This is a genomic window from Variovorax sp. GW821-FHT09D07 (genome assembly GCF_059416345.1).
Map to the genome: position 1 here is coordinate 333,972 of NZ_JBWKOY010000004.1, position 55,468 is coordinate 389,439.

At 69.4% G+C, this 55,468-nt stretch carries 51 protein-coding genes (2 of these 51 only partly in view); 21 read left to right on the top strand and 30 right to left on the bottom strand.

The genetic code is table 11. The features are described 5' to 3' along the window. The 4 genes from AC07OX_RS17260 to AC07OX_RS17275 form a co-directional block, all read left to right on the top strand. Nucleotides 1–1,690: the 3' portion of a tannase/feruloyl esterase family alpha/beta hydrolase gene (locus AC07OX_RS17260; RefSeq protein ID WP_495261080.1), read on the top strand. Its footprint begins 1,088 nt before the window's first position; only the last 1,690 of its 2,778 coding nucleotides appear in the window; the start codon falls outside the window, past its left edge; the stop codon is at nt 1,688–1,690. Beyond that, a complete protein-coding gene (locus AC07OX_RS17265) occupies nt 1,687–3,039 on the top strand; it encodes an alpha/beta hydrolase family protein (protein ID WP_495261079.1) in 1,353 nt (450 codons plus the stop codon). The genes AC07OX_RS17260 and AC07OX_RS17265 overlap by 4 nt, the downstream gene beginning before the upstream one ends. A gap of 30 nt (nt 3,040–3,069) precedes the next feature. Next, nucleotides 3,070–4,044 (top strand): tripartite tricarboxylate transporter substrate-binding protein, encoded by a 975-nt coding sequence (locus AC07OX_RS17270; RefSeq protein ID WP_495261078.1) that lies wholly within the window; start codon nt 3,070–3,072, stop codon nt 4,042–4,044. Between the two features lie 282 nt (nt 4,045–4,326). Next, nucleotides 4,327–4,740 (top strand): hypothetical protein, encoded by a 414-nt coding sequence (locus AC07OX_RS17275; protein ID WP_492697278.1) that lies wholly within the window; start codon nt 4,327–4,329, stop codon nt 4,738–4,740. Between the two features lie 82 nt (nt 4,741–4,822). Here the strand turns inward: AC07OX_RS17275 and AC07OX_RS17280 are convergent, their stop codons facing one another. After that, on the bottom strand, nt 4,823–5,479 hold the full coding sequence (locus AC07OX_RS17280; protein ID WP_495261077.1) for an O-methyltransferase: 657 nt from the start codon (nt 5,477–5,479) through the stop codon (nt 4,823–4,825). Between the two features lie 81 nt (nt 5,480–5,560). Here AC07OX_RS17280 and AC07OX_RS17285 point away from each other — a divergent pair, with 81 nt between their 5' ends. After that, on the top strand, nt 5,561–6,193 hold the full coding sequence (locus AC07OX_RS17285; protein WP_495261076.1) for a TetR/AcrR family transcriptional regulator: 633 nt from the start codon (nt 5,561–5,563) through the stop codon (nt 6,191–6,193). A gap of 50 nt (nt 6,194–6,243) precedes the next feature. On the opposite strand, the gene AC07OX_RS17290 is transcribed toward AC07OX_RS17285, so the two are convergent. The 3 genes from AC07OX_RS17290 to AC07OX_RS17300 all read right to left on the bottom strand — a co-directional run bounded on the left by AC07OX_RS17290 (nt 6,244) and on the right by AC07OX_RS17300 (nt 9,046). Next, nucleotides 6,244–7,401, bottom strand: a complete 1,158-nt coding sequence (locus AC07OX_RS17290; RefSeq protein ID WP_101493230.1) for an alpha-hydroxy acid oxidase — start codon at nt 7,399–7,401, stop codon at nt 6,244–6,246. A gap of 138 nt (nt 7,402–7,539) precedes the next feature. Then, the gene (locus AC07OX_RS17295) at nt 7,540–8,433 is read right to left on the bottom strand and encodes a LysR substrate-binding domain-containing protein (RefSeq protein ID WP_307694871.1); all 894 of its coding nucleotides are present in this window, start codon (nt 8,431–8,433) and stop codon (nt 7,540–7,542) included. Nucleotides 8,434–8,464: 31 nt separating this feature from the next. Continuing rightward, a complete protein-coding gene (locus tag AC07OX_RS17300) occupies nt 8,465–9,046 on the bottom strand; it encodes a TetR/AcrR family transcriptional regulator (protein WP_495261075.1) in 582 nt (193 codons plus the stop codon). Between the two features lie 88 nt (nt 9,047–9,134). On the opposite strand from AC07OX_RS17300, the gene AC07OX_RS17305 reads away from it, so the two are divergent. Beyond that, nucleotides 9,135–9,557 carry a nuclear transport factor 2 family protein gene (locus tag AC07OX_RS17305; protein WP_495261074.1) on the top strand — a complete coding sequence of 141 codons (423 nt, stop codon included), beginning with the start codon at nt 9,135–9,137 and terminating at the stop codon, nt 9,555–9,557. 73 nt (nt 9,558–9,630) lie between these two features. Beyond that, a complete protein-coding gene (cynS, locus tag AC07OX_RS17310) occupies nt 9,631–10,074 on the top strand; it encodes a cyanase (protein ID WP_495261073.1) in 444 nt (147 codons plus the stop codon). 10 nt (nt 10,075–10,084) lie between these two features. On the opposite strand, the gene AC07OX_RS17315 is transcribed toward cynS, so the two are convergent. The 5 genes from AC07OX_RS17315 to AC07OX_RS17335 form a co-directional block, all read right to left on the bottom strand. Beyond that, the gene (locus tag AC07OX_RS17315; RefSeq protein WP_495261072.1) at nt 10,085–10,849 is read right to left on the bottom strand and encodes an SDR family oxidoreductase; all 765 of its coding nucleotides are present in this window, start codon (nt 10,847–10,849) and stop codon (nt 10,085–10,087) included. A 157-nt stretch (nt 10,850–11,006) separates the two neighbouring features. After that, on the bottom strand, nt 11,007–11,543 hold the full coding sequence (locus AC07OX_RS17320) for a hypothetical protein (protein ID WP_495261071.1): 537 nt from the start codon (nt 11,541–11,543) through the stop codon (nt 11,007–11,009). 22 nt (nt 11,544–11,565) lie between these two features. Beyond that, nucleotides 11,566–12,171, bottom strand: coding sequence for a Pr6Pr family membrane protein (locus AC07OX_RS17325; protein ID WP_495261070.1), 606 nt, complete (start codon nt 12,169–12,171; stop codon nt 11,566–11,568). A gap of 13 nt (nt 12,172–12,184) precedes the next feature. Further along, nucleotides 12,185–12,544, bottom strand: a complete 360-nt coding sequence (locus AC07OX_RS17330; protein ID WP_495261069.1) for a DUF1161 domain-containing protein — start codon at nt 12,542–12,544, stop codon at nt 12,185–12,187. Between the two features lie 152 nt (nt 12,545–12,696). Further along, complete coding sequence (locus AC07OX_RS17335) at nt 12,697–14,931, bottom strand: NADP-dependent isocitrate dehydrogenase (RefSeq protein ID WP_095949616.1); 2,235 nt, start codon at nt 14,929–14,931, stop codon at nt 12,697–12,699. A gap of 167 nt (nt 14,932–15,098) precedes the next feature. Between AC07OX_RS17335 and AC07OX_RS17340 the strand changes: the two genes are divergently transcribed. After that, a complete protein-coding gene (locus AC07OX_RS17340; protein WP_495261068.1) occupies nt 15,099–15,905 on the top strand; it encodes a hypothetical protein in 807 nt (268 codons plus the stop codon). A gap of 13 nt (nt 15,906–15,918) precedes the next feature. On the opposite strand, the gene AC07OX_RS17345 is transcribed toward AC07OX_RS17340, so the two are convergent. The 7 genes from AC07OX_RS17345 to AC07OX_RS17375 all read right to left on the bottom strand — a co-directional run bounded on the left by AC07OX_RS17345 (nt 15,919) and on the right by AC07OX_RS17375 (nt 25,195). Then, on the bottom strand, nt 15,919–17,232 hold the full coding sequence (locus tag AC07OX_RS17345) for a CynX/NimT family MFS transporter (protein ID WP_495261252.1): 1,314 nt from the start codon (nt 17,230–17,232) through the stop codon (nt 15,919–15,921). 5 nt (nt 17,233–17,237) lie between these two features. After that, entirely contained in the window at nt 17,238–17,918 is a 681-nt protein-coding gene (locus AC07OX_RS17350; protein WP_095949614.1) for a FadR/GntR family transcriptional regulator, read from the bottom strand. 112 nt (nt 17,919–18,030) lie between these two features. Beyond that, complete coding sequence (locus AC07OX_RS17355; RefSeq protein WP_495261067.1) at nt 18,031–19,506, bottom strand: TPM domain-containing protein; 1,476 nt, start codon at nt 19,504–19,506, stop codon at nt 18,031–18,033. Beyond that, nucleotides 19,503–21,731: a penicillin-binding protein 1C gene (pbpC, locus tag AC07OX_RS17360; RefSeq protein ID WP_495261066.1), complete on the bottom strand. Its 2,229-nt coding sequence runs from the start codon at nt 21,729–21,731 to the stop codon at nt 19,503–19,505. Before pbpC ends, AC07OX_RS17355 begins: the two co-directional genes overlap by 4 nt. Nucleotides 21,732–21,816: 85 nt before the next feature. Beyond that, nucleotides 21,817–24,219: an ATP-binding cassette domain-containing protein gene (locus tag AC07OX_RS17365; protein ID WP_495261065.1), complete on the bottom strand. Its 2,403-nt coding sequence runs from the start codon at nt 24,217–24,219 to the stop codon at nt 21,817–21,819. Between the two features lie 87 nt (nt 24,220–24,306). After that, nucleotides 24,307–24,717, bottom strand: coding sequence for a VOC family protein (locus AC07OX_RS17370; RefSeq protein WP_062474355.1), 411 nt, complete (start codon nt 24,715–24,717; stop codon nt 24,307–24,309). Nucleotides 24,718–24,748: 31 nt separating this feature from the next. After that, nucleotides 24,749–25,195, bottom strand: a complete 447-nt coding sequence (locus AC07OX_RS17375) for a helix-turn-helix transcriptional regulator (protein WP_495261064.1) — start codon at nt 25,193–25,195, stop codon at nt 24,749–24,751. A gap of 183 nt (nt 25,196–25,378) precedes the next feature. On the opposite strand from AC07OX_RS17375, the gene AC07OX_RS17380 reads away from it, so the two are divergent. After that, nucleotides 25,379–25,585, top strand: coding sequence for a hypothetical protein (locus tag AC07OX_RS17380; protein ID WP_495261063.1), 207 nt, complete (start codon nt 25,379–25,381; stop codon nt 25,583–25,585). 87 nt (nt 25,586–25,672) lie between these two features. Here the strand turns inward: AC07OX_RS17380 and AC07OX_RS17385 are convergent, their stop codons facing one another. The 8 genes from AC07OX_RS17385 to AC07OX_RS17420 form a co-directional block, all read right to left on the bottom strand. After that, nucleotides 25,673–26,299 (bottom strand): LysE family translocator, encoded by a 627-nt coding sequence (locus tag AC07OX_RS17385; protein WP_495261062.1) that lies wholly within the window; start codon nt 26,297–26,299, stop codon nt 25,673–25,675. A 66-nt stretch (nt 26,300–26,365) separates the two neighbouring features. Beyond that, nucleotides 26,366–26,656 (bottom strand): DUF2277 domain-containing protein, encoded by a 291-nt coding sequence (locus AC07OX_RS17390; RefSeq protein ID WP_070062202.1) that lies wholly within the window; start codon nt 26,654–26,656, stop codon nt 26,366–26,368. 113 nt (nt 26,657–26,769) lie between these two features. After that, nucleotides 26,770–27,135 (bottom strand): nuclear transport factor 2 family protein, encoded by a 366-nt coding sequence (locus tag AC07OX_RS17395; protein ID WP_070062203.1) that lies wholly within the window; start codon nt 27,133–27,135, stop codon nt 26,770–26,772. 75 nt (nt 27,136–27,210) lie between these two features. Continuing rightward, nucleotides 27,211–27,558: an NIPSNAP family protein gene (locus tag AC07OX_RS17400; RefSeq protein WP_495261061.1), complete on the bottom strand. Its 348-nt coding sequence runs from the start codon at nt 27,556–27,558 to the stop codon at nt 27,211–27,213. Between the two features lie 18 nt (nt 27,559–27,576). Then, nucleotides 27,577–28,419, bottom strand: a complete 843-nt coding sequence (locus AC07OX_RS17405) for a hypothetical protein (RefSeq protein ID WP_495261060.1) — start codon at nt 28,417–28,419, stop codon at nt 27,577–27,579. Next, nucleotides 28,416–28,928: a phosphatase domain-containing putative toxin gene (locus AC07OX_RS17410; protein WP_495261059.1), complete on the bottom strand. Its 513-nt coding sequence runs from the start codon at nt 28,926–28,928 to the stop codon at nt 28,416–28,418. Before AC07OX_RS17410 ends, AC07OX_RS17405 begins: the two co-directional genes overlap by 4 nt. A 41-nt stretch (nt 28,929–28,969) precedes the next feature. Further along, nucleotides 28,970–29,614 carry a putative DNA-mimic protein gene (locus AC07OX_RS17415; RefSeq protein ID WP_495261058.1) on the bottom strand — a complete coding sequence of 215 codons (645 nt, stop codon included), beginning with the start codon at nt 29,612–29,614 and terminating at the stop codon, nt 28,970–28,972. Between the two features lie 84 nt (nt 29,615–29,698). Beyond that, entirely contained in the window at nt 29,699–35,689 is a 5,991-nt protein-coding gene (locus tag AC07OX_RS17420; protein WP_495261251.1) for an alpha-2-macroglobulin family protein, read from the bottom strand. A gap of 183 nt (nt 35,690–35,872) precedes the next feature. On the opposite strand from AC07OX_RS17420, the gene opgC reads away from it, so the two are divergent. Then, a complete protein-coding gene (opgC, locus tag AC07OX_RS17425) occupies nt 35,873–37,015 on the top strand; it encodes an OpgC domain-containing protein (RefSeq protein ID WP_492697241.1) in 1,143 nt (380 codons plus the stop codon). Between the two features lie 125 nt (nt 37,016–37,140). Here opgC and AC07OX_RS17430 read toward each other — a convergent pair whose 3' ends face one another. Genes AC07OX_RS17430 through AC07OX_RS17440 form a run of 3 tightly spaced genes read right to left on the bottom strand, consistent with a single transcriptional unit; the run spans nt 37,141 to nt 39,290 of the window. Continuing rightward, on the bottom strand, nt 37,141–37,899 hold the full coding sequence (locus tag AC07OX_RS17430) for an SGNH/GDSL hydrolase family protein (protein WP_495261250.1): 759 nt from the start codon (nt 37,897–37,899) through the stop codon (nt 37,141–37,143). A gap of 46 nt (nt 37,900–37,945) precedes the next feature. Next, the gene (locus AC07OX_RS17435; protein ID WP_495261057.1) at nt 37,946–38,698 is read right to left on the bottom strand and encodes an anti-sigma factor; all 753 of its coding nucleotides are present in this window, start codon (nt 38,696–38,698) and stop codon (nt 37,946–37,948) included. 16 nt (nt 38,699–38,714) lie between these two features. Beyond that, on the bottom strand, nt 38,715–39,290 hold the full coding sequence (locus tag AC07OX_RS17440) for an RNA polymerase sigma factor (RefSeq protein WP_495261056.1): 576 nt from the start codon (nt 39,288–39,290) through the stop codon (nt 38,715–38,717). Nucleotides 39,291–39,477: 187 nt separating this feature from the next. Here AC07OX_RS17440 and AC07OX_RS17445 point away from each other — a divergent pair, with 187 nt between their 5' ends. The 6 genes from AC07OX_RS17445 to AC07OX_RS17470 all read left to right on the top strand — a co-directional run bounded on the left by AC07OX_RS17445 (nt 39,478) and on the right by AC07OX_RS17470 (nt 46,674). Further along, nucleotides 39,478–40,038 (top strand): DUF3455 domain-containing protein, encoded by a 561-nt coding sequence (locus tag AC07OX_RS17445; protein WP_495261055.1) that lies wholly within the window; start codon nt 39,478–39,480, stop codon nt 40,036–40,038. Between the two features lie 97 nt (nt 40,039–40,135). Continuing rightward, nucleotides 40,136–40,675 carry a hypothetical protein gene (locus AC07OX_RS17450; RefSeq protein WP_495261054.1) on the top strand — a complete coding sequence of 180 codons (540 nt, stop codon included), beginning with the start codon at nt 40,136–40,138 and terminating at the stop codon, nt 40,673–40,675. Between the two features lie 25 nt (nt 40,676–40,700). Beyond that, on the top strand, nt 40,701–42,002 hold the full coding sequence (locus tag AC07OX_RS17455; protein WP_495261053.1) for a hypothetical protein: 1,302 nt from the start codon (nt 40,701–40,703) through the stop codon (nt 42,000–42,002). 87 nt (nt 42,003–42,089) lie between these two features. Beyond that, a complete protein-coding gene (locus AC07OX_RS17460; protein WP_495261052.1) occupies nt 42,090–44,282 on the top strand; it encodes an ATP-binding protein in 2,193 nt (730 codons plus the stop codon). Next, on the top strand, nt 44,279–44,899 hold the full coding sequence (locus AC07OX_RS17465; RefSeq protein WP_056572153.1) for a response regulator transcription factor: 621 nt from the start codon (nt 44,279–44,281) through the stop codon (nt 44,897–44,899). The genes AC07OX_RS17460 and AC07OX_RS17465 overlap by 4 nt, the downstream gene beginning before the upstream one ends. A gap of 428 nt (nt 44,900–45,327) precedes the next feature. After that, on the top strand, nt 45,328–46,674 hold the full coding sequence (locus AC07OX_RS17470) for an MFS family transporter (RefSeq protein WP_095949595.1): 1,347 nt from the start codon (nt 45,328–45,330) through the stop codon (nt 46,672–46,674). A 45-nt stretch (nt 46,675–46,719) separates the two neighbouring features. Here the strand turns inward: AC07OX_RS17470 and AC07OX_RS17475 are convergent, their stop codons facing one another. Both AC07OX_RS17475 and argH read right to left on the bottom strand, forming a co-directional pair. Then, nucleotides 46,720–48,198 (bottom strand): rhomboid family intramembrane serine protease, encoded by a 1,479-nt coding sequence (locus tag AC07OX_RS17475; protein WP_495261051.1) that lies wholly within the window; start codon nt 48,196–48,198, stop codon nt 46,720–46,722. 33 nt (nt 48,199–48,231) lie between these two features. Then, a complete protein-coding gene (gene argH, locus AC07OX_RS17480) occupies nt 48,232–49,629 on the bottom strand; it encodes an argininosuccinate lyase (protein WP_495261050.1) in 1,398 nt (465 codons plus the stop codon). A 57-nt stretch (nt 49,630–49,686) separates the two neighbouring features. Here argH and AC07OX_RS17485 point away from each other — a divergent pair, with 57 nt between their 5' ends. The 5 genes from AC07OX_RS17485 (at nt 49,687) to AC07OX_RS17505 (ending at nt 55,377) form a co-directional block, all read left to right on the top strand. Further along, nucleotides 49,687–50,760 carry a sensor histidine kinase gene (locus AC07OX_RS17485; RefSeq protein WP_062474364.1) on the top strand — a complete coding sequence of 358 codons (1,074 nt, stop codon included), beginning with the start codon at nt 49,687–49,689 and terminating at the stop codon, nt 50,758–50,760. Then, nucleotides 50,757–51,509, top strand: coding sequence for a LytR/AlgR family response regulator transcription factor (locus AC07OX_RS17490; RefSeq protein ID WP_495261049.1), 753 nt, complete (start codon nt 50,757–50,759; stop codon nt 51,507–51,509). Before AC07OX_RS17485 ends, AC07OX_RS17490 begins: the two co-directional genes overlap by 4 nt. Then, nucleotides 51,506–52,783 carry an AI-2E family transporter gene (locus tag AC07OX_RS17495; RefSeq protein ID WP_495261048.1) on the top strand — a complete coding sequence of 426 codons (1,278 nt, stop codon included), beginning with the start codon at nt 51,506–51,508 and terminating at the stop codon, nt 52,781–52,783. Before AC07OX_RS17490 ends, AC07OX_RS17495 begins: the two co-directional genes overlap by 4 nt. A gap of 76 nt (nt 52,784–52,859) precedes the next feature. Next, nucleotides 52,860–54,041: an acetyltransferase domain-containing protein gene (locus AC07OX_RS17500; protein WP_495261047.1), complete on the top strand. Its 1,182-nt coding sequence runs from the start codon at nt 52,860–52,862 to the stop codon at nt 54,039–54,041. A 40-nt stretch (nt 54,042–54,081) separates the two neighbouring features. Next, the gene (locus AC07OX_RS17505; RefSeq protein WP_495261046.1) at nt 54,082–55,377 is read left to right on the top strand and encodes an OprD family outer membrane porin; all 1,296 of its coding nucleotides are present in this window, start codon (nt 54,082–54,084) and stop codon (nt 55,375–55,377) included. Between the two features lie 13 nt (nt 55,378–55,390). Here the strand turns inward: AC07OX_RS17505 and AC07OX_RS17510 are convergent, their stop codons facing one another. After that, a protein-coding gene (locus tag AC07OX_RS17510) for a winged helix-turn-helix transcriptional regulator (RefSeq protein WP_495261045.1) crosses the window boundary here: on the bottom strand, nt 55,391–55,468 show its end. 381 nt of this gene lie beyond the right edge of the window; 78 of the gene's 459 nt are visible here — the last part of the coding sequence; its start codon lies off the right edge, out of view; its stop codon occupies nt 55,391–55,393.

The following is a 55,468-nucleotide window of genomic DNA, read 5'->3' on the forward strand; positions in this document are numbered from 1 at the left end:
CACGACGTACGCGCTGGCCAACGGCGTGAAGCGCGCGGGCGGCTACAACCTCCTCGAAGGTGCGCTGGTGGCCGGCCCGTACACCACGCGCGACCTCGGCACGCGCAAGGCGCCGGGCAACCCCGCCACCTCGGCGGACGCCAACATGTACGTCACGGGCGACCAGTGGGTGAAGTTCTTCGTCACGCGCGATGCCGGGTTCAACACGCTCACCTTCGATCCGCAGAACCCCGATGCGTACGCGGCGCGCGTGGCCGAGGTGTCGAAGCTCACCGACGCGACCGACCCGAACCTCGCGCCCTTCTTCGCGCGCGGCGGCAAGCTGATCATGCTGCACGGCCTGGCCGACGAGGTGATCAGCCCCAACTCGACCATCGACTACTACCGGCAGCTCGTCGCCACGCTGGGCCAGGCCGCGGTCACGCAGAACGTGCGCTTCTACACCGTGCCCGGCATGGGCCACGGCACCGGCAGCTTCATTCCCAACTGGGACTCGCTCGCGGCGCTCGAAGGCTGGGTCGAGGCCGGCCTCGCGCCCGCCACGCCCGTGGCGGTGGACGCCGTGGCCGGCAGCTACGGCCGCACGCGCCCGCTGTGCCAGTTTCCGTCGTGGCCCAGGTACCGCGGCAGCGGCAGCCTCGATGCGGCCGTCAACTACAGCTGTGTGACCGAGGTCGGCGACCCGCTCGCCTGCCCGAACCTGCCGGCGAGCGCGACGCGCTACAAAGGCGGCAACAGCTTCGGCGAGGAACTGCAGGTGCAGATCGACCCGGCCACCATGGCCTACACCGTGACCATCGATGCGAGCCACGTACCCACGCGGGTCGGCACGCAGCGCAGCGGCTCGCTCGTGTCGCAGGGCAGCTGCAGCTATGCGAGCGGCGAGAGCGGGGCGGTGTTCAGCTTCGGTGCCGGCGGCGTGCTGCTGGGCGGCGTGAACCCGCCGAGCGGCAGTGGCTTCTCGCCGTTGGTGGCGTTCCAGAACACCTTCCAGAATGTGTCGCCGTCGACGGACTTCCGCTCGGTCTCGCTGATCTTCAATGCGGCCGGCGTGGAGCAGCTCGGCGCGGGCACCACGGCGGCGTTCTCATCGGCGGGGCGGCTGCGCAATGCGGGCACCTTCCAGTTCTGCCGCAGCCCGGCGTCGAACAGCTTCATGACCTACGACCAGACCTGCAAGAACACCGAGAAGGGCTACCTGAGCTACAGCGCGGCGCGCGGGGCCTTCGACATGTACACGACCTCGACCTCGTCGAGCGGCACCGCCGAGACCGAGGGCGGCACGCTCACCGGCTCGGTGGTGATCGGGCTGGTCAACGGCGTATCGACGCCGCTGTACCTGCGCCGCGTGGCCACCGCCGTGCCGGCCGCCGACACCAGCAGCGGCGTGGCCACCGTCATCCGGCCGGGCCTGCGCCTGCTCGCGGTGCAGCAGACGCTGATGCCCGGCGCGGCCGACGGCAGCTACGCCATGGTCAGCGTGAAGGGCGAGAGCCGCGAGGCCACCGTGGTCGGCACGGCCTTCAACCTCGGCGGCGCGGCCACCACGCTGGGCTACGACACGCCGGTGCTCGGCGTGGCGCAGGCCGGTGCCGGCCGGCCGGGCCATCTCATCTTCAACAGCGGCGTCGTGGCCTTCGTCTCCACCGATGGAGCGAACGCGGCGCTGGACCTCGGAGTACGCCATTGAAAAAATACCTCTCGCAACTTGCCGCCTTCGCTTGGCTGGGGGCCGCGCCGCTGCTGTCCGCGCACGCGGCACTTGCCACCGCGCCGAAGCCCACGGCCTGCCCGTCGCCCGTGCCGGACACCGCGCGCTGCTACACCGGTGAAGACGGCGCGGGGGCGTTCTACTGGATCGCCATTCCGAAAGACTGGCAGCACGGCGTGCTCGTGATGCACGCGCACGGCGGCCCCGAAACCGGTGCGCCCAAGCTCGCGCGCAGCGAGGAAGACCTCAAGCGCTGGGCCATCACCGTGAAGGCCGGCTATGCCTGGGCGGGCTCCACCTACCGGCGCGGCGGCTACGGCGTGACGATGGCGGCGCAAGACACCGAGCGGCTGCGCCAGATCGTCGTGCGCCACTTCGGCACGCCCAAGCGCACGCTGCTGCATGGGCAGAGCTACGGCGCGGGCGTGGCGGCGAAGGCGGCCGAGCTTTATGCGCCGGTGGGCGATGCGAAGAGTCCCTACGACGGTCTGCTGCTCACCAGCGGTGTGCTCGGCGGCGGTAACAGCGCCTACGACTTCCGGCTCGACCTGCGCGTGGTCTACCAGTACGTCTGCCGCAACCATCCCAAGCCCGACGAGCCGCAGTACCCGCTGTGGATGGGCCTGCCGATGGACGCGAAGCTCACGCGCGCCGACCTCGCTGCGCGCGTCAAGGACTGCACCGGCGTCGGTACGCCCGCTGCGCAGCGCACGCCCGAACAGGCGGCGCGGCTGAAGACGATTCTCTCGGTCATGAAGATCCCCGAGCGCTCGCTCGTCGGCCACCTCAATTGGGCGACCTGGCTGTTCCAGGACCTCGTGCAGCAGCGCCTGAACGGCCGCAACCCCTTCGGCAACATCGGCGTGGTCTACAGCGGCTCGACCGACGATGCGGCGCTCAACGCCGGCGTGCTGCGCTATGCGGCCGACCCGCAGGCCCAGGGCGCGCTCGCGGCCGACAGCCAGCCCACCGGCCGCACCTCGCTGCCCACCGTCGGCCTGCACGCCATCGACGACCCCACGGCCTTCGTCGAACTCGAGAACGCCTACCGGCGCATCCGCGACGCGGCCGGCACCGGCGGGCACCTGGTGCAGAGCTTCAGCGCCGAGCGCGAGCACAGCTACCTCAGCGATTCGGAATACCCCGCGCTCTTCGGCGCATTGCTCGACTGGATCGACAAGGGCGAGAAGCCCACGCCGCAGAGCCTGGCGCAACGTTGCGCGGCGCTCATGCCGCGCTACGACACCGACGGCAAGAACGGCTGCCACATCCAGCCCGAGTGGCAGCCCCCGACGCTCGAAAGCCGCGTGCCTTCGCGCGCGCCCTGATTCTTCTTTTTGACCTTGACGGAGACTTTCATGAAAAAACTGTTCGCCCTCGCGGCGATGGCCCTTGCCGTGTGCGCCCAAGCGCAGGACTTTCCCGCGGGCAAGCCCGTGACCATCGTCGTGCCCTTCGCGGCCGGCGGCCCGACCGACCGCGTCGCGCGCGACCTCGCCGAGGCACTGCGCAAGCCGCTGGGCGGCGCCAGCGTCATCATCGACAACGTGCCCGGCGCGGGCAGCTCCATCGGCGCGGCCAAGGTCGCGCGCGCCAACCCCGACGGCTACACGCTGCTGCTCAACCACATCGCGATGGCGACCGTGCCGACGCTGGTGCGCAACGTGCCGTTCAAGGTCGAGACCGACTTCGAGTACCTGGGCATCGTCAACGACGTGCCCATGACGCTCATCGCCAAACCCAGCCTTCCGGCCACCAACTACAAGGAACTGACCGCCTGGATCGCCGCCAACAAGGGCAAGATCAACCTGGGCAACGCGGGCATCGGCTCGGCCTCGCACCTGTGCGGCCTGCTCTACCAGAGCGCCACGAAGACCGAGATGACGCCCGTGCCCTACAAGGGCACGGCGCCCGCCATCACCGACCTGATCGGTGGCCAGATCGACCTCCTGTGCGACCAGAGCACCAACACCTCGCCGCAGATCGAGGCGAAGAAGGTCAAGGCCTATGCAGTGACCACGCCCAAGCGCCTGACCACGCCGCTCTTGAAAGACCTGCCCACGCTCGACGAGGCCGGCCTGAAGAACTTCCAGGTGACGATCTGGCACGGCCTGTACGCGCCCAAGGGCACGCCCGCGCCGGTGCTCAAGAAGATCAGCGATGCGCTGAAGGCAGCACTGAAGGACGCCGATTTCATCAAGCGCGAGGAAGCGCTCGGCGCCGTGGTCGCCACCGACGGCCGCATCGAGCCCGAGGGGCACAAGAAGTTCGTGGCGGCGGAGATCGCGAAGTGGAGCCCGATCATCAAGGCGGCGGGGGTGTACGCGGACTGAGTTTGTCGGCTGGCGTCAGCCGCCCGGTGCGACGGACTCTCCGCTCCATCGGACGCGCGACGCCTGCAGGTGATGCCGCATGGCCGCGGCTGCCACTTGCAGACCGTGTCTCACCAGCGGGAGATAGATCGTCTCTTGTTTCACGAGCGCCGCTTCCCGGGCCTGCGGGTTTTCCGTGCGTTCACTCATGTGCGGCGAGATCGGGCTGTGCACGCGCAAGTTGGGGCACCTGCCAATGGGTCACGCTATGCTGTCGCCCCTATAACCAGGAGCGAAGAGCGAATGAAATCTCGTTGGAAGATCTGGGCCTCGATCACGGCCTTGATGGCGATATCGGGCTGCACGCAGTATCCGATCGCAATGACGGCTGAGACGTTCGAGACCATCATCGAGGGGCGCTATGACCCGAGCAAACAAGGGCTTCTCGCCGACTGCATCTTCGATGGATGGGACACGGTGATGAATTACGCAGCGTTTTCTCAGGCAAGGCTCGTCAAGCGTGCTTGGGGCTACCGGGTAGATTCCATCTCAATGACCAACAAGCTGATGGCTGCGGAATTGCGAGACGATGGAATCGTCACCATCTCGCGCATGAAGGAGCGGCGCATGGTCACCACGCTGGTACCTGAGACCACCGCCGCAACCGCTTGCCTCACTCGCTATGGCGCGACCTTCACGAAGGTCGGAGGCCCGTAGGATCACGAGAGACCATCGAGCTGCCGACGGGCCCTCGTGCTTTCATTGCAATCTCTCTTCGATGGAGGTTGCGAGAAAGACCTCACCCCAACCGCATCGACAACTCCACATCACCGCCGAACGGCACCGACAGGTACCCGCTGTCAGGCGAGCGCACGCGCGCCAGGTATTCCGGGCTGTGGTCGGCGTTGTCCGCCACGATCAGCGCGCCCGGCCGCAGGCGCGGTTCGACCAGCGCCAGCACGTCGGGGTAGAGCGCCTTCGCGCCATCGAGCAGCAAGAGGTCGATGGAGGCTGGCAGGTCGACCGCCAGCGTCTGCAGCGCATCGCCTTCGCGGATCTCGACCAGGTCGGCCACGCCGCCTTCGGCCAGGTGCACGCGGGCCCTGGCGACCTTCGAGGGCTCGAACTCGCTGCCGATCAGGCGGCCGCCGCCGTTGTCGCGCAGCGCCGCGGCCATGTACAGGGTGGACAGGCCGAAGGAGGTGCCGAACTCCACGATGTGGCGCGCGTTCGTGCTGCGCGCCAGCTGGTACAGCAGCACGCCGGTCTCGCGCGACACCGGAAGCCACAGGTCCTTGAGCCGGCTGTAGAGCGCGATGTACTCGGTCTTGCTGTGCATCAGCCGGTGGCGTTCCTGCGGACTGACGTCGGCGATGGCCGGGCTGGTGGCCGCGCTGGCCTCCTGGAACAGGCGGTCCAGCAAGGGCGCGAGGGGTGCGGTGGTCAAGGTGGTCACGGGGTTCTTTCGTGTGAAAAGCAGATGGGAAATACTATGAAGAACCCTTCATGTTTTCCATTCGCGTTCCGCCACGCTCCCATGACCGACCGCCCTAGCCCCTCGATCTCCTCTCGCAGGCAGCCCAAGCAGGCGCGCTCGGCCGACCTTCTTGGGGCCATTCTTCAGGCAGCCATTCAGGTTTTGGCGAAAGAGGGCGTGCGCCGCTTCACGACGACGCGCGTCGCCGAGCGCGCGGGCGTGAGCGTGGGGTCGGTGTACCAGTACTTCCCGAACAAGGCGTCGATCCTGTTCCGCTTGCAGAGCGATGAATGGCGGCAGACCACAGAGTTGATGCGCGGCATCCTCGGGGACACGCAGCGTCCCGCGCTGGAGCGCCTGCGCCTGCTGACGCACGCGTTCGTCCGCTCCGAATGCGAAGAGGCCGATGTGCGAACGGCGCTCGGCGACGCCGCGCCGTTCTACCGCGACGCACCCGAGGCACAGGGGGTGCGTGCCGCTGGCGACGAGATCGTTCGCGTGTTCATGCAGCAGGCGCTGCCAGCGGCCTCCGACCCCACGCGCCAGATGGCAGGCGACCTGATCGTGGCGACGCTCAGCGCCGTGGGGAAAGAGTTCTCGGAGCGCCCCCGCACCGACGCCGAGATCGAGGCCTGGGCGGACGCGATGGCCGACATGTTCTGCGTCTACATGGAAAGCCTCGCGTCGCGCTGAGCACTCCGCCGTCGCATCGGCCCGCCCTCGACGAGGTCTTCAGCCGCCCCTCAGAACGTCCCCGGCAACAGGATGTCCGACTTCACATCGTCGATCTGCGTGCGACCGCAGAAGGCCATCGTGATGTCCAGTTCCTTGTGGATGATCTGCAGCGCGCGCGTCACGCCTTCCTGGCCGTAGGCACCCAGGCCGTACAGGAAGCTGCGCCCGATCAGCGTGCCGCGTGCGCCGAGCGCGCGGGCCTTGAGCACGTCCTGGCCGCTGCGCACGCCGCCGTCCATCCACACCTCGATCTGGCTGCCCACGGCATCGGCGATGGCCGGCAGCGCGGCGATGGAGGAGGGCGCGCCGTCGAGCTGGCGCCCGCCATGGTTCGACACGATGAGCGCGTCGGCGCCGCTGGCCACGGCCAGGCGCGCGTCTTCGGCGTCCATGATGCCCTTGAGAATCAGCTTGCCGCCCCAGCGCTTCTTGATCCATTCGACGTCCGCCCAGCTCAGGGCCGGGTCGAACTGTTCGGCGGTCCACGACGACAGCGACGACAGGTCTTTCACGCCCTTGGCGTGGCCGGCGATGTTGCCGAAGGTGCGGCGCTTGGTGCCCAGCATGCCCATGCACCAGCGCGGCTTGGTCGCCAGGTTGATGAGGTTCTTGATGGTGGGCTTGGGCGGCGTCGACAGGCCGTTCTTGATGTCCTTGTGGCGCTGGCCGAGGATCTGCAGGTCGAGCGTGAGCTGCAGCGCCGACACGTTGGCGGCCTTGGCGCGGTCGATCAGGCGTTCGATGAAGTCGCGGTCCTTCATCACGTAGAGCTGGAACCAGAAGGGGTGGCGGTCGGTGTTCTCGGCAATGTCTTCCAGCGAGCAGATGCTCATGGTCGAGAGCGTGAATGGAATGCCGAAGGCCTTGGCCGCGCGCGCGCCCAAAATTTCGCCGTCGGCGTGCTGCATGCCGGTCAGGCCCGTGGGCGCGATGGCCACGGGCATGGCGACCTCCTGGCCGATCATGGTGGTGCGGGTGGAGCGGCCTTCCATGTTCACGGCCACGCGCTGGCGCAGCTTGATCTTCTGGAAGTCGCTCTCGTTGGCGCGGTAGGTGCCCTCGGTCCAGGCGCCGGAGTCGGCGTAGTCGTAGAACATCTTCGGCACGCGCCGCTGGGCGATCGCCCGCAGGTCTTCGATGCAGGTGATCTTGGAAAGGTCGGGCACGGGGGAGGTCTCCTGGCTGGTGTTATTGAGGTCAAGGCGGGCCGCAGGCCATGTGGGCCACGGCAGCGCCGGGGGTCGAGTCTGCAGGGGAAACGCGCCGGCGACCTGAAAAAAGCCCAGACCCCGGCTGAAAATTATTCAGCCCGGCTCGCGCAGCGCCTGGCGCAGCCATTCGACGAAGGTGGCGCATTCCCAGCGTTCCATGGTGCCGGGGCGCCAGCACAGGAAGTAGGCGTTGGGCGAGGGCGCGCTGTGCGGCGACAGGCGCACCAGCCGGCCGTTGTCCAGCCAGGCGCGGCCCAGCCGCAGGTGCATGAGCACCACGCCGAAGTCTTCGGCGGCCGCATCGAGCGCCAGCCCCAAGTCGTTGAACTGGTGGCCCACCGCCGGTTCGGGCAGGCCGATGCCGCAGGCCTTGAACCAGATGCGCCACGACTCCAGCGGCGTGCGCAGCATCTGCACGCGCGCCACCTCGGCATCGGTCGAGAAGTGCTGCTCGAAGGGCCCGTGTCGCTCCAGGTAGGCCGGGCTGCACACCGGCGAGACGTCGTCGGCCAGCAGCTGGCAGAACTCGCGGTCGTGGAACGGGCCGGTGCCGAAGCGCAGCTCGATGTCGGCGTCTTCGGCCGTGAAGTTGCGCACCGGCATGGTCACCTGCAGCATCAGCTCGATGGTCGGGTAGGCGTCGCGGAACTCGGCCAGCCGGGGCAGCAGCATCTGGCGCGAGAAGGTGGGCGTGACCGCCACGCGCAGCCGCCGCACCTGCGACGCGGGCTCGCGCCCCGGCACCTGCTGCAGCGCCGCAATGGCCTCGCGCACGCGCGCCAGGTAGGCCACGCCGTCGGCGCTCAGGCCGAAGTCGTTGCCGGTGAAGAGCTTGAGCTCGAGCTGCGTCTCGAGCTGGCGGATGCGGTGGCTCACGGCGCTTGGCGTCACGCTGAGCTCTTCGGCCGCGACGTTCACGCTGCGCAGCCGCGCGACGGCCTCGAAGGCCTGCAGGCCCTGGGTCGAGGGGAGTCGCGTCGATGCCATGTGTTTCTTGGAAGGAGTGAGCGATGCGATGTTATCGAAGGGCGACCAGCGCATCGAGCAGCCGCCGCAGGTCGTCGACCGCCTCGCGCGCCAGGGCCGCATCGCCCATCTGCGCCTTGACGATGGCGCCGTCGACGCCCAGCGCAGCCGCCTGTGCAACGGTCATGCGTTGCGGGCCGTCGGGCAGCAGGCCGGCGATCACCTCGACCATCTCGCGCTTGTGCTCGCGCGCGATGTCGGCGGCACCGGCCACGCTGGCGCCCACTTCCACCACCGAGTTGATGAAGGCACAGCCCCGAAACAGCGGGTCGGCGAACCACTCGGCCATCACGTCGGCCAGCACCGGCAGCGCCTGCCCCTGCGCGATGCGTTGCTGCGCGTCGCGCCGGCCCAGCGCATCGACGAACCAGGCCATCCACACGCCGTGCCGGTGATCGAGAAAGGCGCGCACCAGGTCGTCCTTCGAGGGGAAATGCCGGTAGAAGGTGACCTTGGTGACGCCCGACGCGGCGATCACGCGGTCGATGCCGGTGGCGCGGATGCCGTCGGCATAGAAGAGCTCGTGCGCCGTGAGCAGGATGCGCTCGCGCGCGGGCAGTGCAGAGATGTCCATGCGGCGATTGTAGGCATGTAGACAGGTCTGTCTACTCGTGGCACATTGCGGGCCTTCATCACTTCATTTCTTTGACTGAAAGACCGCCATGGAATCCCGCCCGCCGCTGCCGCCCTTCACCCTCGAATCCGCCCACCAGAAAGTCCAGGCCGCCGAAGACGCCTGGAACTCGCGCGACCCCGTGCGCGTGAGCCTGGCCTACACGCCCGACACCGAATGGCGCAACCGCGCCGACTTCGTCAATGGCCGCGCGGAGGTGGTGGCGTTCCTGTCGCGCAAGTGGGAGCGCGAGCACGACTACCGCCTGAAGAAGCAGCTGTGGGCCTTCATGGACAACCGCATCGCGGTGCGCTTCGAGTACGAATGGCACGACGCCGCGGGCCAGTGGTTCCGCAGCCACGGCAACGAGAACTGGGAGTTTGCGCAGAACGGCTTGATGCAAAGGCGCTACGCGAGCATCAACGACCAGCCCATCGCGGAATCGGAGCGCAAGTTCCGCTGGGAGCGCTGAGGCGCAGGGGCCGACAACGGGCATGCCTGTTGCTTGCCCTGTCGCATCCCTTCATACCCAGGAGCCAAGCCGCATGAACCGCAACGACGTCACCGAGAAGATCATCACCGTGAAGGTATCCAAGGGCATCCAGTGGGCCGACGTGGCCAGGAAGGTCGGCCTGTCGAAAGAGTGGACCACCGCCGCCTGCCTCGGCCAGATGACGCTCGACGACAAGCAGGCCAAGGTCATCGGCAAGATCTTCGGCCTCACGCCCGAGGAGCAGAAGTGGCTCCAGGTCGTGCCCTACAAGGGCTCGCTGCCCACGCCCGTGCCGACCGACCCGCTGATCTACCGCTGGTACGAGGTGGTGAGCGTGTACGGCACCACCATCAAGGAACTGATCCATGAAGAGTTCGGCGACGGCATCATGAGCGCCATCGACTTCAGCATGGACATCCAGCGCCAGCCCGACCCGAAGGGCGACCGCGTCAACGTGGTGCTGTCGGGCAAGTTCCTGCCGTACAAGAGCTACTGACGTTCGGCTTTCAGTACACCGGTGCCGCCGGCTTCGGCCGCGGCGTCGGGGCCGGGCGCCAGCCGGGGCCGGCCATGCCGTAGCGCGCGCCCTCGATCGCACCCGCAATGGCACGCGCCACGCTGTCGACCGGTGTCGCCAGGCGCCGCCGCGTCCGCATGCGCTCGAAGGCGTAGCTGTCGGCGATGCGCTCGGCCAGCGGGTCAGAGGCCTCGGCCACGTCGGGGCTCACCAGCGAGACGTGCACGCGCCCCGCGTGTTCCCGCCGCAGCCCTTCGGAAATGGCCTGCACCGCGTACTGCGTGCCGTGGTAGACGGCCGAGTCGGGCGTGGCGCCGCCCATGGCCACCGGCGCGACGTTGACGATGTGGCCCCAGCCCTGCTCCTGCATCGTGGGTAGCACGGCCGCCACGCCCAGCAGCATGCCGCGCAGGTTGACGTCGATCATCAGCTCCCACTCCTCGATCTTGCGCTGCCACAGCGGCGACAGCGGCATCACGCCGGCGGCGTTCACGAGCACGTCGATGCGGTCGTGCGTGTCGAGGGCGAACTCGGCAAAGGCCTCCATGTCGGGCCGGTGCGTCACGTCCAGCCGCCGGAAGCTCGCCGAGCCGCCGGTGGCGTTGATCTCGGCCGCGAGCGCCGCGAGCCGTTCGGTGCGGCGCGCGCCGAGCACCACATGGGCGCCGCGCCGCGCGAGCCGCCGCGCCGTCGCCTCGCCGATGCCGCTGCTGGCGCCGGTGACGAGAACCACTGTGTCCTGGATTGCACTCATACAAAACTCCTCATGCGGGTCGATGCGCCACGGCGCGAAGGGTGCGCCGGGCATGCAGAGGAGTCTCGGGGCGAAGGGGCCGGAGGCGGTATCCGGATCGAACGAGGTTTTTGCCTGATCCTGCGAAAACGTTGGGCGGCACCCGGCCGGGGCCGGATCACGAGGTGCGGGCTTTGGCTGGCACGCAGGGCAGTTGGGCGCAGTGCTTGCGCACGGCCTCGACGATGGCGTCGATCTTCTGTTGTGCTTCGGTCGTGCGGAACGCCGCGCGACTGGCGCGCTTGGCCTGCGGCACATGGCCAACGCCCTGGTACACGTTCAGGAGCGTCAGGTTGGTGCAGTCGAAGCGCTGCAGCATCGCCTGGACCTCCTGGTTGAGCCAGCGCTCCATCTCGTTGATCCGGTCGATGCGCGTGCGGCGAAGCAACTCGTCGTCGGTGTAGTCGTCGAAGTGATCGAAGACGTAGGTGTAGTCGCGCTCTTCGTGATCGCTGAGTTCGTTGCGGATCTGGCTGTGGATGTCGTTGTACGAGAAGTGGTTGCCGCAGCGGGAGATCAGCGGGTTGCATCCCATGCGGTTGTCGCCGGTCTTGCCGACGTACAGCCGCGCGTCGTCTTGCGAGTGGGCAACGACGACGTAGACGGCGAAGCGGCGTTTGAGGCTTTCTCGATGCAGAGTGAAGACGTGGGTCACGGAATGAAGTGATCGAACGGTGCTACAGGCGGCGCCGGCCCAGCCGGTTGCCCAACGCCAGCAGCGCCCATCCCGCCAGCCCGAAGGTCAACGCGATGCCTGCGGCGTAGAGGGCCACGCCGCCGTAGCCGCCGACGTTGGCGGGGTTGAGGAAGGGGTAGGGGTACCAGCCGGTGCGGCTGCCGCGCACCAGCGTGTAGACCAGGTAGGCCATCGGGAAGACCAGCGTCCACAGCAGCTGCCGGCCACCGAGGCGCCTGCGCGGCGGCTGCAGCAGCCAGTCGAGCAGCACGATGCAGGGCATGACGTGGTGTAGCAGCGTGTTGATCCACGGCCGCAGCGCGCCGAGGTCGACGTCGCGCAGCAGCAGCGAGAAGACGATGCCGACCACCACCATGTTCACGGCCGACAGGGCGCGCAGCCCTTCGTCGGGCCCCGTGGACGCCGGGCGCCAGAGGCGACGCGCGCCCAGCACCAGCACGATCGCCGCGAACAGGTTCGAGAGGTTGGTGAAGAAGCTGAAGAAGTTGACGACGTCGAAGCCCATGCGGACATGGATCGCCAGCTGCCAGCCGATCGCCACCAGGGTCAGCAGGCCGAAGAACAGACGCAGCGTGGACCAGGCCATGGGATGCCGGTCCTCAGGGCCTGCAGCTGCCGCCCATGGACACCGAGCCGTCCTTGCATTCGGTGAGGATGGGCTCGCCGCGCGACGCGGGCGCCGAGGTGGCGCTCGGGGGCGGCGAGGCCGCGCCGCCTTCGCGCTGGTAGACGATCTTCTTCGTGCCCAGCTCGCAGCTGCCCACCACCTGGCCGCTGGCCGTGGCGGCGGCATCGACGGTGACGACGCTGAAGTTCGTCACGCCCGAGGCGGCGATCTTCGCTTCGATCTGGGCGCGCAGCGTTTCGCAGTTGCTCTGAGTGGGGCTCTGGGCATGGGCGCTGCCGGCGGCCATGAGCAGGGGCCCGGCGGCGGCAACAGCAAGCCAATGGCGTTTCATGAGGGGCCTGCCTTTCTTTCTTGCGTGCAGTGGGGCGGGAGAAATCGGAGTCTAGTCGTGCACAAAGACCAACGGCCCGCCGCGTGAGCGACAGGCCGTTGGTGTGGGCACTTCCGGGCCTGGTCAGGCCCGGGAGGCGCAACGCAGCGGAATCAGACCGCCGGTGCCAACACTGCGTTCAGCGTGGCGCTCGGGCGCATCACGGCTTCGTACTTCTTCGGGTCGGCCAGGTAGTAGCCGCCGATGTCCACGGCCTTGCCCTGCACGGCCGCGAGTTCGTCGACGATCTTCTTCTCGTTGGCGGTGAGTGCCTCGGCCAGCTTCTTGAACTTGGCCTGCAGCTCCTTGTCCTCGGTCTGTGCGGCGAGTTCCTGGGCCCAGTACATGGCCAGGTAGAACTGGCTGCCGCGGTTGTCGAGCTGGCCGGTCTTGGGCGACGGGTTCTTGTTGTTGTCCAGCAGCTGGCCGGTGGCGGCGTCGAGCGTCTTGGCCAGGATCTTGGCCTGCGCGTTGCCGGTCTTCAGGCCCAGGTCTTCCAGGCTCACGGCCAGCGCGAGGAATTCACCCAGCGAGTCCCAGCGCAGGTGGTTTTCTTCCACCAGCTGCTGCACGTGCTTGGGGGCCGAGCCGCCCGCGCCGGTCTCGTACATGCCGCCGCCGGCCATGAGCGGCACGATCGACAGCATCTTGGCCGAGGTGCCCAGTTCCATGATGGGGAACAGGTCGGTGAGGTAGTCGCGCAGGATGTTGCCGGTGGCGCTGATGGTGTCCAGGCCGCGCACGACGCGCTCCAGCGTGTAGCGCATGGCGCGCACCTGGCTCATGATCTGGATGTCCAGGCCCGTGGTGTCGTGCTCGTGCAGGTACATCTTGACCTTGGTGATCAGCTGCGCTTCGTGCGGGCGGTAGGCGTCGAGCCAGAACACGACCGGCATGCCGGAGTTGCGCGCGCGGTTGACGGCCAGCTTCACCCAGTCGCGGATGGCGGCGTCCTTGACCTGGCACATGCGCCAGATGTCGCCCTTCTCCACGTCTTCGCTCATCAGCACTTCGCCGGTGTCCAGGTCGGTGATGTTGGCCACGCCGTCTTCGGGGATCTCGAAGGTCTTGTCGTGCGAGCCGTACTCTTCGGCCTTCTGCGCCATGAGGCCGACGTTGGGCACGGTGCCCATGGTCTTGGGGTCGAAGGCGCCGTGCCACTTGCAGAAGTTGATGATCTCCTGGTAGATGCGGGCGAAGGTCGATTCGGGCATCACGGCCTTGACGTCCTTCAGGCGGCCGTCGGCGCCCCACATCTTGCCGCCGTTGCGGATCATGGCGGGCATGGAGGCGTCCACGATCACGTCGTTGGGCGAGTGGAAGTTGGTGATGCCCTTGGCCGAGTCGACCATGGCCAGCTCGGGGCGGCCTTCGTGGCAGGCGTGCAGGTCGCGCTTGATCTCGTCCTGCGTGCTCTGGGGCAGCGTGGCGATCTTGTTGTACAGGTCGACCATGCCGTTGTTGACGTTGATGCCCAGCTCGTCGAACAGCTTGCCGTGTTTCTCGAAGGCTTCCTTGTAGAAGATCTTCACGCAGTGGCCGAACACGATGGGGTGCGAGACCTTCATCATGGTGGCCTTCACGTGCAGCGAGAACATCACGCCGGTCTTGTGCGCGTCTTCGATTTCCTTTTCATAGAAGGCCAGCAGGGCCTTCTTGCTCATGAACATGGAGTCGATGATCTCGCGGTCGAGCAGGGCGACCTTGGGCTTGAGCACGATGGTCTTGCCGCTCTTGGTGAGCAGTTCCATCTTGACGTTGCGCGCGCGGTCCAGGGTCATGGACTTTTCGCCGTGATAGAAGTCGCCGCCATGCATGTGCGAGACGTGCGAGCGCGAGGCCTGGCTCCACTCGGCCATGCTGTGCGGGTTCTTGCGGGCGTATTCCTTCACGGCGCGGGGCGCGCGGCGGTCGGAGTTGCCTTCGCGCAGCACGGGGTTCACGGCGCTGCCGGTGCACTTGTTGTAGCGCGTGCGGATGTCCTTGTCCTCGTCGGAGGTCGGGTTCTCCGGGTAGTCGGGGATCTTGTAGCCCTTGCCCTGCAGTTCCTTGATGGCCGACTTGAGCTGTGACACCGAGGCGCTGATGTTGGGCAGCTTGATGATGTTGGCTTCGGGCTTGAGCGTGAGCTTGCCCAGTTCGGCCAGGTTGTCGGGCACCTTCTGGTCGTCGCTCAGGAATTCGGGAAACTCGCCCAGGATGCGGGCGGCCACCGAGATGTCGCTCGTCGTCACGTTGATGCCGGCCGGAGCCGTGAAGGCGCGCACGATGGGCAGGAAGGCGTAGGTCGCCAGCAGGGGCGCCTCGTCGGTGAGGGTGTAGACGATGGTGGGTTGCTTCGTGCTCATGCGCTTGCTTCCGTAGGTTCTGGGTTGTCGAGAGGGCTGAAATTTCATTGGGCGAAATGGACTTTCGCCGGAGCCCCCCATTGTCGCCCGGTCGGGCCGGGGCGCGGCCGGAGAAACCCCGATGACCCCTCTGCCAGGGCTTCCCGCGATGGCTACCATTGCGCCCCATGAAAAAGCTGCCTCTTGCCGGGATCGTCGGTCTTCTCGCGTCGCTGCCGGCCGGCCCCCTGCTCGCTGCGCCCGCAGCCCAGGTCTTCGTGGCCGTCAAGACGCCCGAGGCCGTCGACGCCATGTGGCGCGCCCACCTGTGCGCCTTGCTGCCCCAGCCCTGCGATGCGCAGGCGCTGAAGCTGCACCGCCCGCGCGACGGCGGCGCGCCCGACGACTACCTGCTCACCTCGGAAAAGCCCCTGGCCATGGCACGCCTGAAGCGCGACGCCGGCACCGGTGGCTGGCAGCTCGCGCAGCTGCACGATTTCTCGACCTACGTGGCCTCGCAGCAGCGCGACCGCCCCAGCACCGACCCCGAACTGCACCTGGCCCTCGCGCCGGTGCTCTACCCGCTGGCCGAAGGCCGTTGGGCCGTGGCCGTGACCCAGCACGAATCGGAAAGCTATTCGGGCGGCGGCGCGTCCTATGTGACGGCCGACTTCGTGCCGCTGGACACGCCGCCCGGGCAGCGCGCCAAGGCCGCGCGCGAGAGCATCCCGTACTGGTGCTCGCGGTCGATCCGCGCCTGCTTCAGCGAGAAGGAATACAAGACCTCGAAGCACTGCCACGACGAAAGCCGCGGCAGCCTGCGCATCGCCTACGACGCGCCGGCGAAGGCCGGCGGCCCCTATGTGTGGCGCTACACCTGGCTGCAGAGCGAGTGGCCGGCGCACACGGGGCCGGCCGGCAACAAGCGCACCAGCGTCGACTTCACGGACGACAGCGCCCGGAAGCCGACTGCCTGCGATGGCGGACTGCAGTAGGCAAAACAGCGGCTCAGTGCCGCGGCACCGTCACCGCACCCACGTGCAGCGTGCGCCCCGCGCCCAGCCCCGCCATGACCAGCACCACGCCCAGGCCGACGAACAGCCACGCCGAGGCGCGGAAGCTGCCGGTCCAGCCGTGCAGCAGCCCGGCCAGCAGCGGGCCGAAGGCCGCCACCATGTAGCCCACGCCCTGCGCCATGCCCGACAGGTGCGCGGCAATGTGCGAATCGGGCGAGCGCAGCACGATCATCGTGAGCGCCAGCGCGAAGGTGCCGCCCTGCGAAATGCCCAGCACCACGGCCCAGGTCCACATGCCGCCGGGGGCGTCCAGCGGCGCGAACAGCATGGCCAGCATGGCCGCCACCGTCATCGCCGACAGCACCACCGCCAGCGCGCGCTGGTTGCGCAGCTTCACGGCCAGCGCCGGCACCACGAGGCAGGTCACGACCTGCGTCATGACCGACAGCGACACCACGTAGCCAGCCATTTCGCCGCTGAGCCCGCGCTCGCGCAGGATCGGCGCCAGCCAGCCCATCACGATGTACGCCAGGGCCGACTGCAGCCCCATGAAGAAGGTGACCTGCCAGGCCAGCCGGTCGCGCCACAGGCCGCGCACGGTGAAGCCCGACTCGCTGGCCACCGGCTTGAGCGGCAGCGCCTGCGGCGCCCAGATGAACGTGACCAGCGCGGCCGGCACGGCCCACATGGCGAGCGCCAGCGTCCAGCCGCCGCCCAGCGCGTGCTCCAGCGGCACCGTCAGGCCCGCGGCGCTGGCGGCGCCGCCGCACACGGCCATGGTGTACAGGCCCATCATCAGCGCGGCCTGCTTGGCGAAGTCGCGCTTCACCAGGCCCGAGAGCAGCACGTTCGACACCGCGATGCCGCTGCCCGCGATGGCCGAGGCCAGGAACAGCAGCGGGATGTTGCCGGTGCCGCGCAGCACCGTGCCCACGCCGATCAGCACCATGCAGCCCAGCAGCGTGCGCTCGGTGCCGAAGCGGCGCCCGAGCCAGGGCGCCATCGGCGCGAACACGCCCAGGCAGACGATGGGCAGCGTGGTCAGCAGGCTGGCGGCGGTGGCCGACAGGCCCGTGGCACGGATGATTTCCGGCAGCACCACCGACAGGCTGGCGAACACCGGCCGCAGGTTGAAGGCGATGAGCACCACCGTCAGGCCCAGCAGCAGCCGGCGGCCCCGGCTGGGCGTCGGCGTGGGGCGCGGCGCGGGCAGGCTGTCGACTTCGGCGTCGATCAGCAGTTCTTCGGCGCCCGATGGGCCCGCCTGGGTGCGCGCGGTGGTGGCTGCACCCGTGGGCAAGGTCATCGTGCTCATGCCGTGCCCAATGCGAGCGCGTTGAGCGTCGGCGCCATCAGCTCGCGCACGGCGGCGGCGGCGCGCTCGGGGTCGCGGCTCGCAATGCCTTCGACGATGGCGCGGTGCGCCGCCTCGTCGGGCTCGGGCAGGCTGGCGCTCAGCGTGCTGGCGATGGTTTCCTTGATGTAGCCGGTGATGAAGCGGCAGGTCTCGACCAGCGCCAGGTTGCCCGACACATCGACGATGGCCAGGTGAAAGGCCAGGTCGCGCTCGATGAAGGCCGCGCCGCCGTCGGCCAGGTCGGGCTGGCCGCGCTTGTCGAGCAGGGCGTTCAGCCGGCGCAGGTCTTTCGCGGTGTGGCGCACGGCGGCGAGCCGGGCGGCCTCGACCTCGAGCGCGCGGCGCACCTCGAACTGGTCGCGCAGGCTGGCCAGGCGCAGCTTCTGCAGGCTGGCCGAGGGGTCGAAGCCCGAGCGCACGTAGGTGCCCGAACCCTGCCGCACCTCGAGCAGGCCGCGCGAGACCAGCGTCTTCACCGCCTCGCGCACCGTGCCGCGGCTCACGCCCAGCAGCTGCGCCAGCTGGGGCTCGATCGGAATGCGCGAGCCGATGGGCCAGCGGCCCGCCGCGATTTCGGTGCGGATGCTGTTCGCGGCGGCGTCGGCCAGGGAGGTGCGGGGCGGTTGGACGAGCATGGGATCAGGGCGGCTTATTCATTGAATGATTGGATGAATTTAACCACTGTTAAAAAGACGCGGTCGGCGGGAGGGGCATGAGGCGGCGCGGAAGGGGGGCCGGCCGCCTGCTTTACCAGCTGCCCGAGGCGCCGCCGCCGCTGCTCGAACCGCCGCTGTCCGAGGAGGACGAAGACGACGACGAGGAAGAGGACGACGAACTGCTGCTCCAGCCGCTGTCCCCATCGTCGTCGCTGCTGCCCGATTCCCAGACGCCGGGCGGCAGGAAGCCGATCAGCATCGAGAAGAACGCCGCCAGCCCAATGGGAATCCACGAGGTGTCCGGCACCGGGCCGGGCGAGGTGATGTGAAACACGTAGCCGCAGATGCCCGCCACGATGATCAGCCGGACGAGGAAGCTGACCACGCTGCGCTGGAAGGTGTTGACCATGCAGCGCACGATGATCACCGCGAACAGCGTCACGCCGCCGAGGCACAGCGCCCACAGGAAGCCCCACCAGAAGCGGTCGGCGCCGACCGTCCACGCAACGGCGACCAGCGACGCGATCACGAGCACGAAGCCGCCCATGAAGATGGCGGCCGTGCGCGACATGCCGCAGAGAAAGCCCAGGCCGTAGCCGAAGATCGCCGGCATCGCCAGCACCAGCGCGATGGCCGGGTTCAGCAGCGCCGCGCCGGCCGCCAGCGGGCCGGCCCCGAGCAGGCCGAGCACCAGGCGCAGGTCGCGCGGGGCAGGGCGCGCACGCGCCGGTGCGGGCTCGATCGCCGCCAGGGCGTCGGCCCAGGGTTCGGGGCGCGTGCTGCCCTTGTGCTTGCCCTTGCGTTGTTTCTCTTCGGCGCGCCGCGAGGCCGAGCTGCCGCGCGGCGGGTCGCGCGGGACGCCGCGGCCGTGGTAAATGCCCAGGCCCAGGCCCCACAGCACCACGCCCAGCAGGCCCCAGCCTTCGGGCGTGACGTGGCCGCCGCGCGTCAGGCTGGTGACCTCCTCGTCGTCGGGTGCGGGGGCGGGTGCGGCGGCGTGGTCCACGACGATCTGCTGCGACTCGGGCGCGACAACGCCCACCTCGCCGTCGAGCAGCCGCGCCAGCGCGCCCACGGCCGCCTGCACGCCGCCGGCGAAGTCGCCCTCGCGAAAGCGCGGCGCCATCTCGCGGTCGATGATGCGGGCCGCCTGGATGTCGGTCACCGTGCCTTCGAGCCCGGTGCCGACCTCGATGCGCATGCGGCGGTCTTTCTGCGCCACGAGCAGCAGGATGCCGTCGTCGGCGTCGTTGCGGCCCAGCCGCCACTTCGCGAACACGCGCGTGGCGTAGCTCTCGATGGTGTCCTCGCCCGTGGTCGGCACGATGAGCACCGCGAGCTGGGCCTGGGTGCGGCTCTGGATGTCGGCGATCTGCGCGCGCAGCGCTTCGGCCTCGCCGGCCGGCAGCGCCTGCGCGAGGTCGACCACGCGCGAACTCATCGGCGGCACCGGCACGGGCTTGGCCTGCGCGGCGCGCGGGCCGGCCAGGCACAGCACGAGCAGCAGGCCCAGGCACAGCGACAGCCAGCGGGGCATCGACAGCGGCACGCGCATCGGCGCGTTCATCGGCGCGCGCCCTTGGTCGCCACCACGCCCGCGCCGCGCACCTCCACCCGGCGCTGGTCGACCACCTTGCCGCTGGCGTCCACCAGCTCGATCAGGTGCCGCCCGGGCCACGGCAGCCACTGCGCGCTGTTGCCGCGCGCGTGGAACTTGCCGTCGATGCGCCACTGCACGCCGCGCCCTTCGGATTCGAAGCGCACGCGCTGGCGCTGCGGCGGAATGTCGGGGTCGAGCGCCAGGATCGTGCCGTCGGCCGGCGCCGTGATGCGCGCCGAGGCGGCGTCGCTCGCCATGCCGGTGTCGAGCGCGAACAGCGGCTGCTCAGTGCCCTGCAAGAACCATTCGCTGCGCGCCGCTTCGAGTGGGCTGCCGTCGGCGCCCGGGCCGAAGCTCACGCGCGCCTCGACCAGCCCGGCGGGCGGCGCGGGCGCGCGGCTGGGTTCGCGCGCGTGCAGGAAGCGCATCACCTCGGCCCACACGGGCGCGGCGCCGCTGGTGCCGCTCACGTCCCACATCGAGGCACCGCTGGCGTTGCCGACCCACACGCCGACCGTGTAGCGCTGCGACCAGCCCACGGCCCAGTTGTCGCGCATGTCCTTGCTGGTGCCGGTCTTCACGGCGGTCCAGAAACGGGTCGAGAGGATGCTGTCCAGGCCGAAGGTGCGCGTGCGCGCGTTCGGGTCGGAGAGGATGTCGCTGACGATGAAGGCGGCGCGCGGATCGAGCAATGGCGCGGCTTCAATGGGCTTCGCCTTGGTGGCCGGGGCAGGGCGCGGCGTGAGCGTGGTCGCCCCGAAGCGCCCGCCGTTGGCCATCATGCGGTAGGCATTGGCCAGCGACAGCAGCGACACCTCGGCGCTGCCCAGTGCCAGGCTGTAGCCGTAGTAGTCGCCGCTCTCGCGCAGCGGCAGGCCGGCGGCGCGCAGCTCGCGCGCGAAGGCCTCGGGCGACACCATCACCAGCGTGCGCACGGCCGGCACGTTGAGCGAGGCGGCCAGCGCGGTGCGCGCCGACACCGGGCCCTTGAAGCGGCGGTCGTAGTTCTGCGGAATGTAGAGGCCGCTCGCGGTGCTGATCTGCGCCGATGAATCTTCGATGAGCGAGGCGGCCGTGATGCGCTTCTCGGCCAGGGCCTGCGCGTACAGCAGCGGCTTGAGCGTGGAGCCGGGCTGGCGCAGCGCGGTCACGCCGTCGACCTCGGCGGCCTGGCTCAGCGGGCCCGAGGAGCCGACCCAGGCCAGCACCTCGCCGCTCGCGTTGTCGAGCACCACGAGCGCGCCGTCTTCGACATGACGGTCGCGCAGCTCGCGCAGGTGGCGCTGCAAGCTGTCGAGCGCATAGCGCTGCAGCGGCGCGCGCAGCGTGGTGCGCACGCTGGTGGGCGCGGTGGCCTTGTCGTTCCCTGCATCACGCAACTCGCGCAGCACCCGCCGCGCGGCATGCGGCGCGATGCCTTCGTTGGGCTCGAACGCGCGCCGCTGCACCACGGCGCTGGTGAACATGTCGAGTGCCTCGCAGTCGGTCTTGGCGCCGGGCTCCATCACGCGCAGCACCTCGCAGGCGCGCTGCGCCACCAGCGCGGGGCGGGCGTTGGGCGCGCGCACCAGCGCGGCGGCCACGGCGGCCTCGCGCGCGTCGAGCCCGCTCGGGGCCTTGCTGAAGAGCGTGCGCGAGAGCGCGTCGATGCCGACGATCTCGCCGCGGAAGGGCACCGTGTTCAGGTAGGCCTCGAGGATCTGGTCCTTGCGCCAGCGGCGCTCCAGCTGCGTGGCGGCCACGGTCTGGCCGATCTTCTGCGTGAAGCTGCGCCCGCCCGCCGCGCGGCGCAGGTCGTCGTCGAGCAGGCCCGCCAGCTGCATGGTGATGGTCGAGGCTCCGCGCGTGCGCGTGTTCCACAGGTTGCCCCAGGCGGCGGCCGAGGCGGCGCGCCAGTCGACGCCGCTGTGTTCGTAGAAGCGCTTGTCCTCGCTCAGCACCATGGCCGCGCGCAGCGCGGGCGACACGTCGGCCAGCGCGGTCCACTGGCCGCGCCGCACCGTGGGGTCGGTGCGTACGCGCTGCAGCAGCTCGCCCTGGCGGTCGAGCACGGCGGTCTCGGAGGAACGGAAGTCGCGCTTCACTTCTTCGAAGCTGGCCAGCGCCCAGGCCGAGGGTGCGGCGGCTGCCGTCAGCAGGACCACGGCCAGGGTGCGCCGGACGGTGGAAGAAAACGAGAACGCAAGAGGCATCGCAGCAGACGGGGCCGCGGGGCGGCAGGCAAAGCGGAGACGGCCCATTCTCCGCCATGCCTTGCGGGGCTCGCCCACGGGCGCGTCAGGTGCCGACGTACGCCGCGAGGTGCTGTCCTGTGAGCGTGGCGCGCTTGGCGACCAGATCGGCCGGCGTGCCCTCGAAGACCACGCGCCCGCCGTCGTGGCCGGCGCCGGGGCCCAGGTCGATGATCCAGTCGGCGTGCGCCATCACCGCCTGGTGGTGCTCGATGACGATGACCGACTTGCCCGCATCCACCAGCCGGTCGAGCAGGGCCAGCAGCTGCGCCACGTCGGCCAGATGCAGGCCGGTGGTCGGCTCGTCGAGCACGTACACGCCGCCCTTCTCGGCCATGTGCGTGGCCAGCTTGAGCCGCTGGCGCTCGCCGCCCGACAGCGTGGTGAGCGGCTGGCCCAGGCTCAGGTAGCCCAGGCCCACGTCGGCCAGCCGTTGCAGGATGGCGTGCGCGGCCGGCGTGCGCGCCGGGCCCTCGCCGAAGAAGGCGGCGGCCTCGGTCACCGGCATCGCGAGCACCTCGCTGATGTCGCGCCCGCCGAAATGGTGCTCGAGCACCGAGGCGTGGAAGCGCTTGCCCTCGCACTCTTCGCAAACGGTGGCCACGCCGGCCATCATCGCCAGGTCGGTGTAGATCACGCCCGCGCCGTTGCAGGTGGGGCAGGCGCCTTCGGAGTTGGCGCTGAACAGGGCCGGTTTCACGCCGTTGGCCTTGGCGAAGGCGTTGCGGATCGGGTCGAGCAGGCCGGTGTAGGTGGCCGGGTTGCTGCGCCGCGAGCCGCGGATGGCGCCCTGGTCGACCGCCACCACGCCCGCGCCGGCGGGGATCGAGCCGTGCACCAGCGAGCTCTTGCCCGAGCCCGCCACGCCGGTCACGACCACCAGCACGCCCAGCGGAATGTCGACATCGACGTTGCGCAGGTTGTGCGCCTTGGCGCCGCGGATCGGCAGCGCGCCGGTGGGCTGGCGCAGCTTCTTCTTGAGCGCGGCCCGGTCGTCCAGGTGCCGGCCCGTGAGCGTGCCGCTGGTGCGCAGCGCTGCCACGCTGCCTTCGAAGCAGACCGTGCCGCCCGCCGAGCCCGCGCCGGGGCCGAGGTCGACGACGTGGTCGGCGATGGCGATGGCCTCGGGCTTGTGTTCCACCACCAGCACCGTGTTGCCCTTGTCGCGCAGGCGCAGCAGCAGCTCGTTCATGCGCTGGATGTCGTGCGGGTGCAGGCCGATGGTGGGCTCGTCGAAGACGTAGGTCACGTCGGTGAGCGAGGAGCCCAGGTGGCGGATCATCTTCACGCGCTGCGCCTCGCCGCCCGAGAGCGTGCCGGAGGGACGGTCGAGGCTGAGGTACCCGAGGCCGATCTCGACGAAGGAATCGAGCGTGTGCGCCAGCTTGGCCAGCAGCGGCGCCACCGAGGGCTCGTTCAGGCCGCCGACCCACGCGGCGAGGTCGCTGATCTGCATCGCGCAGGCCTCGGCGATGTTGAGCTTCTTGATGCGCGACGAACGCGCTGCCTCGCTCAGCCGCGTGCCATCGCACTCGGGGCAGGTGGTGAAGGTCACGGCGCGTTCCACGAAGGCGCGGATGTGCGGCTGCATCGCCTCGACGTCCTTGGCCAGGAACGACTTCTGCACCTGCGGAATGAGGCCCTGGTAGGTGAGGTTGATGCCGTCGATCTTGATCTTGGTCGGCTCCTTGTGGAGCAGGGCGTCGAGCTCTTTTTTCGTGAACTTGCGGATCGGCTTGTCGGGGTCGAAGAAGCCGCAGCCGTTGAAGATGCGCCCGTACCAGCCTTCCATGCTGAAGCCCGGGATGGTGAGCGCGCCTTCGTTGAGCGACTTGCTGTCGTCGTAGAAGGCGGTGAGGTCGAAGTCGGTGACCGCGCCCCGCCCCTCGCAGCGCGGGCACATGCCGCCGGTGCGGCTGAAGGTCTGCTTCACCGTCTTGCTGGCGCCGCGCTCCACCGTGATGGCGCCGGTGGCCTTCACCGAGGGCACGTTGAACGCGAAGGCGCTGGGCGAGCCGATGTGCGGCTTGCCCAGGCGGCTGAACAGAATGCGCAGCATCGCGTTGGCGTCGGTGGCCGTGCCGACGGTGGAGCGCGGGTCGCCGCCCATGCGCTCCTGGTCCACGATGATCGCGGTCGTCAGGCCGTCGAGCACGTCGACCTCGGGCCGCGCCAGCGTCGGCATGAAGCCCTGCACGAAGGCGCTGTAGGTTTCGTTGATGAGCCGCTGCGACTCGGCCGCGATGGTGCCGAACACCAGCGAACTCTTGCCCGAGCCCGAGACGCCCGTGAACACCGTGAGCCGGCGCTTGGGCAGTTCGACGCTGATGTCCTTCAGGTTGTTCACGCGCGCGCCCTGCACGCGGATGAGGTCGTGGTGGTCGGCGGCGTGCCTGCCGTTCGCGTCCTTCGTGCTCTTTGTTTCCTTCTTCGGGGCCTTGCTGCTCATCGGGTCTTTCTCTGGAAGGGACACGGGGCCGCCACGGCGGCGGCGCCCGTGCAGGAGGTCAGGGGGCTGCGGCGCCGGCGGGCCGGCTCAGCGTGTCTGCTGGATGCGGATCAGGTTGCCCGCCGGGTCGCGCACCGCGCAGTCGCGCACGCCATAGGGCTGATCGGTGGGCTCCTGCACGATCTCGGTGCTGCGGGCCTGCAGGCGCTCGAAGGTGCCCTCGAGGTCGGGCGTGGCCAGCAGCAGCGAGGCGAAGGTGCCCTTGGCCATCATCTCGGCGATGGTGCGGCGCTCGTCGTCGGTGAGCCCGGGCGTGGCGGCCGGCGGGTACAGCACGATGGAGGTGGCGGGCTGGCCGGCCGGGCCGACCGTGATCCAGTGCATGCCGCCATAGGCGACGTCGTTGCGCACCTCGAAGCCGAGGGTGTCGCGGTAGAAGGCGAGCGAGGCCTGCGGGTCGGTGTGCGGAAGAAAGCTCGAGTGGATGCTGAGATTCATGATGGCGAGGGTCCGTGGTTGTGTCGGGCCGTCATGCTAGGTGCGAGGCGGGGTTTCGCGCTTCTCGATTCCTGATCGGCCGTGTCACTTGTTTCGCCACGCACGCCGGCATGCCCGCCGTCACCTGCGCCGCCTCGCGCCGGTAGACGCCGGGCGACACACCGACCAGCTCGGTGAAGCGCGTGGTGAAGGTGCCCAACGAGGCGCAGCCGACCTCGAAGCAGACCTCGGTCACGCGCAGGTCGCCGCGGCGCAGCAGCGCCATCGCGCGCTCGATGCGCCGCGTCATCAGGTAGGCGTAGGGCGACTCGCCATAGGCCAGGCGGAACTGGCGGCTGAGGTGGCCGGCCGACATGTTCGCGTCGCGCGCGAGCGCTTCCACGTCCAGCGGCTGCGCGTGTTCGCGGTCGATGCGGTCGCGCACGCGGCGCAGCCGTGCGAGGTCGGGCAGAGAGGGCTGGGGCTGCGTGGCGGTCATCGGCGGGATCGTGCCACGTCGCTACGGCGTGCTCAAGCGCAGGCAAAGGTTCCACATCCGGTAACGAACTTCACACAAGCGCCTGCATCTGGACACCCGATGCGCACGCAGCGGGGCTTCAATACGGTACGGGCTCGCAGGAGGCGCGCCCGACCGTACAGCCCCACCCAAGGAGAACTCCGCATGACGAAAACACTCGCGCTTCTGCTGGCGGCCTCGGCCATCCTGGCTGGTTGCGTGGTCGCACCCTACGACCGGGGCCCGCCCCAGCGCGGCCACGGCTACGACCGCGACCGTGACGGCGTGCCCAACCGCTACGACCGTGACCGCGACAACGACGGCGTGCCCAATCGCTACGACCGCCGGCCGAACAACCCCTACCGCTACTGACACCGGGGCCGAAGGCCCCCAAAGAAAAAGACCGCGAGGCACGCAGCCCCGCGGTCTTTTTTCTTTCTTGTGCGTGTGTGGATGTGCTCAGGCAGCGCGGCGCGCCATCAGCGCCCACAGGCCGGCCGCGCCCAGCAGCGAGCCGCCCGCCAGATGAAAACGCCGCTGCGCGCGCGGCGAGGCGAGCAGCCGGCCGGCCGAGCTCGCGAACACCGCATAGAGCGTGGCGTTGAGCGTGGCCAGCGCCACGAAGGTCAGCGCCAGCACCCACATCTGATGCGACACGTCGGCGCCCGGGCTGATGAACTGCGGCAGGAAGGCCACGAAGAACACGATGCCCTTGGGGTTCAGGGCCGTCACCAGGTAGGTGTTGGCGAACAGGCGCCAGCGCGAGGCCGGTGCGGCCGGCGCGGCGGTCTCGGTGGACGAGATGCCGGCGCGCAGCAGCTTGATGCCCAGGTACAGCAGGTACAGGCCGCCGACCCACTTCACCACCGTGAACCAGAAGGCCGAGGTGGCCAGCAGCGCGCCCAGCCCCAGCAGCGACACCACCAGCGCGGTTGAATCGCCCAGCGCCACGGCGGCCACCAGCGGCACGTTGGCGCGGCGACCGTGCGACATCGAATAGCTGATCACCGTGAGGATGGTCGGCCCCGGAATGATCAGCAGCAGCGCGGACGCGGCGACGAAGGCGAGCCAGAGTTCGATGGGCATGGGGATGGATGCTCCTGGTGGTGTGGGAAGGGCGGTGCGCTGTTCAGCGCGGGAACGAAGTCTTTTTCATGCGTCCGAGGTCGAAGCAGGTGCGCCGAAACGCAGCGCGGACCGCGCCTTGGCACGCTCGGCCTCGATGGCCCGGTCACGCGGCTCGGCCGTGGTCACCAGCGATTCGATCAGCCGCGCGGCCGTGGCGGCCACCTCGTCCACGGCGCGCTCGAAGGCCTGCTCGTTGGCCCGCGAGGGCACGCTGAAGCCGCTGAGCTTGCGCACGAACTGCAGGGCGGCGGCGCGGATCTCCTGCTCGGTGGCAGGGGGCTCGAAGTTGTAGAGGGTCTTGATGCTGCGGCACATGGCGAATGCTCCTGTCAGGCGCGGCGCAAGGGCCGCGCGGCCAGTCTAGCGAAACAGCGCCTGGTTGCGCAGCACCCGCCGGGGAAGGCCTGCTGGAGGCCCGACCCCCCCGTTCAGCTGCCTTCGTAGAAGAACTCTTCGCGCACGATCTTGCCGTCCTTGACGGTGTACAGCGCCATCTCTTCCATCGTGAAGCGCTGGCCTGTGGGCTTCATGGTCACGTCGAAGCGAAAACCCACGATGAAGCGGTCGTCGTGCGGCCAGGGGCCGGCCACCTGGAACGAATGCACCTCGTGGTTGGCGACCCACCATTCGCCCTTGGCGCGGATGGCCGACAGGCCCACCGACTCGCGCGACATGCCGGGCGGCGCGCTGGCCTCGACGCTGACGGCCTCCGGCGCGTAGAGCGCCTGGGCTTCATCGAATGTCCCTGCTTTGCACAGCGCCACGAGCTTGGCGGCGATTTCCTGGGTGTTCATGCGTTTCTCCAGTGAGTTGGGGGGATGACGGGAGGCGCAGTGTAGGCCCGCGCACCGTGCGTCGTCGACAGATGTTCAACGCGCCGGTTCGTTGAGCGTGCGCAGGCTGTCGACGCCCTCCGGCGAGAGCCACAGCAGCGTGTTCAGGTAGGTCTCGATGCGGTCGACCAGCGCGCTGCGCGGGCCCTCGCGCCATTCGGTGGAGCCATAGAACGCCGCCTGCTCGGCCTCCAGCGCCTCGCGGCTCGCGTAGGCGCGCACGAGGTGGTAGCTCTCTTCCTCGTGGTCCGACTTGCCGTAGCTCACCACGTCCATGCCCTTGCTGCGCAGCATGGGCACCGCGCGTTCATGCATCGCGCGGTGGAAGTCGTCGAGGGTGCCGGGCTTGAGGCGGTAGGTGCGGATTTCGAGGAGGCGCTTCATGGGAATGGACGGCGGCGTTCATGCGGGAATGCGCGGTGCTTCGACGTCGTGCAGCCGCGCGCTGAAGTCGTACCTGTATTCATAGTCGCCCGCGTAGGCCAGCGCGATCTTCCCGGTCCACGTGATGTGGAAGCGGTCGGTGCCCGCGATGCGGTCGAAGCGGATGCGGTGGTGGGCCGCGGCGTCGTGTCCGAGCAGGTAGATGTGAAAGACGTTGTCTTCCATGTCTTCGGGCGGCGGCAGGTCGATGCCGACCTCGAGCCCGTCGAGTCGCGCCAGGCTGAAGTCCTTCAGCGCGCAGACCGCGAAGCCGCCGCCGTCACCCCAGGCGGTCGACGACAGCGTGCAGCGGTGGTAGTTGGTCCAGACCCCGGGCGCGTCCCAGTCGGAGGGGTAATCGATGTCCTCGTCTTCCGGCTCGTCGATCTCGCGCTCGGCGTCGTAGTCTTCGCTGCGCAGGTGCAGGTCGAACCACACCTCGTTGTTCCTCACGGACGCTGTCCAGCGGAACTCCTTGACGGGATGGCCTTCGGGCCAGGGGTTGCCGGCGAAGTGAATGCGGTTTGGAGGCGTCATGGGGCGGGTGTCGTGTGTGTTCGTTGCGCTGTCGTGTGCGCGGGCATGGGCGCTGTCGTCCGCGATCGCGATGCAGCGCTCCAGCAGGCCGGCCTCGCGCACCTCTTCGGTGGTGTTCACCTGGAACACGTTCTTGCCGCAGTCGCTGCAATACCGGATGCCGGGCGTGGCGGTGGCTTCGAGTGCGTCCCAGGGCTTGGGGCACGAGAGCGATCCGTCGCGCCCGCCTTGCGACGGCGCCTGCGGATCGACCGGCGCGCGACCGATGCGGATCGACTTCTTCATGGGGGCGGTGGGCGGTGGGTGCCGAGGATGTACTGCGCGACCCATTCCGCCTGTTCCGGTGTATCGGGCATGTCGACGCCCCGGGAGCGGCTCAGCAGGTGGAAGATGTTCTGGCGCGGAACGCCGAGTCCGTGCAGCAGGCTGCCCGCGATGAGGCCCGTGCGGCCGATGCCGGCGCGGCAGTGGATGGCGATGGCCTTTCCGCTCGCCAGTTCGGCGCCCAGTTCGGCAATGAAGGCCGCCGCGTCCCGCTGCGATGCCGGCAGGCCTCGGTCCGGAATCGGGAAATGCCGGAACACGATGCCATGTTCGGCGCACAGCGCAGGCTCTTCCCGGAGTTCAAGAGCCCTGATTTCCTGCGCCTCGAGCAGGGAGACCACCATGTCCAGCGAGGCACGCTGCCAGGACGCCACCTCGGCGCGCAGCTGGTCGCCGCCGCGCGGGCGTGCCATCAGGCCCAGCCGATGCGGCGGTATGTCGCGGACCCAGTGGATGGTGGTCTCGAACATGGTCTGCGGACCTTACAGCCGATCGATCAGCCGCATCGCCCTCATGTGAAAACGATCGCCGTCTTGTGCGCGATGCTCAGCCGCGCCGATTCGTACAGCAGCAGCCACGACTCGGTCTCGCGGTAAAGGCCTTCGTCCTCGCCCATGCTGTCGGCGATCCGCGCGGCTTCCTCGTCGGACAGCTCGCCGTCCGAAAGCGTGATGCCGAGCGCGGGCGCCACCAGCACCAGTTCCTCGAGCAACCGGTACGACGAGCCGAGCATGCCACCCGGCAGGTCGGTCTCGTCTTCCCCGGCAAAGATCACTTCGTCGAAATCGACCGGCAGGTAGAAGCCTTCCGCGTCGGAGTGGCACAGCAGGTGGCTTTCGAACATGTTGGCCACGTCTTCGAGCGTCTCGTCTTCCGTGGGATCGGTGTCCTCCGGCAGCGGTGTCGCCATCCATCCCGGCGTCGTCACGCGGTGCGCGTAGGCGCGGCGCAGGTAGTGGATGAACGAATAGGGCAGGCCGTCGAGCGGCGCGCGGGACTCGAGCGGCGGCAGGCTGCGGGGTTCCACGTGCGGCGGCAGGCCGGCTTCGGCGAGCTTGCGGTTAGCGGCGGCGAAATCCGCCTCGAAGTGTTCGGCGCCTTCGGGATCGTTTTCGATCAGGTCGGCGAGGATGCCGACGCAAATGGCCAGGCCCATGGGGTTCTCCAGGTTGTGGGTTCGTCGCGATGGTGACGAGGCGCGGTGAAGGCGGGATGACGGCCCGCCTTCACCATGACCGCGTTACTTCGCCGCCTCCACCTTCACCCGCGCATTCGGCGTCTCGCCGAACATCTCGGGCGCGTACATCGCTTCGACGCGGCTGGGCGGCAGCGCGAAGTCGCCGACGTTGTTCAGGCGCACGGTGTATTCCATCTTCACCACGCCCTTGGGCAGGTACTCGTAATAGCTGCGGAAGGCCTCGAAGCTGCGCTCTTCGAACGCCGGCCAGCCGGCGCCGCTCTTCTTCTCGCCCTGCGTGGCGATCTGCGAGTCGCGGCCCAGGCCGCTGCCCAGGATGGTGGCGCCGCCCGGGACCGGGTCGGTGATCACGACCCAGGTCATGTCGGTGCTGGCGTTGACCTCGATGCTCACGCGCAGCACGTCGCCGCGCGTGTACTTGCCGGCCACGGCCTGCTCGACCGGCGTGACGGTCTTCTTCAGCGCATAGCCCGCCGCGAACGGCGCCTTCAGCTGCACGGCGGCCAGCGACTGCAGCGTGAGCCACGGCTTGCCGGTGCCCTGCTGCGTCACCAGCAGCGTGTCGCGCACGGGCGCACCCGTGGGCGATGCGGACCAGGGCAGGAACATCGTGTTGTTGCGCAGGTTGCCCGGCGAGGCGGGCGCGCCGAACATCGTGGTCTGGTTCGGGGCGCCGGTTGCGTCGCTGGCCTTCACGCGCTCCACCTTGCTCCAGTCGACCTGCGCCTTCACCGCGCCCAGCGTGGCGGCGGTGACGCCGGCCACCGGCGTGCTCTCGAACACCTTGCTGAACTTCTCCAGCGCCAGCCCGCCCCACAGGTTGGCGGTGGTGGTGTGCCAGGCGCCGTTCTGCTGGCGGCCGATGAAGCCGTTGGCGAGCTTGCCGATGTCGTCCTTCCAGGCCGGGTCGTCCATCACCGTGAGCAGCAGGCGCGCGGTGTTGACGTCGCCGTTGGTCATGAGCCACCACCAGTAGTCGTCCTGCTCGGTGCTGAAGATGAGCTTGGTGCCCTGGTACGACAGGCGCGCCTTCAGCACGTTGTTGGCCTCGTCCAGGCGCTGCTGGCGCTGCGGCACGTCGTTCACGCGCTTCAGGATGTTGACCCAGTCGATCACCGCGCTGGTGGGCCACTGGTTCGGCGCAATGGTGATGCTGCCGAGCATGCTGCCCTTGGCCTTGCCGTAGCGCGACAAGGCTTCGAGCGCGGCGAGCTTGCGCACGTCCAGGTCCTTGCGCGGGCTCCAGAACTCGCGCGTGACGCGGCCTTCGACGAACGCGATCAGGCCCGACTCCATCGGTGCGCGCGCGTCGTCGGCGAGCGCGAAGGCCGGATTGAGCTGCGCCGCTTCGTGCGTGGCCGCGAGCAGGTACGACGTGAGGATGTCGCTGCCGCGGTTGGCTTCGCCGTCGCGCGGCGGGAAGTAGCTGGCGAGGCCGTCGCTGTCCAGGTAGGTCGGCAGCGTGGCCAGCACGCCCTGCCACATCTTCGCGTCGCGCAGGCCGACCGCCTTGCTGGTCTTCTGCTCGAGGCAGCTGAAGGGGTAGTTGGCGAACCAGTCGCGCACGCCCGGCAGGCCTTCGGCCAGCTTGGGCTGCAGCGACATCTTCAGGCCGCCGCGGCCGGGCAGGGCGTCGGCGGGCGGTGCCACGTCGAGCGTGAACGGCCCGTCGACCTGCACCAGCGTGGCCTGCTGCACCGTGAGCGGCACGGCGGGCACGATGCGCTGGCGCACCTTGAGCGCGTCGCGCGCGCCACCGACCGTGTCTTTCGCCTCGATCTCCCACAGGATGGCTTCGGCGCGCGTCTGCGCGAGCTGCGCGGGCGCGGTCACGTTCCAGGCCACCTCGCGCGATTCGCCGGCCGGAATGTCCACGGTCTGCGTTTCGAGCGTGAGCAGCGTGGCGCGCGGCGTGGCTTCCACCTTCATCGGTTTCTGCGTGGTGTTGCGCAAGGTGATCTGCGCGCGGAACTGGTCGTCCTCGCGCACCAGCGGCGGCAGGCCGCTGATGATCTGCAAATCTTGCGTGGCCTGGATGCTGGCCTGGCCGGTGCCGAACAGGCTGGTGCCCGCATCGGCCACGGCCACGATCTTGAAGGTGGTGAGCGCGTCGTTGAGCGGCACCGTCACCACGGCCTGACCGTTGGCGTCGAGCACGATCTTCGGGTTCCACACGAGCAGGGTGTCGAGCAGCTCGCGCGTCTGGCCCTTGCCGCCGCCGCCGCCCGCAGGCACGGCCTTGCGCCCGTAGTGGCGCCGGCCGACGATTTCCATCTGCGCGGTGGAGGTGCTCACGCCCCAGCTGCGCCGCTGCAGCATCGCGTTGAGCAGGTTCCAGCTGTCGTTGGGCATGAGCTCCAGCAGGGCCTGGTCGACCGCGGCCAGCGCCACTTCGGCGCCGGCGGCCGGCTTGCCGTCGGGCAGCTTGGCGGTGATGGTGACCTGCGCCTTGCTGCGGATCGGGTAGCTGGGCTTGTCGCTGGTGACGGTCACGTCGATCTGGTGCGCGCGCGTGCCGACGCGGATCTCGGCCATGCCCAGGCGGTAGGCGGGCTTGCTCAGGTCGACCATCGCGGTGGGCGCGACGTATTCCTTGCCCTCGTACCAGAAGGCGGTCCACCACTCGCGCGGTGCCTTGAAGCCCCAGGTGAAGAAGCTGTACCACGGCACTTCGCGCAGGCGACCGCGCAGTGCGAGCACGCTCACGTAGGCGTTCGGCCCCCACTCGGGCTTGACCTGCAGGCTGACCGTCGGGTCCTTGCCGTCGAGCTGCACCACGTGCGTTTCGATGATGCCTTCACGTTCCACGGCCACCAGCGCGGTCGCAAAGCGGAACGGGCTGCGCACCTGGAACTTGGCGACTTCGCCGGGCTGGTAGCTCTTCTTCTCGGGCAGCACGTCGATGCGGTCGTTGTCCTCGCCGCCGAACCAGAGTTCGCCCTGCTTGGTCACGTAGACCGAGCTCACGGCGCTGGCGCTGCGGCCGTCGCTGTCGGTGGCGCTGGCCACCAGCTCGACCTCGCCGGCCTCCTTCAGCTCCGATTCGCACAGCAGCAGGCCGCGCGAGTCGCTCTTGCCGGAGCAGACGGTGCCGATGTCCTTGGTCTCGGTCTTGTTGTCGTAGGTGTAGAAGCCGCCCACCATGCGCTTGCGGCTGGTGGTGGTGATGCGCGCCACGGCGCGCACGTTGAGCGTCACGCCGGCCTGGGGCTTGCCCGTGAGGTCGAGCGCGAGCGCCTGGAACTTGAGCTTCTGGCTGGTGGAGACCCAGCCCTCGGTCTTGATGCCGGCGATGACCGACGCGGGCCACAGCGTCTGCGTGCTGCGAATGGTCTGCACCTCGCCGTTCGGGTCGGCGTAGGTGGCTTCGAGCAACAGCTCGCGCGCCGCCTTCACCTTGGGCACCTTGTCGATCGTGACCTTGCCGGCGCCGTCCTTGTTCAGCGTGAGCGGCAGCTTGTCGGCGATCACGCGGGTGTCGTTCACGCTGTTGAGGTCTTCCTCGCCGGCGCTGGTGTCGGCGGCGGTGGCGGCTTCGCTGCCGTCGCCGGCGGCGCGCGGCGGGTTGAAGCTGAAGGCGTCGTAGTCGGAAAAGCTCAGGCCCTTGCCGCGCACCATGGCCGACACGCGCACCGGCAGGTTGGCGGCGCCGCCGCCGGCCACGTAGTTGATCTGCACGTCGGTGGGCACGCTCGTGGCGGCCACCAGCGGCTTCTTCTCGGTGGGCGCGATGCGGCCTTCGAGCACGGGCAGGCGGAACTCCTCGACGCGGAAGATGCCGGTCGAGTAGGTGCGGTTGTTGCCTTCGTCGCTGGTGCCGTCGCCGCTGCGCAGCTCGACCTGGTACACGCCGAGCTTGGCGGCCGGCGGAATGGCAAAGCTGTTCTCTGCGCTCAGGCCGCCGGTGGCGGTCTTGCGCCAGGCCAGCGGCTGGGTGAAGCGCTGGCCGCTGCCCATGTGGGTCACGACCAGCGTGTCGGGCCGGTCTGCCGGCAGGCCGAAGCCCTTGCTGGTCTGGGTGCGCAGCAGGCTCTTCATCGACACCGTCTCGCCGGCGCGCAGCAGCGTGCGGTCGAAGATGGTGTGGGCGATGCCGTCGGGGCGCACGTCCAGGCTGGTGGGCACGTTGAAGCGCCAGGGCTCGATGCCGCGCTGCCAGTCGCTCCAGGTGAAGGCGAGGTCTTCCACGCCCTTGTCGTCCTTGGCGCGCGCGCTCACGAACCAGGCGCTGGTCTCGTACTCGTTCGGGCCGTTGCAGCTGGGCGCATCGGGCGATACGCCGTTGAGCATCACGATGCCGCTGGCGTCGGTGGTGCCGGTGGCCACGGCCTTGCCGTCGCAGCTGGACACGCGCACCTCGGCGCCTGCCACCACCTTGCCCTTGTCGAGCGTGGTGACCCAGGCCATCGAGTTCTCGCGGCCCAGCTTGAAGTGCACGGCCAGGTTGGTGGCCAGCGCGGTGGTGCGCACGTACATCGTGCGCCCGGCGTTGTAGCGTTCGTCGAGCAGGGCTTCGCCGAGTTTCTGCGAGGCGATCTCCAGCACGTGGAAGCCCGGCGTGAGCGGGATGCCGACCACTTCGAAGGGGCGCGGGTCGCCGCTCTCGGCCTTGGGCATGTCCAGGGCCTTCACGCCCGGCTGGCCGCCGAGCAGCGACACCATGCGCGTCTGCACGTGCGAGCGTTCGTTCTTGTCGATCACCGGGGGCAAGGCGCCCTTCACGTCGCGGCGCGCGGTGTCGCGGCTGACCGTGTAGCTGTCGTAGCGGCGCACCTTGCGGTACCACGCGATGATCTCGGCGTCGGTCTTGGGGTTGAGGTCGCTCACCTTGCCGGGCGTGAGCGCCTGCACCATCAGCTGCGGCTCCACGCGGCGCACGGTGACCGGCATCATCGCCGGGGTGCCGGGCTCGGCCAGGCGCTCGATCACGCCGAAGGGCGAGGCCGCGAACTTGGCCAGCGGCGGCATCGCGCCGGTCGCCACCTTCAGCGGAAAGCTGCCGGGCGTGCCCAGTGGGCGGCCCGAAGCGTCCTGGAAGCCGGAAGGCAGCTCGATGCTGAACTGCGTGCTCTCGGCCAGCGGCGGGCCGAAGCTCGCGCTGTTGACCACGTCGTCGTCGTTCTGCGAGCCGCCGCCGCTTTCGAGCGTGGCCTTGATCGTCTTGCCGTCGCCCTTGAGCACGATCTGCGACGCCACCTTGCGCGTCACCGGCGCGTTGAACTGCAGCTGCATCGGGCGCAGCGGCAGGCAGGCGGCCTGCGCGTTCTCGCGCTCGCAGGTGAAGGACACGGCGAAGGGCTCGCGTACCTGGTAGTCGAAACGGCGTTCCACGTTGTTGGCGACACCCGACGGCGTGGCCACGCCCTTGCCGTAGACGACCTGCACCTTGGCGCCGGGCGTGAGGGTGCGGTTGCACTGCATCGTGATGAAGCGCAGCGGGTCTTTCGCGGCTTCCTTCTCACGGTGGAAGGCCTTGAGCAGTTCGGTGCGCGCCTCGCCCTCGAGCAGCTTGGCCGGAATGCGTTCGCCGACACCGTCGGCCGCGCACCAGACGTTCTGGCGCACGCTGTCGATGGTGGCCGCGCCGTTGAGCTCGAGCACGAACATCTGCTGCTCGTCGATGCGGGCGTAGGTGCCCGGCATGTAGTTGCGCACGAACGGGCCGCCGCTATTGAATTGATAGCGTTCGGGGCCGGTCAGCTCGCCGCCGCCGGCCGGCTTGAAGGTGGGAATGCGGGTGACCGAGCAGCGCACGCCGGGCGGCAGGTCGTTCTCGAAGTCGTAGACCCAGGCCTTGGCGTCGGTCCAGCGGCCGGTGCCCTTGCCGGCCTGCGCGTCCGAGCAGCTCACGGTGAGCGGGGCGGGCGCCTTGGGGTCGCCGAAGTTGACCGCCGCCTGATCGAATTTGGCGACGACCTGGCGCACGCGCGCCACTTCGCCCTGCGGGGTCAGGCTGGTGATCTGAAGTGCATGGCCCGGGCCCGCCGCGAGCGCGCCGGCGGCCAGTAGCAATGTCGGAATGAAACGGTTCACGGAGTTCTCCACCTTGAGGCAGCGCGCAGCGTAGCCGATTTGCATGGCGCTCCGGGAGTGCCAAGCGTCATAGGCCGTCCGTGTTTGAAGCGCGCGTTCGGTCGACGTACGCCGGTCTTCTTACAATCGCTGACGTCGTGCGTGCGCTGCGCAGACCGCCACCAAGACCTCGCCGCCGACCGAATGAAACGCTACTGGGAAATAGACGCCTTGCGCGGGCTGATGCTCGTGCTGATGACCGTCACCCACCTGCCCACGCGGCTGACCGATCCACTGGGCCAGCCTTTCGGCTTCGTGTCGGCCGCCGAGGGCTTCGTGCTGCTGTCGGCCTTCGTGGCGGGGCTGGTCTACAGCCGCATCGGCCACGTGCGCGGGGTCGACTCGATGCGCCAGGCCTTCTGGCGGCGCGTGCTCAAGGTCTACCTGTGCCAGGCGGCGATCCTGCTGTTTTTGTTCACCGTGATCGCCGCGCTCGGCGTGCACATCGACCAGCCGGCGGTCAAGAACCTCGTGTCGTACTACCTGGCCGAGCCGCGCGACGGCTTCCTGTTCGGGCTGCTGCTGATCTACGAGCCGCCGCTGCTGGACATCCTGCCGATGTACATCTTCTTCATGCTCATGAGCCCCTGGGTGCTGGCCTTCGCCATGCGCCACGGCTGGACGCTCGTGATGGTGGCCAGCGCCACGGTCTGGGCGATGGCGCAGTTCGGGCTCAGCGAATGGGTCTACGGACTGGCGGTGCGTTACCTCGGCGTGCCGGTGCCGTTTCACGAGATGGGCGCCTTCAACACCTACGCTTGGCAGTTCCTGTGGTTCGCCGGCCTGTGCCTGGGCGCCAGCCGCAACGCGCCCGACGCCCGGCCGCTGCGCTTTCCGGCCTGGCTGCTGGTGCTGGCGGCGGGCATCGCGCTCTACGGCTTCTACTGGCGCCACACCGGCATCAACGGCCAGGCGCCGTTCGGCGGCGATGTGGAAATGAACCTGCTGTTCGACAAGTGGCAGCTCGGCCCGCTGCGGATCGTGAACCTGGTGGCGCTGGGCATCCTGGCGGTGCGCTTCGGGCCCTGGCTCATGCGCAAGATCCCGCGCCTGCACTGGCTTGAGGCGATGGGCTCGGCCTCGCTGCCGGTGTTCTGCGCGCACCTCGTGGCGGTGCTGCTGGTGCTGGCCTTCTACGGCGACAACCAGATGGCGCGGCCCTGGTGGGGCGACGGCCTGCTGCTGGCGGCGGTGTTCGCGGGGATGTACTTCGTGGCACGCTTCACGCGCGGCGCCGACGTGCCGCCGCCGGCGGATGACGTGCCTTCGGAGCCTGCGCCGGCGTGAAAGAACTCGCCCCCAGGCTTCGCGCACTTCGTGTCGCTTCTCCTACCCCCTACCGGGGGCGGCACCTGCGGCCCGGCAAAGCCGGTTCCGCGGTGTCTCGCGAATGAATCGCGTCGGCTGTCGGCTCAGGGCTGTACCGCAGGCGGCATCGGAAGATGCGGCGCCACCACCGACTGCCACAGCCGGTAGCCCTCGTCCGTCAGGTGCAGCCGGTCGCCGCGGAACAGCTCGGGGCGCGGGCGGCCGTCCGCGCCGAGCATCGGCGTGTGGATGTCGATGTACTCGCTGTTGGGCAGCAGGTTCAGGTAGGCCGAGATCACGTGGTTGGTCTCGCGGATCTGCGGCATGAGCTGCTCGCGCGACGGGCTGGGCTTGACCGAGATGAAGCTGATGCGCGCGTCGGGCAGCTCGGCGCGCACCGCGTTGGCAAAGCGCGCGAAGCTGTCCAGCACCTGCAGCGGCGTGCGGCCCTCGGCCAGGTCGTTGTCGCCCGCATAGAGCACCACCTGCCGGGGCTTGTAGCGCACCACGAGGTCGCGCGCGAACAGGGCGCAGTCGGCCAGCGTCGAGCCGCCGAAGCCGCGGTTGACGATGCCGCCCGGCACGCGGGAAAAGTCCTGCGACAGGCGCGTCCACATGCGCACGGTGGAGCTGCCCACGAACACCACGCCGCCCGGCGCCGGAAAGCGCTCCTGATCGGCGCGCGCGAAGGCGGCCAGTTCGTTGTGCCAGCGGGCCTTGGCGGCGAGGTAGGCGGAGGTGGTGTCGGCGGCCGTGGCGCCGTCGGCTTCGTAGGGGAAGGCGGCGGCCGCGGTCTGGGCCTGGGCGGTGAAGGCGGCGGTTGCCAGCAGCAGGGCGGCGGTGGCCGCCAGCGCGGATTTCATCGAAGGCATCGGAAAGAGAACGGAAGCGGAGAAATTCAGGACAGGGTCAGAGCGTTTTTTCGATCAGCGGGCCATGGAACAGCACCGGCCCGGTCGGGCCGCCCGCGCTCGGCACGCCGCCCTTGGGCTCCAGGCTGATCGCCAGCGCCGGTACGCGCACATCGGATTCCGAGGCGGCCAGCCGCAGCGCCGGTGCATTGTCCAGCACGCCGAGCGAGCGCGGCGCGCCGCCGGGCGGCAGGGCCCACAGCTGCAGCGACTTGTCGGCGCCTTCGCGGAAGCTGCCCACGCGCTGCAGCACGAGCTGCTTCTTCTTCGGGTCGAAGGTCACGAGCATGGAGGCGGCGGCCTTGTCGTCGGACAGCACGGCCACGTACTGCACGGCGGGCGCGTTGATCAGCTGCTCGCGCAGGTTCAGGCCCACGCCCACGGCCAGCAGGGCCACGAGCGCGCCGGCCGCGGCGGCGCCGCGCCACAGCGCAAGGCTGCGCAGCCAGCCGCCCGTCGACGCAGACGCAATGGGCGCGGCGTTGTCGCGCTGCCGCTCGAGGGCCTGCTGCGCCTGCTCGGCGTCGATCAGGTTGCGGATGCGGGTCCAGACGGCCGGGTCGGGCGTGACCGGCTGCTGCAGCTCGGTCATGCCGGCCAGCCGGCCCTGCCAGACCAGCGCGGCGGCGCGCACGGGCGCCTGCTCGCGTGCCAGGGTTTCGAAGCGGCGGCGGGCGCCGCCGCGCAGCGTGCCCAGCGCATGGCTGGCGGCCAGCAGTTCGAGCAGTTCGGGGTGGGCAAGGAGGTTCATGGGGCGGGTCTCGTGGTCAGGCGAAGCGGCCCATGCAGGTGCGCAGCTTGTCGAGCCCGCGCCGGATCCAGGTCTTCACGGTGCCCAGCGGCAGCTTGAGCTGGTCGGCCAGCTCGCTGTGGCTCATCTCGCGCAGGTAGGCCAGGCTGACCACCTCGCGCTGGCGGCCCTCGAGCTGGCTCAGGCACTGGTGCAGCGCCCAGGCCTGCTCGCTCGCATCGGCCATGTCGGCCGGGTTGGGCGTGTCGGATTCGAAGGTGTCGGCCATCAGCTCGTCGAACTCCTGCGTGAGCTGGGCGCGGTCGGCGGTGCGGCGGCGCAGCAGGTCGAGCGAGCGGCTGCGCACGATGAGCCCCAGCCAGGCCAGCGGCGGACTCAGCGAGGCGCGGTAGTCGCCGGCCACGCGCCAGATGGTGAGGAAGGACTCCTGCAGCACGTCTTCGGCCCACTCGCGCTGGCGCACCACCCGCATCGCCAGCCCCATGAGGCGGGGCGCGGTGCGGTCGTACAGCTGTCGCAGGGCGGCTTCGTCGCGATGGCCGATCCGGTCGATCAGCGCCATCAGTTCGGCGTCGGGGCTGGGGGCTGTCATTCGCGGATTGTGGGGCATCGGTGCGCATGTCCGAGGTACGGCCCGGCCGGGGCGGCGGATTCAGCGCGACCGGTCTGAATCCAACGGGCGTCGGGCTGCGTACACGGGGCAGGGGGGCGTCGACATGCAGAACTCCAGACGGCGGCTCTTTCTTTTTCACCACCGATCAGACACCAAGGAAACGACCATGCACATCCGCACCCTGACCGTCCTGGCTTCCACCACCGCAGCGGCGCTTGGCCTGGCCGCCTGTTCCGGCATGGGCGCCAAGCCCGCGCCGATGTTCTCGCAGGCCAGCCTGCCCGACACCGTGAAGGTGCCCGCCGGCCACCGCGTGGCCATGGAAACCGTGGGCGCCGGCGACATCACCTACGAATGCCGCGCCAAGGCCAACACGCCGGGCGCGCACGAATGGGTCTTCGTCGGCCCCGACGCCAAGCTGATGGACCGCGCCGGCAAGCAGGTCGGCAAGTACTACGGCCCGCCCGCCACCTGGGAGAACGCGGACGGCTCGAAGGTCACGGCCACACAGGTGGCGGTGGCGCCGAACGGCAGCGGCAACATTCCCCACCAATTGGTGAAGGCCAACCCCGCCACCGGCATGGGCGCCATGCAGGGCGTGAGCTACATCCAGCGCGTCGCCACGCAGGGCGGCGTGGCCCCCGCCGCCGCCTGTGGCGCCACGAACCTGGGCCAGAAACAGGTCGTGAAGTACCAGGCCGACTACATCTTCTACCGCGCCGGCTGAAGCGCCGGGAACCCCCGCTGCGCCGCCGTTTGGAAACATTCGGCAACGTATACTGCGCCGCAAAACGGAGCGGGACCGCGTGCGCGCGGGGGCGGGAATGAAGCAAATTGCGATCGTGATCGCGCTCTGCGTGGGCGCGTGGTTCTTCTTTGTCGGCGGCCGCAAGCTCGACGAGGCGATGGTGCGCGACTACTACCGGAAGGACGCCCACGCCGTGTACTCGCGCGACGCCGAGGCGATCTGCAAGCAACTCAGCCGCAAGGCGGTGATCGAGAGCAAGGTCACGGCCATGGGCCGCACCCTCGAGACCACCCAGAACCGCGACGAAGCCTGCGACACGGTGAAGGAAAACATCGAGCTGTTTCGCACCGTCGGCGACCGCATGGGCGGCATCCTCACCATCGAGTACGACTACCACATCGACAGCATCGAGGTGGCCACCGACCGCAAGAGCGCCACCGTCACGGGCACCAGCGTGCTGAAGATGGGCGAGTCGGTGCTGCAGTACAAGAGCAGTTTCACCCAGCGTCTGGAGCGCGAACTCGGCCAGATGCGCCTCGTGCATTCCAACGGCATCACCGTGGTGCGCCTGGGCGGCGCGGGCGCGATGAGCCAGAGCGACTTCTTCCGCAAGTAGCCGCATCAGCACCCCAGGCCCCGCCATGATCGACCGCGACTCCCTGCCGCCGCCCCCGCCGTTCTGGCACCGCCTCAACAGCTTCTTCGCCTTTCCGCTCCAGCTGCGGCCGCTGGCCTACGGCCTGGTGCTGTCGTTCTGCAGCCTGCTGTTCGAGGCCGTGTTCTTCCTGCCCGATGCGCTGGCCTTCGTCGTCATCGAGGTCGGCATCATCCTGGCGGCCAGCCGCTACGGCTTCAAGGTCATTGCGCTGGGCGCGCGCGGCATCCGCGACTCGGCCGACTTCGGGCGCGAGTCGAGCGACGAGTGGACCTACCTGCCGTGGAAGCTCTTCGCCATCTCGCTGGTGCAGACGATGCTCATCGGCTGGCTCGCGTGGTACGAGCCGGTGCTGGGCACGGTGGGCCTCTTCATCATGTCCTTCACCTTCCCGGCGGCGGTGATCGTGCTGGTGCAGTCGGGCAGCTTCTTCCAGGCCATGAACCCGGGCTACGTGATGGACGCGATGCGCACCATCGGCTGGCCTTATGCGCTGCTGTGCTTCTTTTTGTTCCTGTTGAGCACGGGCGCGCAGGTGGCGATCTCGATGGTGCTGCCGGTGTTCGACGGGCGCATCGTGCTGCCGATCGTCAACTTCGCGTTCATCTACTTCGGTTGGGTGATGGCGAGCCTCCTGGGCTACGTGATGTACCAGCACCACGACGCCTTCGGCATCGACCTCGTGCCCGGCGCGGGTGCCGACATCGGCGCGCCGGTCGACCGCCGCACGCCCGCGCAGATCGCCGCGCAGCGCACCGATGCCGAGGTGGCGCAGTGCATCACCGACGGCGACCTGCCTGCCGCGCTCGGCATTGCCTACGAGGCCCAGCGCACCGCCGACGCCGACGACTTGGCCGCGCAGCGCCGCTACCACCGCGTGCTGGCGCTCATGCCCGAGAAGAAGGACACGCTGTTCGACCACGCGCGCCGCTTCATTCCGCTGTTGATGCGGCGCGACCTCGCATCGGACGCGCTGAAAGTCTTCAAGGCCTGCCGCGCCATCGACAAGACCTTCGTGCTCGACGACCCGGCGATGGTCATCGCGATGGCCCGCGCCGAGTGGCGTGGCGGCGACGCCCACGGCACACTCGCGCTGCTGTCGGGCTTCGACAAGCGCTTCCGTGGCCACGCGGCGATCCCGCAGGCCTACGAACTCGCGGCCCGCGCGCTGGTGCAGGGGCTGGGCCGCACGGACATGGCGCAGCCGATCCTCACGACGCTCGAGGCCCGCTACCCCGAGAGCGAGCAGACGCAGGAAGTGCGCTGGCTGCTGCGGCCGGCGGCCTGAGAGGGGGCCGGCCCGCGGATCAGGGCAAAATTCCGCACGCCGCGCCGGCCGGACCTGCGGACCTGCGGACCTGCGGACCTGCCTCCCATGCCGCCCCTTTCGCCCGAACCGTCCCTTCCTGCTCCCTCTTCGTCTGCATCGCCGGCGCGTTCCCGCCGCCGTGCGCTGGTGGCCTGGGCGGGCGCCGTGGCGCTGGCGCTGCTGCTGATCGCCGTGGCAGGCCAGTGGGCCGCGCGGCGCGAGGCGAACTTCCAGGCCGACTCGATCCGCCGCGCCATGGAAGTGCACGTGCTCGGCCTGCGCGACGCCGCCGGCAAGTACGGCTACCTGCCGTTCACCGCCGGCATGCACCCCGACGTGCTGGCCGTGCTGGCCTACCCGCAGGACCCCGCCGCGCGGCAGCGCGCCAACCACCACATCGAGGAGGTGAACCGCCTCGCGGGCTCCGACGCGCTGTACCTCACCGACCCGCAGGGCCTCACGCTGGCCGCGAGCAACTGGGCCACGCCGCAGAGCTTCGTGGGCGAGTCGTACGCCAACCGGCCGTACTTTCTCGACGCGCGCGCCGGGCGGCGCGGCCTGTTCTACGGCGTGGGCCAGACCACGGGCGAGCCGGGGCTGTTCATGTCGGCACCGGTACGCGCCGAGGGCGGCGGCGAGGTGCTGGGCGTGGTCACCGTCAAGGTCAGCCTGCGCCAGCTGCACGACGCCTGGGCCTTCGTGCGCGATCCGATCCTGCTGACCGACGCGCGCGGCATCGTGTTCCTGAGCTCGGTGCCGGGCTGGATGTACCAGGCCACGCGGGCGCTGAGCCCCGCCGACCTGGCCGGCATCGAGCACGACCAGCAGTACGGCGCGCGCACCCGCTTCGCGCCGCTGCCCTGGCGCGTCGAGCACATCGAGGGTGCGCCGGGCTACCTGGTGCGCACCACGGTCGGCGGCAAGGCGCGCCGTTTTCTCGCCGTCGACGAGCCCTTGCCCGACCTGGGCTGGACCCTGACGGTGATGGCCGACCACGCCGAAGTCACCCGCGCGCGCGAGCGCACCTGGATGCTCGGCCTGCTGGGCGCCGGCGTGCTGCTGCTGGGCGCGCTGTACTGGCGGCTGCGCGAGCGCCGCTTCGCCGAGCAGCGCGATGCGCGGCGCGACCTGGAACTGCGCGTGCGCGAGCGCACCCACGAGCTGGACCAGGCGCATGCCTTTCGCAAGGCGATGGAAGACTCGCTGCTGGTCGGCATGCGCGCGCGCGACCTGCAGGGCCGCATCATCTACGTCAACCCGGCCTTCTGCGAGATGACCGGCTACGGCGCCGACGAGCTGCTGGGGCGGCTGCCGCCGTACCCCTACTGGCACCCCGACGACGTGACGCAGCACTGGTTTCACTACGAGGCCATGATGAGCGGGCAGCCCGCGCGCTCGGGCTTCGAGTCGCGCCTGCGGCACCGCGACGGGCACGAGGTCATCACCATGGTCTACACCGCGCGGCTCATCGACGCCGACGGCCGCCACAGCGGCTGGATGAGCTCGGTGGTCGACATCACCGAGCAGAAGCGCGCCGAGCTGCGCCAGCGCCAGAACGACGAGCAGCTGCAGCACGCGCAGCGCCTGGCCAGCCTGGGCGAGATGGCCTCCACGCTGGCGCACGAACTCAACCAGCCGCTGATGGCGCTGAGCAACTTCGCCAGCGCCGCCAAGGCCTTCGCCGCGCAGGGCAACCAGCCGCTCTTGGCCAGCAGCCTCGACGAGACCGTGGCGCAGGCCAAACGCAGCGCCGAGATCGTGCGGCGCATCCGCGGCTTCGTGCGCCAGCGCACCGCCGGCACCGAAGACTGCGCGGTGGCCGCGCTGGTGGCCAACGTGCTGGCGCTGCTGCAGGGCGAGATGCGTCAGCGGCAGGTGCGCGCCGAGGTGCGCGTGGCGCCCGCGCTGCCGCCGGTGCGCGGCGACCGCGTGCTGCTCGAGCAGGTGCTGCTGAACCTGCTGTCGAACAGCCTGCAGGCGATGGAACAGGGCACGCCGCCCGACCGGCGCGTGGTGGAGGTCGAGGCCGAGCTGCGCGAAGGCCGCGTGCACATCCGCATCGCCGACCACGGCCCCGGCATCGACGCCGCGCTGGCCGAGCAGGTGTTTGCGCCGTTCTTCACCACCAAGGCCGGCGGCCTCGGGCTGGGCCTGAACATCTGCCGCACCATCGTGGAGGCCCACCGCGGCCGGCTGTCCTTTGCCGACCGGCCTGGCGGCGGCACGGTCTTCACCCTCGAACTGGAGGCTTCCCCGTGAACGCACCCCTGCTTGCCAACCACCTGTGCGTCGTCGACGACGACGAGGCCGTGCGCCGCTCCCTGGGCCTGCTGCTGCTGTCGCGCGGCCATGCGGTGCAGGCCTTTGCCTCGGGCGAGGCTTTCCTGGCCGGTGCCGACCTGCAGCGCCCGGGCTGCGCCATCCTCGACCTGCGCATGGAGGGCATGAGCGGCCTGCAGGTGTTCGACGCGCTGCGCGCGCAGGACAGCCCGCTGGTCGTGATCTTCCTGTCCGGGCACGGCGACATCCCGATGGCGGTCGAGGCGGTGCAGAACGGCGCCTTCGGCTGGCTGGAAAAGCCCTGCAACGACGAGCGCTTGCTCGACAGCATCGCCAAGGCATTGCAGAAAGCCGAGGAGATCGCCGTGCGCCGCCAGGCCCGGCAGGCCGCGCAGGCGCTGTGGGCCAAGCTCACGCCGCGCGAGATGCAGGTCGCCCGGCTCGTGGCCGAAGGCCTGCCCAACAAGCGCATCGCGCAGGAACTCGCGCCGCTGGAGCTGCGCACGGTGGAAACGCACCGGGCGCACATGTTCGCGAAGCTGGGCTTTTCGAGCAGCCTGGAGCTGGATCGCTTCTTGCGCGAGCACGGGTTGTAGGTCTGTTCGGGGCGCGTGCCCAGGCCACCGGGTACTTCCCTCCGCGAATGTCCCCCGCCTTCGGCTCCTCCTTGATTTCGCTGCGGGAAGCACCCAGTGTCCTGGGCACGCTGGGCGCTGTCGTTGTGCTGGCCCGATCAACGACTGCACTGAACACGCTCACGCCGATGGGGCGCCTTGCGCAGCGAAATCAAGGAGGAGGCCGCAGGCCGGGGGACATTCGCGGAGCAAGGTGCCCCGTCGGCGGGAGCGTCGCCCTGAAAGCGCCCGAACCTCCGGCTAGAACTTAGGGTTTACCCCTGCGTACCGGTACGCAGTCCCGCGGCGGGGGCCCTACGGACGACAGCGCGCCCCTGGCGGACCAGACTCCCCGGCACGGCTTTCCGCGGGCTTCGCGGGGGCTGCAGCCAGAGACAAGGACCCCCCGCATGACCGCTATTGCCAGCAGCAGCACGAGCGCCGGCGCTTCCAGCCCGGACGCGACCCGCGACACCACTCCCTACACCTTCGAGGAAAAGCGCAAGCGCATCTTCGCCATCTTCGCCGCCTCGTCGGGCAACCTGGTGGAGTGGTTCGACTTCTACGTCTACGCCTTCTGCGCGATCTATTTCGCGCCCTCGTTCTTCCCCAAGTCGGACCCGACGGTCCAGCTGCTGAACACCGCCGGCGTGTTCGCCGCCGGCTTCCTGATGCGCCCGATCGGCGGCTGGCTGTTCGGCCGGCTGGCCGACCGCAAGGGCCGCAAGACCTCGATGGTGACCTCGGTCGTCATGATGTGCGTCGGCTCGCTGGTCATTGCCTGCCTGCCCACCTACGCGCAGATCGGCGCCTGGGCGCCCGCGCTGCTGCTGGCCGCGCGCCTGCTGCAGGGCCTGTCGGTCGGTGGCGAGTACGGCACCACCGCCACCTACATGAGCGAAGTGGCGATGCGCGGCCAGCGCGGCTTCTTCTCGTCGTTCCAGTACGTCACGCTGATCGGCGGCCAGCTGCTGGCCGTGGTGGCCGTGGTGGTGCTGCAGCAGCTGCTCACCGAGGCCGAGCTCAAGGCCTGGGGCTGGCGCATTCCCTTCGTGCTGGGCGCCCTGGCCGCCGTCGTGGCGCTGATGCTGCGCCGCACGCTGACCGAAACGGCCAGCACCAAGACCCGCGCCGCCAAGGGCGCCGGCAGCGTCGCGGAGCTGTTCAAGCACCACAAGCGCGCCTTCCTCGTGGTGCTGGGCTACACGGCCGGCGGCTCGCTGATCTTCTACACCTTCACCACCTACATGCAGAAGTACCTGGTGAACTCGGCCGGCATGTCGATCAAGACCGCCAGCAACGTGATGACGGCGTGCCTCTTCCTGTACATGTGCATGCAGCCGCTGTTCGGCGCGCTGTCGGACCGCATCGGCCGTCGCAGCAACATGCTGCTGTTCGGCGCGCTGGGCGCGCTGATGACGGTGCCCGTGCTGAGCAACCTGCAAAACGTGAGCAGCCCGCTGATGGCCGGCGTGCTGATCACGCTGGCCCTGGCGGTGGTGAGCTTCTACACCTCGATCAGCGGCATCGTGAAGGCCGAGATGTTCCCGCCCGAAGTGCGCGCGCTGGGCGTGGGCCTGTCGTACGCGGTGGGCAACGCCATCTTCGGCGGCAGCGCCGAGTACGTGGCGCTGGGCCTGAAGTCGATCGGCCACGAGTCGTACTTCTACTGGTACGTGACGGCGATGATGGGCGTGGCCTTCCTGGTCAGCCTGCTGCTGCCGAAGCAGGCGACCTACCTGCACAACGACAAGTAAGCGCAGCGGCGCTTCATCAACGAACCCGGCCTTGCGCCGGGTTTTTTACGTGCGTTGCAACGCGCGCGTGACCATGTCGTTGGGCGCCAGCCGCAGCAGGTGCGGCAGCAGGCCCAGGGCGCGATCGCGTTCGCCCGCATGCAGCAGCCCGTTGGCGCACACCGAGAGCGTGTCGGCCAGCTCGGGGTGGTCGGGCGCGGTCTTCAGCAGGATGCGGCAGAGCTTGTCGGCGTCGCCGAACTGGCGGATGCGCGCGAAGCGGCGCGCCAGCCGGGCCATGTCGTCGGGCTTCAGGCGCACGCCCGGTTTGGCCTGGTCGAGGTAGGTCGTGAAGCTGGCGTGCTGCAGCGCGAGCGTGTCGGCATCGGTGGCGGGCAGGCGGAAGATGCGGCGCGCGGCCTGGTGGAAGTCGTCGCTCGCGGGCTGCAGGCGCGCGGTGTGGAACCAGGCGCGCAGCGTGTCGGTGTCGCCGGGGCGCAGGGCGGCGGCGGCGCGCCATTCAACGCACGCGGGCTCGAACTTCATGGCCGCCGACAGCTTGCGCGCGGCGGCCACGTGCTGCGCGAAGCGGTGGTCGTCGGTCACCATTTCCGACTTCACGGTCTCGGGCGTCTTCACGCGGCCCAGCCACATCGCGCCGGCCATCAGCGCGGCGCCCGTCAGCAGGCCACCCAGGTGGGCCATGTAGGCGATGCCCTGGCCGCCGATCCAGTGCTGCACCAGCTCGTTGGCGATCCAGGCCGGCAGCAAGAGCAGGGCGGGCGCCGTGACGTAGTTGAAATAGAAGAACAGCTGGTAGAAAAAGCGGATGCGCCGCAGCCGGTACATCACGGCGTACATGCCCATCAGCGCCGAGATCGCGCCCGAGGCCCCCAGCCCGTAGCCGCCCTTGCCTGCATAGGCCCAGCCGGCCAGCAGCGCGGAGCCCACGCCGCCCAGCAGGTAGAAGCTCAGGTAGGTGCCGCGCCCCAACGCCAGCTCGACCGAGAAGCCGAACAGGAAGAGGAACAGCATGTTGCCCAGCAGGTGGCCCGTGCTGCCGTGCAGGAAGGTGGCGGTGAGCCAGGTCCAGGGCTTGAATTCGGCGTCCTTGCCGTAGTCCTGCGACCAGCGCGCGGTGAACGGCGCGGGCAGCATCGCCTCGTACTGGCGGCGGTCGCGCTGCCATTCGTCGAAGCGCGGGTTTGCGGGCGTCACGACCTGGTCGGCGCGCAGTTTCTTCAGGAAGGGCTGGTCGTTCTGCAGGCCTTCGAGCAACTGCGGGTAGGCCTCTTCATGCGCCAGCATGCGGCGCGCCAGCTTGCCGCGCTTGGGGTCGGTTTTTTCGAGCCACTCGACGAAGGGCGGCAGCTCCAGCTCGGGCAGCACGCTCTGCACGTAGAACTGCGCGGCGCGCTCGCGGCCGCTTTCTTCGCTGCGCTGCGGCCCCCAGAACACGAGCATGTTCAGGAGGATCAGCAGCACCGTCATCCACGGCGGGTTGCGCCAGCTCGGCCTGTTTTCGAGCGGGATGGCGTAGAACATGAAGCGCGGCCCTCGGTGGCGTGGCCGCGGGCTTCAGCCCAGGCGCGCGCGGTGGCGGGCGACCTGTGCCTTCACCTGCACGGGCGCGGTGCCGCCCAGCACGTTGCGGGCGTTGAGCGAGCCGCGCAGGCTCAGCACGTCGTACACGTCTTTCTCGATGTTCGGGTTGAACTGCTGCAGCACGGCCAGGGGCAGCTCCGACAGGTCGACCTGGTGCGAGGTGGCGGCCTTCACGGCGTGGGCCACGGTTTCGTGCGCGTCGCGGAAGGGCAGGCCCTTCTTCACGAGGTAGTCGGCCAGGTCGGTGGCGGTGGCGTAGCCGCGCAGCGCGGCGGCTTCCATGGCCTGCGGCTTCACGGTGATGCCGCCGATCATTTCGGCAAAGATGCGCAGGGTGTCCTTGAGCGTGTCGACGGTGTCGAACAGCGGCTCCTTGTCTTCCTGGTTGTCCTTGTTGTAGGCCAGCGGCTGGCCCTTCATGAGCGTGATGAGCGCCATCAGGTGGCCGACCACGCGGCCGGTCTTGCCGCGTGCCAGCTCGGGCACGTCGGGGTTCTTCTTCTGCGGCATGATCGACGAGCCGGTGGTGAAACGGTCGGCGATGTTGATGAAGCCGAAGTTCTGGCTCATCCAGATGATGAGTTCTTCGCTCAGGCGGCTCACGTGCACCATGCACAGGCTGGCGGCGGCGGTGAACTCGATCGCGAAGTCGCGGTCGCTCACGGCGTCCAGGCTGTTCTGGCAGACGCTGTCCATCTTCAAGGTGCGCGCCACGAGCTCGCGGTCCAGCGGGTAGCTGGTGCCGGCCAGGGCGGCGGCGCCCAGCGGCAGGCGGTTGACGCGCTTGCGCACCTCGCCCATGCGCTCGGCGTCGCGGCTGAACATTTCCACGTAGGCCAGCATGTGGTGGCCGAAGCTCACGGGCTGGGCCACCTGCAGGTGGGTGAAGCCGGGCAGGATCACCTCGACGTTCTTCTCGGCGATGTCGACCAGCGCCTTCTGCAGCTCGACCAGCAGGTCGCCGATGAGGTCGATTTCGCCGCGCAGCCACAGGCGCACGTCGGTGGCGACCTGGTCGTTGCGGCTGCGGCCGGTGTGCAGGCGCTTGCCGGCGTCGCCCACGAGCTGGGTCAGGCGGGCCTCGATGTTCAGGTGCACGTCCTCGAGGTCGAGCTTCCATTCGAAGCTGCCGGCCTCGATCTCGCCGCGGATCTGCGTCATGCCGCGCTCGATGGCGGCGTGGTCCTGCACGCTGATGATGCCCTGGGCCGCGAGCATGCCGGCGTGCGCCAGCGAGCCCTCGATGTCGGCCTGCCACAGGCGCTTGTCGAAGAAGACGCTGGAGGTGTAGCGCTTCACCAGGTCGCTCATCGGTTCGGAGAACAGGGCCGACCAGGCTTCGGATTTCTTGTCGAGTTGGTTTTGGGTCATGGGAGCCGTCCAGGAAGGCAATAATGGGTTGGTCACCCGATGGATCTGATGTCTGCGATGCGCAACCCGGCGATTTTATCGGCCAGCTCCCCCTCCACGTCCGCTTCGTCCCCGGAACGTGCGCGCGCGCCTGTGCGCGGCGGTCCGGCGCTGTTCGACGCCTGCCAGATCGGCGTGGTGCTGCGCACCGTGGTGTTCGTCGAGGCGGTGGTGGCGGTGGCCACGCTGTTCGTGGTCGGCTCCTTCGGCGAATGGCTGGTGCAGGCGGCCACGGTCACCGGCGGCGCGCTGCCCGCCACGCTGCTGTGGCTGGTGGCGGCCTGCGGGCTCAAGAAGCAGCTGCGGCGCCTGCCGCCCCCGGGCCAGTACGCCGCTGGCGCCGTGCTGGGCGCCGTGGCCTCGCTGTACGGCTGCGGCCTGCTGCGCTTGACCGGCGTGATCGCCAGCGCCCCCTGGCTGGCCAGCGCGCTGGCCGGCGCGCTGTTCGCGGGGCTGGTGATGGCGGCCATGGTGCTGCGCGCGCGCGGCCAGACGCCGGCCGCCACCACGGCCCGGCTCGAAGAGCTGCAGTCGCGCATCCGCCCGCACTTCCTGTTCAACACGCTCAACAGCGCCATCGCGCTGGTGCGCGAGGAGCCGGCCAAGGCCGAGACCATGCTCGAAGACCTGGCTGAGCTGTTCCGCCAGGCGCTCACCGTGCCCGGCGAATCGGGCACGCTGGCCGACGAGATCGCGCTGGCCGAGCGCTATCTGGCCATCGAGCAGGTGCGCTTCGGCGAGCGCCTGCGCATCCGCTGGGACCTCGATGCCGCCGCCAGCGACGCGCGCCTGCCGCCCCTGCTGCTGCAGCCGCTGGTCGAGAACGCCATCAAGCACGGCGTGGAGCCCAGCCCCGAGGGCGGCAAGCTGCGCATCCGCACCGAGCGGCGCGGCGGCATGGTCGTGATCGAGGTGGTCAACAGCCTGCCGCCGCTGCGCTGGGCCGACGAGCCGCTGCCGCGCGGCCACGGCATCGCCCTGGACAACGTGCGCGAGCGGCTGCGCCTGCTGCACGACATGCAGATGCAGTTCAGCGCCGGCATGGACCAGAAGAACTACCGCGTACGCATTGCCATCCCCGCCGAATCATGAGCCTCAAGACCCTGATCGTTGACGACGAAGCCCTGGCCCGCTCGCGCCTGCGCACGCTGCTGCGCGACTGCACCTCGCCCGCCGCCGAGGTGACGGCCGAGGCCGCGCAAGGCGAAGAGGCGCTGGCGCACCTGGCCGCGATGGACCTCGACCTCGTGCTGCTCGACGTGCACATGCCCGGCGTCGACGGCATCGAGGTGGCGCGCGCGCTGCGCAGCCGACCCGACGCGCCGGCCGTGGTGTTCGTGACGGCGCACGCCAGCCACGCGGTCACGGCCTTCGAGCTGGAGGCGGTCGACTACCTCACCAAGCCCGTGCGCGCCGAGCGGCTGCAGCAGGCGCTGCAGAAGGTCGAACGCTTCCTGAAGGAGCGCCGCGCCACCCAGCCGGCCCCCGAGGCCACGCCCGAGTGCGTGCTGATCCAGGACCGGGGCCGCGCCGAGCGCGTGCCACTGTCCGAGGTGCTCTACCTCAAGTCCGAATACAAGTACCTCACGGTGCGCACCGCCACGCGCAGCCACATCCTCGATGGCTCGCTGAACGATTTCGAGGAGCGCTACCCGCACCGCTTCCTGCGCGTGCACCGCAATGCGCTGGTGGCGCGCTCGGCCATCCGCGCGCTCGAGCGCTACGACGACGGCGAGGACGCCGATGGCTGGGCGCTGCGGCTGGACTCGGTGCCCGAGCCCGTGGCGGTGTCGCGCCGCCAGCTGGCCGCGGTGCGCGAGATGCTGAAGGAATCGCGATGACCGACGACACCCCGGCCGGCCCGAAGCCGGCGCCTGAACGGCCGGTGGCTGCGGATGAGCCGCCGCCTGAGCCCGCACCGGTGCCGGCGCCGCCGGTCGACCCCGTCGAGCCCGCAGCGCCGGTCGAGCCGAGCGCGACCGCCGAAGAGGCGACCTCCGCCCTGCGCAGGCGCTTCGTGCTGCACATGCCGGTCGACGTGCGCAGCGCCTCGCTGGTGGTGCTGGCCGTGCTCGCCAGCGTCTTCGCGTTGCGCTGGGGCCAGGCCGTGTTCGTGCCACTGATGCTGAGCCTGCTGCTGAACTACGCGCTGTCGCCGCTGGTCGAGCGCCTGCACCGCTGGTACGTGCCGCGCTGGATCGGCGCGGCGGCGATCCTGCTGGGCCTGTTCGGCGGGCTCGGGTGGACGGGCTATTCGCTCTCGGGCAGCGCCTCGCAGCTGCTCGACTCGCTGCCGGTCGCCGCGCAGAAGCTCGGCCAGGCCATGCGCCGCGACAAGAACGCCAGCGCCACGCCGCTGGACAGCGTGCAGCAGGCCGCCGCGCAGCTCGAGAAGGCGGCCGAGGAAAACTCGGCGCGCGTCGCTTCGCGCAAGGGCGTGGCGCGCGTCGTGATCGAGCGGCCGGGCTTCAACGTGCGCGACTACCTGGTGAGCGGCACGGTCGGCCTGCTCAATGCGATGGGACAGCTCACCCTCGTGGCCTTCCTCACCTACTTCGCGCTGTGCTCGGGCGACACCTTCCGGCGCAAGCTCATCAAGATCACCGGGCCCAGCCTGCAGAAGAAGAAGGTCACGGTGCATGTGCTGGACGACATCACGCGCAACATCGAGCGCTACCTGCTGGTGCAGATTTTGGTGAGCGGGCTGGTGGGGCTGACCACCGGTCTGGCGTTCTGGCTGCTCGGCGTGGAGAACGCGGCCGTGTGGGGAATCATCGCGGCCGTGACCAACCTCATTCCGTACATCGGCTCGGTGATCGTGTTGGTGGCGGCGGGGCTCATGGCCTTCCTGCAGTTCAGCAGCATCGAGATGGCGCTGCTGGTGGGCGGCGTGTCGCTGGCCATCCACACGGTGGTGGGCAACCTGCTGATGCCCTGGCTCACCAGCCGCACCAGCCGCATGAACCCGGTGGCGGTGTTCGTGGGCGTGATCTTCTGGGGCTGGCTGTGGGGCATCTGGGGGCTGCTGCTGGGCATCCCGATCACCATGGTCATCAAGTCGATCTGCGACCGGGTGGAAGACCTGCAGCCGATCGGCGAACTGCTCGGCGAATGAACCGGCCCTTCAAACCCTTCAGGAGGGTGCATCGTCCGATGCTGTAAATTATTGCGAATCAATTCGCAATAATTAAATGCCCGACGTTCCATCCGCTTCCTTGCCACCCGGGGCCGGCGCCCCGGCCCGGCTGCTCTCCATCGACGCGCTGCGCGGCCTCGTGATCCTGTTCATGCTGCTGGACCACGTGCGCGAGACCTTCTACCTGCACCACCAGGTGCCCGACCCGATGCTCGTGGCGCAGACGCCGCCGGCGCTGTTCTTCGGCCGCCTGCTGGCGCACCTGTGCGCGCCGGTGTTCGTGTTCCTGACCGGGCTGTCGGCCTTTCTCTACGGCGCGAAGCAGGCGGGCGGCCGCGCGGCGGCGTCCTCGTTCCTGTGGAAACGGGGCCTGTTCCTCGTGCTGCTGGAGGTCACGGTCGTCAACTTTGCCTGGACCTTCCAGTTCCCGCCGGCCACCGTGTTCCTGCAGGTGATCTGGGTGATCGGGCTGTCGATGCTGGCGTTGTCGGCACTGGTGTGGCTGCCGCGCCGGGCGCTGGTCGTGTTGGGCGTGGTGCTGGTGGCGGGGCACAACCTGCTCGACGGCGTGCACTTTCCCGTCGGCCATGTGCTGCACGTGCCTTGGGCGGTGCTGCACGACCGGGGCTGGATCGAGCTGTCCGACGCCTTGAGGCTGCGCACGTCGTACCCGCTGCTGCCGTGGATCGGCGTGATCGCGCTGGGCTACGTCGCCGGGCCGTGGTTCCTGCCCGGCGCCGATGCGTCGCAGCGCCAGCGGCGGCTGCTCGCGTGGGCCGTGGGCCTGCTCGTTGGCTTCGTGGCGCTGCGCGCACTCAATGCCTACGGCGATAAGCCCTGGGTGGCGGGCGACAGCGCGCTGACGACCGTGATGGCCTTCCTGAACATCACCAAGTACCCGCCGTCGCTGCTGTTCATCGCGCTGACGCTCGGCGTGGGGCTGTGGCTGCTGCGCCTGTTCGAGCGCCGGCAGGGCGCGGCCTGGCTCGCACCGCTGGCCGTGTTCGGCGCGGCGCCCATGTTCTTCTACGTGCTGCACCTGTATGTGCTCAAGTTCCTCTACCTGGGGGCCGAGGCGGTCTGGGGTCCGAACCAGGGCCGGCTCTTCGGGTTCGACAGTGTCTGGATGGTGTGGCTGGTCACCGGGGTGCTGGCCTTCGCGCTGTACCCCGCCGTGCGCGCCTTCGCCGCCCTGAAGGCGCGGCGCCGCGACATCGCGTGGCTCAAGTACCTGTGAGCGGCTGGCGATGAGGCGGTTCTGCGGCGCGGCCCTCGCCATGCTGGGCACGTCCGCCCTCGCGGCCGAAGGCGGCGGCTTCGTCGAGGACACGCGCTGGCACGTGCTCCAGCGCAGCGTGTACGAGCACCGGAGCTACCTGCACGGCGACCGCAGCAACGGCGGGCGCAATGCCTCGCTGCCCCGGGCGCGGCGCAGCGACTACGCGCAGGAGTGGGGCTACGGCGTCATGGGCACCGTCGCGTCCGGCTTCACGCCGGGCTGGATCGGCTTCGGCGTGGACGCGCATGCCTCGCTCGCGCGCAGCCTCGACGGCGACGATCTGCGCGTCGGCAAGATCCGCATGCTGCCGGTGGACGGCGCGGGCTACGCGCAGGACGGCATCGCGCGCGGCGGCGTGGCGCTGAAGGCGCGCATCTCCGCCACCGTGCTGACGGTGGGCGAGCAGCGCGTCAAGACGCCAGTCTTCAGCGCGTCCGATTCCCGCCTGCTGCCCGAGACCATGCGCGGCTGGCTGCTGACGAGCCGCGAGTTCGACACGCTCACGCTGCAGGCGGGCCGCTTCACCGGGTCGACCGACCGCCATGCGCGCGGCACGAACCACCCGTTGATCGTCAATTACCTCGACCCGAAGTCACCGCGCGGCGACGTGTTCGACTTTGCCGGCGGCACCTGGAAGGGCAGCGCTTCGCTGTCGCTCACGGCCTACGTCGCACGCCTGCAGGACACTTGGCGCACCGGCTACCTGGGGGCCCAGTACACGGTGCCGCTCCCGGAGAAGCGCGCGCTGTCCTTCGACCTGCAGGTGTACCGCAGCAAGGACACGGGCCGCGCGCTGGCCGGCCCGGTGGACAACACCACCGCGAGCCTCATGACCAGCTACGTCCACGGCCCCCACCGCGTGGGCCTGGGCTGGCAGAAGGTTGCGGGCGACACCCCGTTCGACTACGTGACGCGCGGCGCCGTCTGGCTCGGCAACGCGGCGCAGCTGTCCGACTTCAATGCGCCGCACGAGCGGTCGTGGCAGCTGCGGTACGAAGTGGATGCCGCGCGTTGGGGAGCGCCCGGGTTGAGCCTGGGCGCGGCCTACATCCGCGGCAGTGGCATCGACGGCAGCCGGGTGCCGCCGCGCGGAGGCTACGCATGGCTGGGCTACGGGCAGGGCGGCCGGCACTGGGAGCGTGACCTCTGGCTGCGCTACACGGTCCAGCAGGGCAGCGCGAAGGGCCTGGCCTTTCTGCTGCGCTATGGCGAGCACCGCAACAACAAGGCGCAGGCCGAACTCAACACGCGCCAGATCCGCGTCGCGCTGGAGTACCCGATCGGCAACGACTGAGCGGGCGGCGCTGTCAGGGGGCCGTGACGGGCAGCTTCTTCACGAAGGTCGCGGCGGGGTCGAGCGGCTGGCCGTCGCGCGTGCGCAGGTC

Bases quoted from the DNA above. Each gene is read 5' to 3' on its own strand.
- AC07OX_RS17270 (WP_495261078.1), top strand. From the start codon at position 3,070: ATGAAAAAACTGTTCGCCCTCGCGGCGATGGCCCTTGCCGTGTGCGCC.
- AC07OX_RS17275 (WP_492697278.1), top strand. From the start codon at position 4,327: ATGAAATCTCGTTGGAAGATCTGGGCCTCGATCACGGCCTTGATGGCG.
- AC07OX_RS17285 (WP_495261076.1), top strand. From the start codon at position 5,561: ATGACCGACCGCCCTAGCCCCTCGATCTCCTCTCGCAGGCAGCCCAAG.
- AC07OX_RS17295 (WP_307694871.1), bottom strand. From the start codon at position 8,433: ATGGCATCGACGCGACTCCCCTCGACCCAGGGCCTGCAGGCCTTCGAG.
- AC07OX_RS17300 (WP_495261075.1), bottom strand. From the start codon at position 9,046: ATGGACATCTCTGCACTGCCCGCGCGCGAGCGCATCCTGCTCACGGCG.
- AC07OX_RS17305 (WP_495261074.1), top strand. From the start codon at position 9,135: ATGGAATCCCGCCCGCCGCTGCCGCCCTTCACCCTCGAATCCGCCCAC.
- cynS (WP_495261073.1), top strand. From the start codon at position 9,631: ATGAACCGCAACGACGTCACCGAGAAGATCATCACCGTGAAGGTATCC.
- AC07OX_RS17315 (WP_495261072.1), bottom strand. From the start codon at position 10,849: ATGAGTGCAATCCAGGACACAGTGGTTCTCGTCACCGGCGCCAGCAGC.
- AC07OX_RS17325 (WP_495261070.1), bottom strand. From the start codon at position 12,171: ATGGCCTGGTCCACGCTGCGTCTGTTCTTCGGCCTGCTGACCCTGGTG.
- AC07OX_RS17330 (WP_495261069.1), bottom strand. From the start codon at position 12,544: ATGAAACGCCATTGGCTTGCTGTTGCCGCCGCCGGGCCCCTGCTCATG.
- AC07OX_RS17335 (WP_095949616.1), bottom strand. From the start codon at position 14,931: ATGAGCACGAAGCAACCCACCATCGTCTACACCCTCACCGACGAGGCG.
- AC07OX_RS17340 (WP_495261068.1), top strand. From the start codon at position 15,099: ATGAAAAAGCTGCCTCTTGCCGGGATCGTCGGTCTTCTCGCGTCGCTG.
- AC07OX_RS17345 (WP_495261252.1), bottom strand. From the start codon at position 17,232: ATGACCTTGCCCACGGGTGCAGCCACCACCGCGCGCACCCAGGCGGGC.
- AC07OX_RS17350 (WP_095949614.1), bottom strand. From the start codon at position 17,918: ATGCTCGTCCAACCGCCCCGCACCTCCCTGGCCGACGCCGCCGCGAAC.
- AC07OX_RS17355 (WP_495261067.1), bottom strand. From the start codon at position 19,506: ATGAACGCGCCGATGCGCGTGCCGCTGTCGATGCCCCGCTGGCTGTCG.
- pbpC (WP_495261066.1), bottom strand. From the start codon at position 21,731: ATGCCTCTTGCGTTCTCGTTTTCTTCCACCGTCCGGCGCACCCTGGCC.
- AC07OX_RS17365 (WP_495261065.1), bottom strand. From the start codon at position 24,219: ATGAGCAGCAAGGCCCCGAAGAAGGAAACAAAGAGCACGAAGGACGCG.
- AC07OX_RS17370 (WP_062474355.1), bottom strand. From the start codon at position 24,717: ATGAATCTCAGCATCCACTCGAGCTTTCTTCCGCACACCGACCCGCAG.
- AC07OX_RS17375 (WP_495261064.1), bottom strand. From the start codon at position 25,195: ATGACCGCCACGCAGCCCCAGCCCTCTCTGCCCGACCTCGCACGGCTG.
- AC07OX_RS17380 (WP_495261063.1), top strand. From the start codon at position 25,379: ATGACGAAAACACTCGCGCTTCTGCTGGCGGCCTCGGCCATCCTGGCT.
- AC07OX_RS17385 (WP_495261062.1), bottom strand. From the start codon at position 26,299: ATGCCCATCGAACTCTGGCTCGCCTTCGTCGCCGCGTCCGCGCTGCTG.
- AC07OX_RS17390 (WP_070062202.1), bottom strand. From the start codon at position 26,656: ATGTGCCGCAGCATCAAGACCCTCTACAACTTCGAGCCCCCTGCCACC.
- AC07OX_RS17395 (WP_070062203.1), bottom strand. From the start codon at position 27,135: ATGAACACCCAGGAAATCGCCGCCAAGCTCGTGGCGCTGTGCAAAGCA.
- AC07OX_RS17400 (WP_495261061.1), bottom strand. From the start codon at position 27,558: ATGAAGCGCCTCCTCGAAATCCGCACCTACCGCCTCAAGCCCGGCACC.
- AC07OX_RS17405 (WP_495261060.1), bottom strand. From the start codon at position 28,419: ATGAAGAAGTCGATCCGCATCGGTCGCGCGCCGGTCGATCCGCAGGCG.
- AC07OX_RS17410 (WP_495261059.1), bottom strand. From the start codon at position 28,928: ATGTTCGAGACCACCATCCACTGGGTCCGCGACATACCGCCGCATCGG.
- AC07OX_RS17415 (WP_495261058.1), bottom strand. From the start codon at position 29,614: ATGGGCCTGGCCATTTGCGTCGGCATCCTCGCCGACCTGATCGAAAAC.
- opgC (WP_492697241.1), top strand. From the start codon at position 35,873: ATGAAACGCTACTGGGAAATAGACGCCTTGCGCGGGCTGATGCTCGTG.
- AC07OX_RS17430 (WP_495261250.1), bottom strand. From the start codon at position 37,899: ATGAAATCCGCGCTGGCGGCCACCGCCGCCCTGCTGCTGGCAACCGCC.
- AC07OX_RS17435 (WP_495261057.1), bottom strand. From the start codon at position 38,698: ATGAACCTCCTTGCCCACCCCGAACTGCTCGAACTGCTGGCCGCCAGC.
- AC07OX_RS17440 (WP_495261056.1), bottom strand. From the start codon at position 39,290: ATGACAGCCCCCAGCCCCGACGCCGAACTGATGGCGCTGATCGACCGG.
- AC07OX_RS17445 (WP_495261055.1), top strand. From the start codon at position 39,478: ATGCACATCCGCACCCTGACCGTCCTGGCTTCCACCACCGCAGCGGCG.
- AC07OX_RS17450 (WP_495261054.1), top strand. From the start codon at position 40,136: ATGAAGCAAATTGCGATCGTGATCGCGCTCTGCGTGGGCGCGTGGTTC.
- AC07OX_RS17455 (WP_495261053.1), top strand. From the start codon at position 40,701: ATGATCGACCGCGACTCCCTGCCGCCGCCCCCGCCGTTCTGGCACCGC.
- AC07OX_RS17460 (WP_495261052.1), top strand. From the start codon at position 42,090: ATGCCGCCCCTTTCGCCCGAACCGTCCCTTCCTGCTCCCTCTTCGTCT.
- AC07OX_RS17470 (WP_095949595.1), top strand. From the start codon at position 45,328: ATGACCGCTATTGCCAGCAGCAGCACGAGCGCCGGCGCTTCCAGCCCG.
- AC07OX_RS17475 (WP_495261051.1), bottom strand. From the start codon at position 48,198: ATGTTCTACGCCATCCCGCTCGAAAACAGGCCGAGCTGGCGCAACCCG.
- argH (WP_495261050.1), bottom strand. From the start codon at position 49,629: ATGACCCAAAACCAACTCGACAAGAAATCCGAAGCCTGGTCGGCCCTG.
- AC07OX_RS17485 (WP_062474364.1), top strand. From the start codon at position 49,687: ATGCGCAACCCGGCGATTTTATCGGCCAGCTCCCCCTCCACGTCCGCT.
- AC07OX_RS17490 (WP_495261049.1), top strand. From the start codon at position 50,757: ATGAGCCTCAAGACCCTGATCGTTGACGACGAAGCCCTGGCCCGCTCG.
- AC07OX_RS17495 (WP_495261048.1), top strand. From the start codon at position 51,506: ATGACCGACGACACCCCGGCCGGCCCGAAGCCGGCGCCTGAACGGCCG.
- AC07OX_RS17500 (WP_495261047.1), top strand. From the start codon at position 52,860: ATGCCCGACGTTCCATCCGCTTCCTTGCCACCCGGGGCCGGCGCCCCG.
- AC07OX_RS17505 (WP_495261046.1), top strand. From the start codon at position 54,082: ATGCTGGGCACGTCCGCCCTCGCGGCCGAAGGCGGCGGCTTCGTCGAG.